This is a genomic window from Variovorax sp. GW821-FHT09A10, assembly GCF_059418385.1.
On the sequence record NZ_JBWKPT010000002.1, the window covers coordinates 449796 to 506577 of the forward strand.

General features: G+C 67.1%; 50 protein-coding genes (2 of these 50 only partly in view). 35 read left to right on the forward strand and 15 right to left on the reverse strand.

All coding sequences use genetic code 11. The features are described from left to right. From smc to def, 5 genes are all read left to right on the forward strand, one after another. Positions 1–1263 carry the 3' portion of a chromosome segregation protein SMC gene (gene smc / locus AC07Q9_RS08915; RefSeq protein ID WP_495308819.1) on the forward strand. It extends 2253 nt beyond the left edge of the window, so the window shows 1263 of its 3516 coding nt (coding positions 2254–3516); the start codon falls outside the window, past its left edge; its stop codon occupies positions 1261–1263. Between the two features lie 13 nt (positions 1264–1276). Further along, a complete protein-coding gene (locus tag AC07Q9_RS08920; protein WP_070060696.1) occupies positions 1277–2383 on the forward strand; it encodes a cell division protein ZipA C-terminal FtsZ-binding domain-containing protein in 1107 nt (368 codons plus the stop codon). 26 nt (positions 2384–2409) lie between these two features. Further along, positions 2410–4506, forward strand: a complete 2097-nt coding sequence (gene ligA / locus AC07Q9_RS08925; RefSeq protein ID WP_495308822.1) for an NAD-dependent DNA ligase LigA — start codon at positions 2410–2412, stop codon at positions 4504–4506. Positions 4507–4625: 119 nt separating this feature from the next. Beyond that, a complete protein-coding gene (locus tag AC07Q9_RS08930) occupies positions 4626–5072 on the forward strand; it encodes a hypothetical protein (protein WP_489056737.1) in 447 nt (148 codons plus the stop codon). Positions 5073–5121: 49 nt separating this feature from the next. Continuing rightward, positions 5122–5661, forward strand: a complete 540-nt coding sequence (gene def / locus AC07Q9_RS08935) for a peptide deformylase (RefSeq protein WP_070060694.1) — start codon at positions 5122–5124, stop codon at positions 5659–5661. A gap of 24 nt (positions 5662–5685) precedes the next feature. On the opposite strand, the gene AC07Q9_RS08940 is transcribed toward def, so the two are convergent. Further along, positions 5686–6075: a DoxX family protein gene (locus AC07Q9_RS08940; RefSeq protein WP_489056738.1), complete on the reverse strand. Its 390-nt coding sequence runs from the start codon at positions 6073–6075 to the stop codon at positions 5686–5688. Between the two features lie 173 nt (positions 6076–6248). Here AC07Q9_RS08940 and AC07Q9_RS08945 point away from each other — a divergent pair, with 173 nt between their 5' ends. Genes AC07Q9_RS08945 through AC07Q9_RS08955 form a run of 3 tightly spaced genes read left to right on the forward strand, consistent with a single transcriptional unit; the run spans position 6249 to position 9357 of the window. Continuing rightward, a complete protein-coding gene (locus AC07Q9_RS08945) occupies positions 6249–7307 on the forward strand; it encodes an amino acid ABC transporter substrate-binding protein (RefSeq protein ID WP_495308825.1) in 1059 nt (352 codons plus the stop codon). Further along, positions 7304–8302, forward strand: coding sequence for an amino acid ABC transporter permease (locus AC07Q9_RS08950; RefSeq protein WP_390343862.1), 999 nt, complete (start codon positions 7304–7306; stop codon positions 8300–8302). Before AC07Q9_RS08945 ends, AC07Q9_RS08950 begins: the two co-directional genes overlap by 4 nt. After that, positions 8299–9357: an amino acid ABC transporter permease gene (locus tag AC07Q9_RS08955; RefSeq protein WP_495308829.1), complete on the forward strand. Its 1059-nt coding sequence runs from the start codon at positions 8299–8301 to the stop codon at positions 9355–9357. The genes AC07Q9_RS08950 and AC07Q9_RS08955 overlap by 4 nt, the downstream gene beginning before the upstream one ends. Here AC07Q9_RS08955 and AC07Q9_RS08960 read toward each other — a convergent pair. The 3 genes from AC07Q9_RS08960 to AC07Q9_RS08970 form a co-directional block, all read right to left on the reverse strand. Then, entirely contained in the window at positions 9312–9725 is a 414-nt protein-coding gene (locus AC07Q9_RS08960; RefSeq protein WP_495308832.1) for a PPC domain-containing DNA-binding protein, read from the reverse strand. The genes AC07Q9_RS08955 and AC07Q9_RS08960 overlap by 46 nt on opposite strands. 16 nt (positions 9726–9741) lie before the next feature. Beyond that, complete coding sequence (gene pgm / locus AC07Q9_RS08965; RefSeq protein ID WP_495308834.1) at positions 9742–11397, reverse strand: phosphoglucomutase (alpha-D-glucose-1,6-bisphosphate-dependent); 1656 nt, start codon at positions 11395–11397, stop codon at positions 9742–9744. Positions 11398–11521: 124 nt separating this feature from the next. Then, entirely contained in the window at positions 11522–11764 is a 243-nt protein-coding gene (locus AC07Q9_RS08970) for a helix-turn-helix domain-containing protein (RefSeq protein WP_489056744.1), read from the reverse strand. Positions 11765–11963: 199 nt separating this feature from the next. On the opposite strand from AC07Q9_RS08970, the gene AC07Q9_RS08975 reads away from it, so the two are divergent. Continuing rightward, positions 11964–12596 carry a response regulator gene (locus AC07Q9_RS08975; protein ID WP_495308837.1) on the forward strand — a complete coding sequence of 211 codons (633 nt, stop codon included), beginning with the start codon at positions 11964–11966 and terminating at the stop codon, positions 12594–12596. 53 nt (positions 12597–12649) lie between these two features. Beyond that, positions 12650–12994, forward strand: coding sequence for a hypothetical protein (locus AC07Q9_RS08980; RefSeq protein ID WP_489056746.1), 345 nt, complete (start codon positions 12650–12652; stop codon positions 12992–12994). 24 nt (positions 12995–13018) lie between these two features. Here the strand turns inward: AC07Q9_RS08980 and AC07Q9_RS08985 are convergent, their stop codons facing one another. Together AC07Q9_RS08985 and map are read right to left on the reverse strand one after the other, a co-directional pair. Beyond that, positions 13019–15628, reverse strand: coding sequence for a [protein-PII] uridylyltransferase (locus AC07Q9_RS08985; protein ID WP_495308839.1), 2610 nt, complete (start codon positions 15626–15628; stop codon positions 13019–13021). 22 nt (positions 15629–15650) lie between these two features. Beyond that, positions 15651–16475: a type I methionyl aminopeptidase gene (map, locus tag AC07Q9_RS08990; RefSeq protein WP_489056748.1), complete on the reverse strand. Its 825-nt coding sequence runs from the start codon at positions 16473–16475 to the stop codon at positions 15651–15653. A 238-nt stretch (positions 16476–16713) separates the two neighbouring features. On the opposite strand from map, the gene purL reads away from it, so the two are divergent. Further along, positions 16714–20682: a phosphoribosylformylglycinamidine synthase gene (gene purL, locus AC07Q9_RS08995; RefSeq protein ID WP_495309949.1), complete on the forward strand. Its 3969-nt coding sequence runs from the start codon at positions 16714–16716 to the stop codon at positions 20680–20682. A 192-nt stretch (positions 20683–20874) separates the two neighbouring features. On the opposite strand, the gene AC07Q9_RS09000 is transcribed toward purL, so the two are convergent. From AC07Q9_RS09000 to AC07Q9_RS09025, 6 genes are all read right to left on the reverse strand, one after another. After that, positions 20875–21660 (reverse strand): peptidylprolyl isomerase, encoded by a 786-nt coding sequence (locus AC07Q9_RS09000; RefSeq protein ID WP_492677060.1) that lies wholly within the window; start codon positions 21658–21660, stop codon positions 20875–20877. Positions 21661–21789: 129 nt separating this feature from the next. Further along, positions 21790–22071, reverse strand: a complete 282-nt coding sequence (locus AC07Q9_RS09005; protein WP_099789140.1) for a BolA family protein — start codon at positions 22069–22071, stop codon at positions 21790–21792. After that, on the reverse strand, positions 22068–22607 hold the full coding sequence (locus AC07Q9_RS09010) for a septation protein A (RefSeq protein ID WP_062471286.1): 540 nt from the start codon (positions 22605–22607) through the stop codon (positions 22068–22070). Before AC07Q9_RS09010 ends, AC07Q9_RS09005 begins: the two co-directional genes overlap by 4 nt. Next, positions 22604–23014 (reverse strand): peptide-methionine (R)-S-oxide reductase MsrB, encoded by a 411-nt coding sequence (gene msrB / locus AC07Q9_RS09015; protein WP_062471289.1) that lies wholly within the window; start codon positions 23012–23014, stop codon positions 22604–22606. The genes AC07Q9_RS09010 and msrB overlap by 4 nt, the downstream gene beginning before the upstream one ends. After that, complete coding sequence (locus AC07Q9_RS09020) at positions 23011–24492, reverse strand: protein adenylyltransferase SelO (RefSeq protein ID WP_495308842.1); 1482 nt, start codon at positions 24490–24492, stop codon at positions 23011–23013. The genes msrB and AC07Q9_RS09020 overlap by 4 nt, the downstream gene beginning before the upstream one ends. 73 nt (positions 24493–24565) lie before the next feature. Further along, positions 24566–25657, reverse strand: coding sequence for an AraC family transcriptional regulator (locus AC07Q9_RS09025; RefSeq protein WP_495309952.1), 1092 nt, complete (start codon positions 25655–25657; stop codon positions 24566–24568). Positions 25658–25806: 149 nt separating this feature from the next. Here AC07Q9_RS09025 and AC07Q9_RS09030 point away from each other — a divergent pair, with 149 nt between their 5' ends. The 22 genes from AC07Q9_RS09030 (at position 25807) to AC07Q9_RS09135 (ending at position 52022) form a co-directional block, all read left to right on the forward strand. Next, positions 25807–27639 carry a carboxylesterase/lipase family protein gene (locus AC07Q9_RS09030; RefSeq protein ID WP_495308844.1) on the forward strand — a complete coding sequence of 611 codons (1833 nt, stop codon included), beginning with the start codon at positions 25807–25809 and terminating at the stop codon, positions 27637–27639. Between the two features lie 80 nt (positions 27640–27719). Next, positions 27720–29606 carry a CocE/NonD family hydrolase gene (locus AC07Q9_RS09035; protein ID WP_495308847.1) on the forward strand — a complete coding sequence of 629 codons (1887 nt, stop codon included), beginning with the start codon at positions 27720–27722 and terminating at the stop codon, positions 29604–29606. Positions 29607–29720: 114 nt separating this feature from the next. Beyond that, complete coding sequence (locus AC07Q9_RS09040; protein ID WP_495308849.1) at positions 29721–31364, forward strand: 3-(methylthio)propionyl-CoA ligase; 1644 nt, start codon at positions 29721–29723, stop codon at positions 31362–31364. Positions 31365–31505: 141 nt separating this feature from the next. Then, the gene (locus AC07Q9_RS09045) at positions 31506–32735 is read left to right on the forward strand and encodes a branched-chain amino acid ABC transporter substrate-binding protein (RefSeq protein ID WP_489056757.1); all 1230 of its coding nucleotides are present in this window, start codon (positions 31506–31508) and stop codon (positions 32733–32735) included. A 201-nt stretch (positions 32736–32936) separates the two neighbouring features. Beyond that, on the forward strand, positions 32937–34178 hold the full coding sequence (locus tag AC07Q9_RS09050) for a branched-chain amino acid ABC transporter substrate-binding protein (RefSeq protein WP_492677067.1): 1242 nt from the start codon (positions 32937–32939) through the stop codon (positions 34176–34178). 83 nt (positions 34179–34261) lie between these two features. Next, on the forward strand, positions 34262–35215 hold the full coding sequence (locus tag AC07Q9_RS09055; protein WP_489056758.1) for a branched-chain amino acid ABC transporter permease: 954 nt from the start codon (positions 34262–34264) through the stop codon (positions 35213–35215). Between the two features lie 4 nt (positions 35216–35219). Beyond that, positions 35220–36545: a branched-chain amino acid ABC transporter permease gene (locus AC07Q9_RS09060; protein ID WP_489056759.1), complete on the forward strand. Its 1326-nt coding sequence runs from the start codon at positions 35220–35222 to the stop codon at positions 36543–36545. Next, complete coding sequence (locus AC07Q9_RS09065; protein WP_070060676.1) at positions 36546–37322, forward strand: ABC transporter ATP-binding protein; 777 nt, start codon at positions 36546–36548, stop codon at positions 37320–37322. Between the two features lies 1 nt (position 37323). Next, positions 37324–38019 carry an ABC transporter ATP-binding protein gene (locus AC07Q9_RS09070; RefSeq protein WP_495300096.1) on the forward strand — a complete coding sequence of 232 codons (696 nt, stop codon included), beginning with the start codon at positions 37324–37326 and terminating at the stop codon, positions 38017–38019. A 236-nt stretch (positions 38020–38255) separates the two neighbouring features. Then, on the forward strand, positions 38256–40358 hold the full coding sequence (locus tag AC07Q9_RS09075) for a 3-hydroxyacyl-CoA dehydrogenase NAD-binding domain-containing protein (protein WP_495308853.1): 2103 nt from the start codon (positions 38256–38258) through the stop codon (positions 40356–40358). Positions 40359–40387: 29 nt separating this feature from the next. After that, a complete protein-coding gene (locus tag AC07Q9_RS09080; RefSeq protein ID WP_495308855.1) occupies positions 40388–41863 on the forward strand; it encodes a M20 family peptidase in 1476 nt (491 codons plus the stop codon). A 49-nt stretch (positions 41864–41912) separates the two neighbouring features. Beyond that, positions 41913–43088 (forward strand): acetyl-CoA C-acyltransferase, encoded by a 1176-nt coding sequence (locus AC07Q9_RS09085; RefSeq protein WP_070060672.1) that lies wholly within the window; start codon positions 41913–41915, stop codon positions 43086–43088. 2 nt (positions 43089–43090) lie between these two features. Next, on the forward strand, positions 43091–43582 hold the full coding sequence (locus AC07Q9_RS09090; RefSeq protein ID WP_495308858.1) for a PaaI family thioesterase: 492 nt from the start codon (positions 43091–43093) through the stop codon (positions 43580–43582). 18 nt (positions 43583–43600) lie between these two features. Continuing rightward, positions 43601–45454, forward strand: coding sequence for an acyl-CoA dehydrogenase (locus AC07Q9_RS09095; protein ID WP_495308860.1), 1854 nt, complete (start codon positions 43601–43603; stop codon positions 45452–45454). Positions 45455–45456: 2 nt separating this feature from the next. Beyond that, positions 45457–45696 carry a hypothetical protein gene (locus AC07Q9_RS09100; protein WP_495308862.1) on the forward strand — a complete coding sequence of 80 codons (240 nt, stop codon included), beginning with the start codon at positions 45457–45459 and terminating at the stop codon, positions 45694–45696. Between the two features lie 22 nt (positions 45697–45718). Then, positions 45719–46021, forward strand: a complete 303-nt coding sequence (locus AC07Q9_RS09105; protein ID WP_101491589.1) for a Dabb family protein — start codon at positions 45719–45721, stop codon at positions 46019–46021. Between the two features lie 32 nt (positions 46022–46053). Continuing rightward, complete coding sequence (locus AC07Q9_RS09110) at positions 46054–46851, forward strand: SDR family oxidoreductase (RefSeq protein ID WP_495308864.1); 798 nt, start codon at positions 46054–46056, stop codon at positions 46849–46851. Between the two features lies 1 nt (position 46852). Beyond that, on the forward strand, positions 46853–47323 hold the full coding sequence (locus AC07Q9_RS09115) for a PaaI family thioesterase (protein WP_082817985.1): 471 nt from the start codon (positions 46853–46855) through the stop codon (positions 47321–47323). Positions 47324–47347: 24 nt separating this feature from the next. Then, complete coding sequence (locus tag AC07Q9_RS09120; protein WP_095745324.1) at positions 47348–48364, forward strand: NADP-dependent oxidoreductase; 1017 nt, start codon at positions 47348–47350, stop codon at positions 48362–48364. A 31-nt stretch (positions 48365–48395) separates the two neighbouring features. Then, positions 48396–50036, forward strand: a complete 1641-nt coding sequence (locus AC07Q9_RS09125; RefSeq protein ID WP_495308867.1) for an isovaleryl-CoA dehydrogenase — start codon at positions 48396–48398, stop codon at positions 50034–50036. A 32-nt stretch (positions 50037–50068) separates the two neighbouring features. Further along, positions 50069–51007, forward strand: a complete 939-nt coding sequence (locus tag AC07Q9_RS09130; protein WP_495308869.1) for a glutathione S-transferase family protein — start codon at positions 50069–50071, stop codon at positions 51005–51007. A 109-nt stretch (positions 51008–51116) separates the two neighbouring features. After that, on the forward strand, positions 51117–52022 hold the full coding sequence (locus AC07Q9_RS09135) for an SDR family oxidoreductase (protein ID WP_062471360.1): 906 nt from the start codon (positions 51117–51119) through the stop codon (positions 52020–52022). A gap of 21 nt (positions 52023–52043) precedes the next feature. Here AC07Q9_RS09135 and AC07Q9_RS09140 read toward each other — a convergent pair whose 3' ends face one another. Then, on the reverse strand, positions 52044–52712 hold the full coding sequence (locus AC07Q9_RS09140; RefSeq protein ID WP_495308871.1) for an FMN-dependent NADH-azoreductase: 669 nt from the start codon (positions 52710–52712) through the stop codon (positions 52044–52046). A gap of 131 nt (positions 52713–52843) precedes the next feature. Here AC07Q9_RS09140 and AC07Q9_RS09145 point away from each other — a divergent pair, with 131 nt between their 5' ends. Further along, positions 52844–53746 (forward strand): LysR substrate-binding domain-containing protein, encoded by a 903-nt coding sequence (locus AC07Q9_RS09145; protein WP_495308873.1) that lies wholly within the window; start codon positions 52844–52846, stop codon positions 53744–53746. After that, complete coding sequence (locus tag AC07Q9_RS09150) at positions 53743–54309, forward strand: hypothetical protein (protein ID WP_495308875.1); 567 nt, start codon at positions 53743–53745, stop codon at positions 54307–54309. Before AC07Q9_RS09145 ends, AC07Q9_RS09150 begins: the two co-directional genes overlap by 4 nt. A gap of 96 nt (positions 54310–54405) precedes the next feature. Here the strand turns inward: AC07Q9_RS09150 and AC07Q9_RS09155 are convergent, their stop codons facing one another. Further along, positions 54406–55428, reverse strand: coding sequence for a CFI-box-CTERM domain-containing protein (locus tag AC07Q9_RS09155; RefSeq protein WP_495308877.1), 1023 nt, complete (start codon positions 55426–55428; stop codon positions 54406–54408). Positions 55429–55511: 83 nt separating this feature from the next. Then, positions 55512–56782: the final stretch of a Mur ligase family protein gene (locus AC07Q9_RS09160; protein ID WP_495308879.1), read on the reverse strand. Its footprint extends 3229 nt past the window's final position; only the last 1271 of its 4500 coding nucleotides appear in the window; the start codon falls outside the window, past its right edge; it ends in the stop codon at positions 55512–55514.

Below are 56782 nucleotides of genomic sequence, written 5' to 3' on the forward strand. Positions count from 1 at the left end.
TTGCAAGAAAAACGCATCGCCGCCGAGGGCCGCTTCGAAGAGCTCGACATGCAACTGGCCGACAGCCAGGAGCGCCATGCACAGCTCGACGAGCGCGTCATCGAAGCCGGCCGCACGCTGAATGCCAGCCGCGAACAGCACCGCAGCCTCGAACGTCAGGCGCAGGAAGCGACCTTCTCGCAGCGCACGCTCGAAGCGCGCCGCGGCGAACTGAACCGCAGCATCGAAACCGCCTCGCAGCAGACCGTCGCGCTGACCGACGAAGACGAGCGCGCCCGCGCCGAGCTGAGCCGCCTGTCGGACGCCGCCGCGCAAGCCGGCCTGCAGGACGCGCTGTCGCTCAAGCTGGAGCGCGAGACCGCCTTGGGCGCGGCCCGCAGCCAGTACGACGACCTCACGCTCAAGCTGCGCGCCAGCGACGAACGCCGGCTGCAGCTCGAACGCGAGCTCGATCCGCTGCGCCAGCGCATCACCGAGTTCCAACTCAAGGAGCAGGCCGCGCGCCTGGGTGTCGAGCAGTACCAGCAACTGCTGGACGACGCCGGTGCCGACCTCGAAGCGGTCGCGCAATCGATCGAGACAGAGAAGGTGCGACTGACCGGTCTGCAAAGCGAAATCGACCGTCTGAACCGCGAGGTGGTCGCGCTGGGCGCCGTCAACCTCGCCGCGCTCGACGAACTCGCCATTGCGAGCGAACGCAAGATCTTCCTGGACGCCCAGTCGGCCGACCTGAACGAAGCCATCGGCACGCTCGAAGACGCCATCCGCAAGATCGACGCCGAAACGCGCGACCTGCTCGGCGGCACCTTCAAGATCGTCAACGAGCACTTCAGCCGCATGTTCCCCGAGCTGTTCGGCGGCGGCAATGCACGCCTCGTGATGACCGGCGACGAAATCCTCGATGCCGGCGTGCAGGTGCTCGCGCAGCCGCCCGGCAAGAAGAACCAGACCATCCACCTGCTCTCGGGCGGCGAGAAGGCGCTCACAGCCATTGCGCTCGTGTTCGCCATCTTCCAGTTGAACCCGGCGCCTTTCTGTCTGCTGGACGAAGTGGACGCGCCGCTGGACGACGCCAACACCGAACGCTATGCCAAACTTGTGACCGCCATGAGCCGCGAAACCCAGTTCCTCTTCATCAGTCACAACAAGATCGCCATGGAAATGGCCGAGCAACTGATCGGCGTGACCATGCAGGAGCAGGGCGTGTCGCGCATCGTTGCGGTCGACATGGAGTCGGCGGCCTCGATGGTCGAAGCGGCATAAGGCAGGCGCGCGCATGAGCAATCTCACCCTCGCCCTGGCGATCCTCGGCGGCCTCGTTCTCGCGGCCGTCGTGGCCTACAACACCCTGATGTCGCGTCGCAACGCGCCGCGCCAGCCTGACGCGGTCGATGTCGCCTTGGCTGAAGCCGAACGCGCGCTGGCCGGCGGCAGCGACGGCGGCGTGGAGCCGATGCTCCATGCCGATCCGAGCCAGGTGGCCGGCAGCGACCGCCACGAGCCGCTGTTCGACCCCGACCTGCCCGCGCCCAGCGGCGTGCCCGTGCCCACCGGCGAGCGCCGTGGCGGGCTCGATCCGCTGATCGACGTGATCGCGCCCATTTCGCTCGAAGGCCTGGCCTCGGGCGATGCCGCGCTCGCGTCCATGCCGTCGACGCGCCGCGCTGGCAGCAAGCCGGTGGCCATCGAAGGCCTGAACGACCTCACCAGCCAATGGGAGCCGCCAGCGCCCGGGCAGCGCTACCGCGCCTTCCAGGTCGGTGTGCAGTTGGCCAACCGCACCGGGGCACTCAACGAGATCGAGTACTCCGAGTTCGTGGTCAAGGCGCAGGCCTTTGCCGACGCGGTGAACGGCGCGCCCGAGTTTCCCGAGATGCTCGACGAAGTGGCGCGCGCCCGCGAGCTCGACCAGTTCGCCAGCGCGCACGACGCGCAACTGGGCTTCGTGCTGCGTGCGCTGCACGCGGCCTGGAGCCCGGGCTACGTGCAGCAGAACGCTGCGCGGCTGGGCTTTGTCGCCGGGATCATCCCAGGCCGCATGGTGCTGCCGACCAGCGAGGCCGGCCTGCCGCCGATCCTCGGGCTCTCGTTCGACACCCAGGCCGCGCTGGCCGACGATCCGGCGCAATCGGCGATTCGTGAACTCAGCCTGAGCCTGGACGTGCCGCAGGTCGATCGCGGCGAAGAGCCGTTCCGTCGCATGCGCGAAGCTGCTGCCACGCTCGCCCGTGAGATGGACGGCGTGGTGACCGACAGCGACGGCCAGTTGCTGCGCGACGAAACCATGGACGTGATCGGCACCGACCTCGAGCAGCTGTACGACACGCTCGATGGACGCGACCTCGCCGCGGGCTCGCCGCTGGCGCGACGCCTCTTCAGCTGATCCGTCTTTTTCCCGAGGGACACCCCATGACAACGCGCGACGAAGCGGCACGCGAAGCCGCCGCACTGAGCGAGCAGCTGCATCGCCACGCCCATCTGTACTACGTGCTTGACGCCCCCGAGCTGCCCGACGCGGAGTACGACAAGATGTTCCAGCGCCTGCAGGTGCTGGAGACTGAGTTTCCCGAACTGCGCACGCCCGATTCGCCGACGCAGCGCGTGGGCGGCGCGGTGCTCGACGGGCTGGCCAAGGTGCGCCATCGCGTGCCGATGCTGTCGATCCGCACCGAGACCGACATCACGCCGACCGGCGCCAGCGCCTTCGATGCGCGCGTGCGCCGAGAACTGGGCCTGGCCGAAGATGCGCCGCAGATCGCCTACGTCTGCGAACTCAAGTTCGACGGCCTGGCCATGAGCCTGCGCTACGAGCACGGCGTGCTGGTGCAGGCTGCCACACGCGGCGACGGCGAGGTGGGAGAGGACGTCACGCAGAACATCCGCACCGTGCGCGAGATTCCGCTGAAGCTCAAAGGCGCGGCCCCGCCCGTGGTCGAGGTGCGCGGCGAGGTCTACATGAAGCGCGCCGATTTCGACGCCCTCAATGAACGCCAGCGCGAGAAGATCGCTGCCGGACAGAAGAACGAGAAGGTGTTCGTCAATCCGCGCAATGCGGCGGCCGGCGCGGTGCGCCAGCACGATCCGGCGATCGCGGCGGCGCGTCCGCTGAGCTTCTTTGCCTACGGCCTGGGTGAGGTCTCGCCTGCGAGCGATGGCGGGCCCGAAATTGCCACCCAGTTCGACTGGCTGCAGCAGTTCCATGCCTGGGGCTTCCCGGTCGCCACGCAGACAGCGCGGGCGACGGGCGCTATTGAACTGATAGCATTCCACGAAACCATCGGCCGCCAGCGCGATGCGCTGCCGTACGACATCGACGGCGTGGTCTACAAGGTCGATAGCCTGGAGCTGCAGCGGCAACTGGGTTTTGTCTCGCGCGAACCGCGCTGGGCCGTGGCCCACAAGTACCCGGCGCAGGAGCAACTGACCGAGGTGGTCGGCATCGAGATCCAGGTGGGGCGCACCGGCAAGCTCACGCCGGTGGCCAAGCTGGCGCCGGTGTTTGTCGGCGGCGTGACCGTGACCAACGCCACGCTGCACAACGAGGACGAAGCGCGCCGCAAGGACGTGCGAGTGGGCGACACGGTGATCGTGCGGCGTGCCGGCGACGTGATTCCCGAAGTGGTCGGCGTCGCGCCCGACAGCCTGGCCAAGCCCGACGACCAGCGCGGCGCCATCTTCACCATGCCGCACAAGTGCCCCGTGTGCGATTCCGAGGCGGTGCGGGAGGAGGGCGAGGTCGACTACCGCTGCACCGGCGGCCTGTTCTGCGCGGCGCAGCGCAAGGAGGCCATCCTGCATTTCGCGGCACGTCGCGCGGTCGATGTCGACGGGTTGGGCGACAAGCTGGTCGAACAGCTGGTCGATGCCAACCTGATCCGCACCTTGCCCGATCTCTACAAGCTGGGCTTCGTCACGCTGGCGGGGCTGGACCGCATGGCCGAGAAGTCGGCCAAGAACCTCGTCGATGCGCTCGAAGCCTCGAAGAAAACGACGCTGCCGCGCTTCCTGTTCGGCCTGGGCATCCGCCACGTGGGCGAGAGCACGGCCAAGGACCTGGCCAAGCATTTCGGCAAGCTCGACGCGATCATGGACGCGACCGAAGAGCAACTGCTCGAAGTGAACGACGTCGGCCCGGTGGTGGCGCAAAGCCTGCGCACCTTCTTCGACCAGCCGCACAACCGCGAGGTGGTCGAGCAGCTGCGCGCCTGCGGCCTGACCTGGGAAGAGTTCGAGCCCGAAGCCCGTGCGCCCAAGCCTTTGGCGGGACTGACCTTCGTGATCACCGGCACCCTTCCTACGCTGGGCCGCGACGAAGCGAAGGATAAATTGGAGGCAGCCGGTGCCAAGGTGGCCGGCTCCGTCAGCAAGAAGACCCACTACCTCGTGGCCGGGGAAGAGGCTGGCAGCAAGCTCGACAAGGCGCGCGACATCGGCGTCACGGTGATCGACGAGGCGCGTATGCTGGAGATCCTCGCGAACGGGGTTCTACCGGCACCTGAGGCCTGAAGCCGTCGGCATCGGTGGCAGGGGCCCTTACCGGCCGTTACGCGACTTCACATCCGCGCAGTCAACAGGGTCTACAAGCGGGCGTTGAACGATGACAGAAGGCCGACAAGGAGTCCCTCATGCAAAAAATTCGTGTTCTCGCTACCAGCCTCGCACTCGGCGGCATCGCGCTGCTGACCGGCTGCGTGGCCGTTCCTGGCGATCCGTACTACTCCGGCGGCTATTCCGATCCGTACTACGCCGATCCGGGTCCCGTGGTGGTGCCTGCGCCGGTCTACATCCAGGGGGGCGGCTACTACGACAACCGTCGTCCGTACTACGACCGCCGTCCCTATTACGACGGCTATCGGCCCGGCTATCCGTACCCTGGCGTGCGGCCCACGCCTTCGTACCCGACGGCGCGTCCGCCCTGGGGTGGTGGCCGTCCGCCGGTCGCTGTGGTGCCGCCTGTGCGGCCCGGCGCGGGTGGTGTGCCCGGTATCACGCCTTCGCGGCCGCAGCAGATGCCGACCGGCCGGGCGCGGCTGTGGACTTCGCCCGACTCGCAAGGCACCACGCCTCCGTGATCGCGGCCCAGGCATAACGTTCGTGTGAGGCTGTCGCGATAATCCCGCCATGGCCTTCCGCGAAATTCTCAAGATGGGCGACCCCCGGCTGCTGCGCACCGCGCAGCCGGTCGCCGCTTTCGACACCGACGAACTGCACCTGCTGGTGCGCGACATGTTCGAGACCATGCAGGCGGTCAATGGCGCCGGCCTTGCAGCGCCGCAGATCGGCGTCGACCTGCAACTGGTGATCTTCGGCACCGACACCGTCAATCCACGCTACCCCGACGCGCCGCCGGTGCCGCGCACCGTGCTGCTCAATCCTGTCATCACCCCGCTGGGCGATGAAGAGGAAGAGGGCTGGGAAGGCTGCCTGTCGGTGCCGGGCCTGCGCGGCGTGGTGCCGCGCTTCGCCCACATCCGCTACACGGGCTTCGACCTGTATGGCGACCCGATCGACCGCACCGCCGACGGCTTTCATGCGCGCGTGGTGCAGCACGAGGTCGATCACCTGTTCGGCAAGCTGTACCCGATGCGGGTGCGCGACTTCTCGCGCTTCGGCTACACCGAGGTCCTGTTTCCAGGCCTCGATGCGGCCGACGACGACTGACGGGGCGTCCGTCCGTTGACCGGCTTACTTGTTGTTGAGCCCGAAGCGCCCGCCACCCGTGAACGCGAGCGAGATCGCCGCGAACAGGAACATGCCCTGCAGCTCCAGCGCCCAGCCGCCTTGCCCGTTCAACGCGCCCAGGTCCTTGCGGTGCGCCAGCCAGATCGCCACCACCATGTTGATGGCCACGACCAGCGCGGCGGGCCGCGTGAACAGGCCGACGATCAGCAGCACCGGTGCCAGGATCTCGCCCACGTAGACCAGGTAGGCCAGCACCGCAGGCACGCCGTGCGATGCGAGCATGCCGCCGATGCCATCGACGCCCTTGCCGACTTTGGCAATGCCATGCAGCAGGATGAGGATGCCCAGCGCAACGCGCAGGATGAGCTTGCCGGTGTCGTCGGACTTGACCATGGTGTGATTCCTGTTCGGGAGTGATGAAAGGGCCGTATGGTAGTGAAACTGCGAGGCAAACCGGCCTGTCGCCAAGAGGCAGTTCGACATATGTATCCAACGCAGGGTTCTTTGTCTCCGACCTGCATCGCCCCGTACACTGCCTTTTGCCTACTGTTGAGGAGTACACACCCATGACGAAGAAGACAACGACCACCCCAACCACCCGACTGCGCCCGGCACTGCTCGCCGCCGTTTCCGTTTTCGCGCTGGCCACCGCGGCCCCGGCCTTTGCCGGCAAGACGCTCGATGCGGTCAAGCAGCGCGGCACCGTCAAGTGCGGCGTGACCAACGGCGTGGCCGGTTTCTCGGCCCCCGACACGCAGGGCAACTGGTCGGGCCTGGACGTCGACACCTGCCGCGCCATCGCCGCGGCCGTGCTGGGCGATCCGAAGAAGGTCGACTTCGTGCCGCTCAACTCGCAGCAGCGCTTCTCGGCCCTGCAGGCCGGCGAGATCGACATCCTCGCGCGCAACACCACTTGGACGCTCACGCGCGACGCGTCGCTGGGCTTCAACTTCACCACCATCACCTACTACGACGGCCAGGGCTTCCTGGTGCCCAAGAAGCTCAAGGTGACCAGCGCCAAGCAGCTCAAGAACGCCACCATCTGCACGCAGTCGGGCACCACCAACGAGAAGAACGTGTCGGACTACTTCCGCGCGCAGAACATCCCGGTGAAGACCGTCGTGTTCGAGAGCTTCGAGGCCTCGTTCAAGGCCTTCTTCTCGGGCCGCTGCCAGGCCTTCACGACCGACGCCTCGGCGCTGGCCGGCCTGCGCAACAAGGAAGCGACCAACCCCGACGACTACCTCATCCTGCCCGAACTGATCTCCAAGGAACCGCTCGCGCCGCTGGTGCGCCGCGGCGACGACGAGTGGTTCGCCATTGCCAAGTGGGTGCCCAACGCGCTCATCGAGGCCGAGGAGTTCGGCGTCACGCAAGCCAATGTCGACCAGCTCAAGGCCGGCAGCAAGGACCCGGCGCAGCAGCGTCTGCTCGGCGCCGGTGAAGACCTCGGCAAGCTGCTCGGTCTCGACAAGGACTGGTCGTACCGCGCCATCAAGGCCGTGGGCAACTACGGCGAGATGTTCGAGCGCAACGTCGGACCGAAGTCGGTGCTCAAGCTGCCGCGCGGCTCCAACAACCTGTGGAGCAAAGGCGGCCTGATCTACGCACCACCCGTTCGATGAGCCGCCAGGCCTCGCGCCGCGGCGCCTGGCTGGCCTGGCTCGTGCAGGCCCTGCTGGTGTTGGCCGTCGTGGCCGGCGCCTTCTGGGTGGTGAACCATGCGCTCGAGGTGCTGCGTGCACGCGGCGTGCGTTCGGGTTTCGACTTCCTCACCGAGCCCGCGGGCTTTTCGATCAGCGAAGGCTGGCTCGACTTCGATGCCAGCCAGCCGTCATGGCGCGCCTTCCTCGCGGGCCTGATCAACACCGTGCGCGCAGCCGTGCCGGCCGCCATCTTCGCGGTGGTGCTCGGCACGTTGATCGGCATCGGCCGGCTCGCGCCGCACGTGCTGCTGCGCGGCATCTGCACGGCCTACGTGGAACTGCTGCGCAACGTGCCGCTGCTGGTGCAGCTGCTGATGCTGGCCTTCGCGATGGCCAACCTGCTGCCCGACCCGACCGAGCCTGTGCACTTGCTGCCGGGCGTGTGGCTCAGCAAGGGCGGGCTCAGCGTGCCCTGGCCCGTGGCGGGCGAGGGCGGTGGGTGGCCCACGCATTTCGAATGGCCCGAGCGCGGTGACTTCGGCGTGAGCGGCGGCGCCGCGCTGAGCCCGGAGTACGTGACCATCGTCGCCGGACTGTCGCTGTACTCGGCGGCCTTCGTCGCCGAGATCGTGCGCGCCGGCATCCTCTCGGTGTCGCAGGGGCAGGTGCTGGCGGGGCAGGCGCTGGGCCTGTCGTCGGTGCAGCAGCTGCGCATCGTGATCCTGCCGCAGGCACTGCGCGTGATCGTGCCCTCGCTCACCAACCAGCTGTTGAGCCTTACCAAGAATTCGTCGCTCGCCGTGGCCGTGGGTTACCCGGAACTGGTGTCGGTGGCCAACACCACCATCGGCTCCAATGGACGGGCCTTCGAGTGCATCGCGATCATCATGGCGGTGTACCTGCTGCTGTCGCTCGTGATCTCTTTCGGCATGAACCGCTACAACGCGCGCGTCGCGCTGCGAGGCTGGCGATGAGAAACGTCGCGCAAGGTCCCATCGCATGGCGCAGCGAGCTGTGGGGTTCGCCGCCGCGCGCGCTGGCCACGGTGCTGCTGCTGGGCCTGCTGGCCTGGGCCGGCTTCCACGCGTTCGAATGGGGCGTGGTGCATGCCGTGTTCCGCCCCGACGCCGACGCCTGCCGCGCGGTGCAGCACGGCGCCTGCTGGGGTGTGGTGGCGGAGAAATGGCGGCCCATGCTGTTCGGTCGCTTTCCGTACGAAGAGCAATGGCGTCCGGCCATCGCGGTGGTGGTGCTGTCCGCGGTGACCGTGCTCAGCGCCTGGCCGCGCAGTTGGCGCTGGTGGCTGGCGCCCTTGTGGGGCGTGGCGTTGCTGCTGTTCGTCGGGCTGATGCACGGCGGCGTGGCAGGGCTGAGCACGGTGCCGACCAGCCGCTGGGGCGGCCTGCCGCTCACCATCGGGCTCGCGGTGGTCGGGCTGGCGCTGGCCTTTCCGCTGGCGCTGCTGCTCGCGATGGGACGGCGCTCCGAATGGCCCGTGGTGCGCACGTTGAGCGCGAGCTACATCGAGCTGGTGCGCGGCGTGCCGCTGATCTCGGTGCTGTTCATGGCCTCGTTCCTGCTGCCGCTGCTGTGGCCCGCGGGCTGGCAGCCCGACGTGCTGGTGCGCGTGCTCATGGGCCTCACGCTGTTCGTCGCGGCCTACCTGGCGGAGATCATTCGCGGCGGCCTGCAGGCCGTGCCGCGCGGGCAGACCGAGGTGGCGATGGCGCTGGGCTTCGGCCGCTGGCCGGTGCAGCGCGACATCGTGCTGCCGCAGGCGCTGCGCCTCGTGGTGCCGGCGCTGACCAACAGCGTGGTCGGCACGCTGAAGGACACCTCGCTGGTCACCGTGGTCGGCCTGTTCGAGCTGACCGGCGCACTCGGGCTGGCGCTGGGCGGCGACCCGGTCTGGCGACCGTTCTACCTCGAGGGCTACCTGTTCGTGGCCGCCGTCTACTGGCTGCTGTGCTTCGGGCTGTCGCGCTACAGCGTCTGGCTCGAACGGCGCCTGGGCACCAGCTCGGCGTAGCCGGTCTGCGCGTCGGGCTCGCGCGAGAAGCGCCATTCGGGCAGCACCGCGACGAGGACCTCGGCCGTGGTGCGCACCACGCAGCCCGGCGCGGCATGGCCGCCCGACACGCGGCCGGCGGCATCCGACACGCTGAGATGCAGGTGCGAGCCGTCGGGCGACAGCGTGCCGGCGAGCGTGAGGATTTCAAGATCGCCTTCGATCCGCGTCGCCGTCTCGGCGCCCGCGAAACGGATGCTCGCGCCGCTAAGGCTGCCGATGCCCGAGACCACGAAGGCCGCGTCGCCGATGCCGGCTTGCTTCAGCACAGCGTCGAGCGCCGCGCGCAGGTCGTCGCCGGGTTGCAGCCGCAGCACGAGCGTGTCCATGCGCGTGCGCCTCGCGTCAGCTCGCCGACAGCGCCTTGTCGACCACCTGCTGCGCCTCGCCGAGGATGCGTGCAAGGTGGTCGTCGCCGAGGAAGCTCTCGCCGTAGATCTTGTAGATGTTCTCCGTGCCCGACGGCCGCGCGGCGAACCAGCCGTTCTCGGTGACGACCTTCACGCCGCCGATGGCCGCGCCGTTGCCCGGGGCGTGGCTCAGCACGTTCTCGATCTTCTCGCCCGCCAGCGTGGTCGAGGTGATCTGCTGCGGCGACAGGGCCGACAGGCGCTTCTTCTGCTCGGGCGTAGCGGGTGCGTCCACGCGGTCGGACACGGGGCGCCCCAGCGCCTGCGTCAGCTCGGTGAAACGCTCGCCGGGGTCGCGACCCGTGCGCGCGGCGATCTCGGCCGAGAGCAGGGCGGGCACGATGCCGTCCTTGTCGGTGGTCCATGCGCTGCCGTCGTGGCGCAGGAAGGTGGCGCCCGCGCTTTCCTCGCCACCGAAGCCCAGCGAGCCGTCGACCAGCCCGTCGACGAACCACTTGAAGCCCACGGGCACCTCGTACAGCGGGCGGCCCAGCCGCGCCGCCACCCGGTCGATCATGCGGCTGCTGACCACGGTCTTGCCGACGGCCGCCTGCGGCGGCCAGTGCGGGCGGTGCGTGAAGAGATAGTCGATCATCACCGCGAGGTAGTTGTTCGGCTGCATGAGGCCCGCGCTGCGCGTGACCACGCCGTGGCGGTCGTGGTCGGTGTCGCAGGCGAAGGCGATGCCGAAGCGGTCTTTCAGCGCGACCAGCCCGTGCATCGCGTCGGGCGACGACGGGTCCATGCGGATGCGGCCGTCCCAGTCGAGCGACATGAAGCGGAAGGTCGGGTCGACGGCCTGACTCAGCACGTTCAGGCGCTGGAGCTTGTAGCGCGCGGCAATGGCGGGCCAGTAGTGCACGCCGGCACCGCCCAGCGGATCGACGCCCAGGTCGATGGTGCCGCCGCGGATCGCGTCCATGTCGAGCACCTGGGCCAGGTCTTCGACGTAGGTGTTCAGGTAGTCGTGGCGGTGCGTGGTGGAGGCCTTCAGCGCCTGCGCCAGCGGCATGCGCTTCACGCCTTCGAGCTTGTTCGCCAGCATCTGGTTGGCGGCGGCTTCGACGGCGGAGGTGATGTCGGTGCCCGCGGGGCCGCCGTTCGGCGGGTTGTATTTGAAGCCGCCGCTTTCGGGCGGGTTGTGCGAAGGCGTGATCACGATGCCGTCGGCCAGGCCACTCGTGCGTCCGCGGTTGTAGACCAGGATGGCGTGGGACACGGCCGGCGTGGGCGTGTACTCGTCGTCCTTCGAGAGCATCAGCTCGACACCGTTGGCCGCCAGCACCTCGACCGCGCTGGCGAAGGCGGGCGTCGACAGCGCGTGCGTGTCGATGCCCAGGAACAGCGGGCCGTCGATGCCCTTTTGCTTGCGGTAATCGCAGATGGCCTGGCTGATCGCCAGCACATGCCACTCGTTGAACGCGTCGTCGAACGACGAGCCGCGATGGCCCGAGGTGCCGAAGGCCACGCGCTGGCTCGGTACGGCCGGGTCGGGGCGACCGGTGTAGTAGGCCGAAACGAGGCGCGGCACGTCCACCAGCAGGTCAGACGGGGCCGGCTGGCCCGCGAGGGGATGGGAAGAGGTGCTCATGTCGAAAGCGGGTGATGAAATGGGAGCGCGCCGGCGGTGCCGTGCGCGGCCGTTCAGCATACGCCATGGTCCGGGCCGGTTTGCCGCCTGCGCGCCCGTTCGCAGCGCTTCGCTTACAACGCTTTCAATGTGAGCGGCGCGTGCGGACCCGCTCCGGGCCGTCGCCCGTGGCCAGCCACCGGGCCGGCACCTCGAAGTACGCGGCGATCGCATGCAGGTGCAGGGTACCGGCGCCGCTGTGGCGGTCGGTGAGCCAGCGGATCACGGTGGGGGCGCTGACGCCGCACTGTCGGGCGAGCTCGGATTTCCATTGAGGCTGCGATCCGGCAACGAGCGAGATCAGGCGGTCTTGAAAGCTGGCATTCATGGTCGGCCCCCTTTGGCGACAACAGCGGTCGGCTCTGAATCTCCTCGAAACGTGCAAGGGACCCAACCCCTCCTTCGCAGGGGCTGGTAGTTTTTTGCATGGAGGGTGATCTAGTTCCGACGCGCGGTGGGTGCACCCGTCGGCGCCAGCGTCAGAATGAGGGTGCATATCGACCAAGAAAGGTCGAAGGGGGTGTGCCATGAAAGTGATGATGCTGGACGACCACGCGTTGTTCCGCGCGGGTCTGCGCATGCTACTGGAGAGCATGGAACGCAATGCCGAAATCTTCGAAGCCGCCACGGTCGATGAGGCCTGCGCCCTGGCGCTGCGCCACCCCGACCTGGCGATCTGTCTGCTGGACCTCGAACTCAAGGGCGAGTACGGCCTGGACGCGCTGGTGCGCCTGAAGGCGGCGGCGCCCGACATCGCGGCCGTGGTGGTGTCGGCGTCGACCGATGTCGACATCATCCGTGGCTGCCTGGAAGCCGGCGCCATGAGCTTCGTGCCCAAGAGCATGCCGGCCGACTTCCTGAAACGAGCCTTCGAAACCGTGCTGGCGGGGGAGGTCTACCTGCCGCAGGAAATCCTGCACCTGGGGCCGAAGAGCACCGCCAGGCCGACGCTCAGCCCGCGGCAGGCCGACACGTTGCACGGCCTGGCGCGCGGGCTGCCGACCAAGTCGATCGCGCGCGAGCTCGGCCTGTCCGAGCACACGGTGAAGGAATACATCGGCACCTTGTTCCAGGCGCTGGGTGTGCACAATCGCACCGAGGCCGTGATCACGGGCATCCGCCTGGGGCTGTTGTCCCCGTTGCAGCGCAAGGGGTCATGAACGGGCCGCCGCGGGCGGCTAAGCTTCAGGCTGGTTTCAAGGAGCAAGACAAGATGCGCATGACGATTGGCCGGCACGGGGTTCTTCTGATGGCTGTGGCCCTGGCCGCAGTGCTCGCGGGCTGCGAGGCCCCGCCCAAGGACCGGCCGCTCACCTCCGACGTGCCGGCACCGCCGAGCTTCGCGCCGCCGCCCGAGAGTTGCCAGGCCCCCGAGGTGCGCTTTGCGCTCGGCTTGCAGGCGACGCGCCCGTTGCTCGAAGAGATGCGTCAGCGCGCCGGCGCGAAAACTGCGCGTACCGTGCCGGCCACGGCGCCGGCCGATCCGGCGCAGGATGCGACACGGCTCAACGCGCAGGTCGATCCCACGGGACGCATCCTCGGCGCGTACTGCGGCTGAGCCGCACACGCCAATTCAGCGGCCTCATTGCGAGGCCAGCGCCTCCATCAGGTCGGTCTCGATGGCCAGCTGTGTTTTCTGGCCCTGCAGCTCTGGTCCGCTGATCAGGAAGGTGTCTTCCACGCGTTCGCCCAGGGTCGTCACCTTCGCCAGTTGAAGGTTCAGGTGATGCCGCGCGAGCACGCGCGCCACCGAATACAACAGGCCCGCGCGGTCGCTGGCCGAGATGCTGAGCAGCCAGCGCTGTGCCTTGTCGTCGGGCACGAGGCTGATGCGCGGCTTGATCGGAAAACTGCGCACCCGGCGTGACACGCGTCCCATGCTCGGCGCGGGCAGGGCGCCGGCTTCGGTGAGCGTTTGCGCCAGGCCCGTTTCGACCATGCTGATCAGGTCGCGGTAGTGGTCGGGCTGGAAGGTCGTCACCACCTGGAAGGTGTCGAGCGCGTAGCCGTTGCTCGTGGTGTGGACCTTGGCGTCCAGGATGCTGAATGACGCCTGGTCGAAGTAGCCGCAGATGCGCGCGAAGAGGTCGGACTGGTCGGGTGTGTAGACCACCACCTGCAGGCCTTCGCCCACCGGCGACAGGTGCGCGCGCACGATGGGCAACGCCTTCGGGTCGATGGGCACGTTCTTCGGCGGCACGAAGCGCGACAGCTGCTTGGCGTGCCAGGCGATCTCGGTGGCGTCGTGACGCATGAAGTAGCCGACGTCGAGCGTGTCCCACAGCGCCTTGTGCGCCTCGAAGCGCTGGGCGTGCAGGGCGAGCTGCACCAGCGCCTCGCGCTTGCGGGCCTCGACCTCGGCGTCCGGGTCGGGCATGCGACCGCCGAGGGCGCGCAGCGTGAAGCGGTACAGGTCTTCGAGCAGCTTGCCCTTCCAGGCATTCCACACGCGCGGCGAGGTGCCGCGGATGTCGGCCACCGTCAGCAAGTACAGCGCCGTGAGGTAGCGCTCGTTGCCCACGCGCTTGGCGAAGGCGCCGATGACCTCGGGGTCGCCCAGGTCCTGCTTCTGCGCGACCTGGCTCATCACCAGGTGCTCGGCCACGAGGAATTCGATGAGCTTGGCGTCTTCGCGCGCGATGCCGTGCTGCTTGCAGAAGCGCCGCACGTCGCGCGCGCCGAGCGTGGAGTGGTCGCCGCCGCGGCCCTTGGCGATGTCGTGGAAGAGGGCGGCGACGTAGAGAATCCAGGGCTTGTCCCAGCCGGCCGCGAGCTGCGAGCAGCCCGGGTACTCGTGTGCATGCTCGGCGATGAAGAAGCGGCGCACGTTGCGCAGCACCATCAGGATGTGCTGGTCGACCGTGTACACGTGGAACAGGTCGTGCTGCATCTGCCCCACGATGCTGCGGAACACGCGCAGGTAGCGCCCCAGCACCGAGGTCTGGTTCATGAGCCGGAAGGCATGCGTGATGCCGTAGGGCTGCTGCAGGATCCGCATGAAGGTCACGTGGTTGACCGGGTCGTTGCGGAACTTGCTGTCCATGACATGGCGCGCGTTGTACAGCGCACGCAGCGTGCGCGCCGACAGGCCCTTCACGCCGATGGTCTTCTGGTACAGCAGGAAGGTCTCGAGCACCGCGTGCGGCTCGCGCTCGTACAGGTCGTCGCTCGCGATCTCGATCAGGCCGGCGCGTTCGTAGAAACGCTCGTTGATCGTCGTGGGCTGCTCGTCGATGGGCTGCAGCCGCTCGGAAATGTTGAGCAGCAGGATCTGGTTGAGCTGCGACACCGCCTTGGCCGCCCAGTAGTAGCGGCGCATCAGCGCTTCGCTCGACTTGCGCTGCGACTCGCTCTCGTAGCCGAAGCTCGCGGCCACGGCGGTCTGCAGGTCGAACACCAGCCGGTCTTCGCGCCGGTTGGCGATCACGTGCAGGCGGGCCCGAATGAGCGAGAGCAGGGCCTCGTTGCGCTTGATCTGCTGCGCCTCGAAGGGCGTGGCCAGGCCGTTCTTGGCCAGGTCGTCCCAGCGGCTGCCGAAGCCGGCGGCCTTGCTCATCCACAGGATGGTCTGCAGGTCGCGCAGGCCGCCTGGCGATTCCTTGCAGTTGGGCTCGAGCGCGTAGGGCGTGTTGTCGAATTTCTGGTGGCGGTGCCGCATTTCCTGCGACTTGGCCACGAAGAAGGCCTGCGGATCGATGGCCTGGGTGAAGCGGCGGCGAAAGGCCGCGAAGAGTTTCTTGTCGCCCGTGATCAGGCGCGATTCGAGCAGTGAGGTCTGGACCGTGATGTCCTTGGCGGCCTCGTCCAGGCACTCCTCGAGCGTGCGCACGCTCGAGCCGATCTCGAGCCCGGCGTCCCAGCACTGGCCAATGAAGGCCTCGATGCGGGCCGGCTCGACGCCGCTGTCCTGGCCCTCGGGCGGCAGCAGCAGCAGCACGTCGACGTCGGAGTACGGAAACAGCTCGCCGCGCCCGTAGCCGCCCACCGCGACCAGCGCGAAGGCGTCGCCGAAGCCGGCTTCGTTCCACAGCGCAGTGAGCGTCTGGTCGGCCAGTGCCGAGAGCTGGCGCAGCACCGTGTGGACGCTGCGGGTGGGCGCGCGTGCGAAGCGCAGGGTGTCGAAAAGGGCGAGCTTTTTCGCGCGATAGGCTTCGCGCAGCGTCGCCACGTCGATCTTGGCTGCTTCGATCACGGCGGGGGCGCGCTTCGGCGCGTCAGGTTTTGGTAGAGGTGACGAAGGCCGGCAGCGGCGGGCTGCCTTCGGAGAGCGTCAGCACCTCGTAGCCGGTCTCGGTGACCAGCACCGTGTGCTCCCACTGGGCCGACAGCGAGTGGTCGCGCGTGACGATGGTCCAGCCGTCGTACTGGCCGCCCTTGAAGTCTTCCTTCACGTCGCGCTTGCCGGCGTTGATCATCGGCTCGATGGTGAAGATCATGCCGGGCTTGAGCTCTTCCATGGTGCCCGGGCGGCCGTAGTGCAGCACCTGGGGTTCTTCGTGGAAGCGCTGGCCCACGCCGTGGCCGCAGAACTCGCGCACGATCGAGAAGCCCTGGCCCTCGGCGAATTTCTGGATCGCATGGCCCACGTCGCCCAAGTGGGCGCCGGGGCGCACCTGCAGGATGCCGTGCCACATGGCTTCGAAGGTGATGCTGCACAGGCGCTTGGCCGCGATGGAGGCATCGCCGATCACGAACATGCGGCTGTTGTCGCCGAACCAGCCGTCCTTGATGACGGTGACGTCGACGTTCATGATGTCGCCCTTCTTCAGGGGCTTGTCATTGGGGATGCCGTGGCACACCACGTGGTTCACCGAGGTGCACAGCGACTTCGGGAACGGCACGCTGCTGGCGCCCATGTAGCCCACCGTGGCCGAGGTGGTGCCCTGCTTGACCATGTACTCGGCGGCCAGCCGGTCCACGTCGTTGGTCGTGATGCCGGGCTTGATGAAGGGCGTGAGGTAGTCCAGCACCTCGGAACCGAGGCGGCAGGCGACCCGCATGGCTTCGATGCCTGCGGCGTCTTTGTAGGTAATGCTCATGCCCCGAATTATCCCATTCGGCAAATGAACCTGCCCCCAACACGGAGCACTTCGTGTTCCGTTGCCCCCCGAGGGGGGCGGCCATCTTGGGGCGGCCCGGCGATGGCCTAAAATTCTGGGTTAACGCGGATGACCCCAGTCAGCGGCCATCCGCCTCGATTCCTTGATTTCCAACGCGCCCCCCGAGGCCCCATCGACCGTGACGCAGCCCGCACCCCAAGCCCTTCCTGTCGTAACCATGTTCGAGGGCGGCAGCGCACTCAGCGACTTCCGTGCACGGCAACTGCTGCCGAAGCTGCAGGCCATCGAACCGCGCATCGAGGGCATTTCGGCCCGTTTCGTCCACCTGGTGGTCACCGATGCGTCGCTGGGCGACGCCGACCGCGAGCGCTTTGCCGCGCTCCTGACCTACGGCGAGCCCTTCGAGGCCCCGGCGGCCAAGGCGAGCGCCTCGGTGGTCGTCACGCCCCGCCTGGGCACCGTGTCGCCCTGGGCCTCCAAGGCCACCGACATCGCCCACAACTGCGGCCTGGCGCTGCGCCGCGTCGAGCGCGTCACCCAGTACCACCTGAAACTCAAGTCGCCGCTGATCGGCAAGGCCCCCGTGCTTGAAGGCGACGCTCTGGCCGCCGTGGCCGGCCCGCTGCACGACCGCATGACCGAATCGGTGCTCGCCGCGGTCGAGCAGGCGGCCAGCCTGTTCAGCGAACTGCCGGCCCAGCCGATGGCGCAGGTCGACGTGCAAACGGGCGGGCGCGACGCCCTGGTGGCGGCCAACACCGGCTTCGGCCTGGCGCTGGCGGAAGACGAAATCGACTACCTCGTCGAAGCCTTCACCCGCCTGGGCCGCAACCCCAGCGACGTCGAGCTGATGATGTTCGCGCAGGCCAACAGCGAGCACTGCCGCCACAAGATCTTCAACGCCAACTTCACCATCGACGGCGTGGCCCAGCCGCAGAGCCTGTTCTCGATGATCCGCCACACCGAGAAGCAGAACCCGCAGCACACGGTGATCGCCTATGCGGACAACGCCTCGGTGATGGAAGGCGCGACCATCGAGCGCTTCATTCCCGTCGAAGGCTCGCAAAGCTATCAAAAAGATAGCGCCCTGAGCCATGTGCTGATGAAAGTCGAGACGCACAACCACCCGACCGCCATTTCCCCGTTCCCCGGCGCCTCGACCGGCGCGGGCGGCGAGATCCGCGACGAAGGCGCCACCGGTCGCGGCTCCAAGCCCAAGGCGGGCCTGACCGGCTTCACGGTTTCGAAGCTCTGGCCGGAAGACGGCCACTACGGCAAGCCCGAGCACATCGCCAGCCCGTTGCAGATCATGACCGAGGGTCCGCTGGGCGGCGCCGCGTTCAACAACGAATTCGGCCGTCCCAACCTGCTGGGCTACTTCCGCGAGTACGAGCAGGCGGTGACGAGCGATCTCGACACCGTGCAGCGCGGCTACCACAAGCCCATCATGATCGCGGGCGGCCTGGGCAGCATCGACGCCACCCAGACCAAGAAGATCCTGTTCCCGGCCGGCTCGCTGCTGATCCAGCTCGGCGGGCCCGGCATGCGCATCGGCATGGGCGGCAGCGCCGCCAGCTCGATGGCGACCGGCGCCAACGCGGCCGAACTCGACTTCGACTCGGTGCAGCGCGGCAACCCCGAAATCGAACGTCGCGCGCAAGAGGTCATCAACCACTGCTGGCAGCAGGGCGCGGCCAACCCGATCCTGGCGATCCACGACGTGGGCGCTGGCGGCCTGAGCAACGCCTTCCCCGAACTGACCAACGACGCCGGCCGCGGCGCGCGCTTCGACCTGCGCGCGGTACCGCTCGAAGAGTCGGGCATGGCCCCCAAGGAAATCTGGTGTAACGAGAGCCAGGAGCGCTACGTGCTGGCCATCGCGCCCGAATCGCTCGAGCAGTTCAAGGCCTTCTGCGAGCGTGAGCGCTGCCCGTTCTCGGTGGTCGGCGTGGCGACCGAAGACCGCCAGCTGCTGGTGGCGGACGAAGGCGCGGCGGTGCAGCCCGTCGACATGCCCATGGACGTGCTGCTGGGCAAGCCGCCCAAGATGCACCGCGACGTGAAGACCGTCGCCCGCAGCTTCAAGCCGCTCGACCTCACGGGCGTCGACCTGCAGAAGGCCGCCATCGACGTGCTCGCGCACCCGACCGTGGCTTCGAAGCGCTTCCTCATCACCATCGGCGACCGCAGCGTGGGCGGCCTGACGCACCGCGACCAGATGGTCGGCCCGTGGCAGGTGCCGGTGGCCGACTGTGCCGTGACGCTGGCCGACTACAAGGGCTTCGCCGGCGAAGCGATGAGCATGGGCGAGCGCACGCCGCTGGCCGCACTCGACGCGCCGGCCTCGGGCCGCATGGCCGTGGCCGAGGCGATCACCAACCTGCTGGCCGCACCGATCGAACTCTCGCGCGTCAAGCTGTCGGCCAACTGGATGGCCGCCTGCGGCGAGCCCGGCGAAGACGCTGCGCTGTACGAGACCGTCAAGGCCGTGGGCCTGGAGCTGTGCCCAGCGCTGGGCGTGTCGATTCCGGTCGGCAAGGATTCGCTGTCGATGCGCACGCAGTGGAAGGACAACGGCGAAGCCAAGAAGGTCACCTCGCCCGTGAGCCTGATCGTCACCGCCTTCGCCTCACTGGCCGACGTGCGCGGGACGCTCACGCCGCAGCTCGACGCCACCGAAGACGACACCACGCTGGTGCTTATCGACCTCGGCCGTGGCCAGCACCGCATGGCCGGCAGCATCCTGTCGCAGACGCTGAATCAGAGCGGCGATACCGTGCCCGACCTCGACGACCCGGCGCAACTCGTCGCGCTGGTCAACGCCGTGAACGCGCTGCGCGCCGACGGCAAGATCCTCGCGATGCACGACCGCAGCGACGGCGGCCTGTTCGCCACCGCCTGCGAAATGGCCTTTGCCGGCCATGTCGGCGTGGCGCTGAACGTCGACATGCTGGTCACCGAAGGCGACGGCATTTCGGACAGCCGCATGGAAACCGGCGACGCCAAGAACTGGGCGCAGCAGGTCAGCGCGCGCCGCGAAGAGCTCACGCTCAAGGCGCTGTTCAACGAAGAACTGGGCATGGTGCTGCAGGTGCGCACCGCCGAGCGCAACGACGTCATGCAGGTGCTGCGCGCCCACGGCCTGAGCACGCACAGCCACTTCGTCGGCAAGACGCGTCCCGCCAGCTCCACCATGGATGCGGGCAAGGGCAAGCTCGAAGTCTGGCGCGATGCCAAGTCGGTGTTCAGCGCGAGCCTGCACGACCTGCACCAGGTCTGGGATTCGGTCAGCTGGAAGATCGCCCGCGAGCGCGACAACCCGGCCTGCGCCGATGCCGAGCACGCCGCCGCCGGCGTGCCGAACGACCCGGGTATGCATCTGTTCCTGCCGAACGCCCCGGTGGCACCGGCCATCCTGCAGTCGCGCCCCAAGGTCGCGATCCTGCGCGAGCAAGGCGTCAACTCGCACGTCGAGATGGCCTATGCCTTCACCGAAGCCGGCTTCGAGGCCTTCGACGTCCACATGACCGACCTGCAGACGGGCAGGGCGGACCTGGCCGCGTTCAAGGGCGTGGTCGCCTGCGGCGGCTTCAGCTATGGCGACACGCTGGGCGCGGGCATCGGCTGGGCGCGCAGCATCACCTTCAACCCGAAGCTGGCCGAGCAGTTCAAGACCTTCTTCGGCCGCGCCGACACCTTCGGCCTGGGCGTGTGCAACGGCTGCCAGATGTTCGCCGAGCTGGCCGACATCATCCCGGGCGCCGAGGCCTGGCCGCGCTTCACCACCAACCAGAGCGAACGTTTCGAGGCGCGTCTGTCGATGGTCGAGGTGCTCGAGTCGCCCAGCATCTTCTTCGCGGGCATGACCGGCAGCCGCCTGCCGATCGCGGTGGCGCACGGCGAGGGCTATGCCAACTTCAAGCACCGCGGCGACGCGGCCAAGGCCATCGGCGCGATGCGCTTCGTGGACAACCACGGCCAGCCGACCGAGCAGTACCCGTTCAACCCGAACGGCAGCGCCGGCGGCCTGACTTCGGTCACCACGCCGGACGGCCGCTTCACCGCCGTGATGCCGCACCCGGAGCGCGTGTTCCGCAACATCCAGATGAGCTGGACCTCGGGCGACAAGAGCGACCTGAGCCCTTGGATGCAGATCTGGCGCAACGCGCGCAAGTGGGTGGGGTGATCGGACGTCGCTAGGCCGTGCAAGCGGCCTGACTCAGGTCAATAAGAAATGCCCTCCAGGCTTTGGCCTGAAGGGCATTTTTCATTGGGGGCGCCTGTCGGCGGGACCCGGTTTCTCAAAGACTTCAGCATCACGCCCCAATGAAAAAAGCCCCGCAGTCGCGGGGCTTTTTCTAGGGCGATGGCCGCAGGCTTACTCGACCTTTGCCTTCGCGCGCAGATCTTCCTGGTACTTCTGCAGGCGCTGCTGCTGCAGCTGCTGCGTGATCTGCGGCTTCACTTCTTCCAGCTTCGGCAGTTGGGCCTGGCGGATGTCGTCGACGCGGATGATGTGGTAGCCGAACTGGGTCTTGACCGGGGCAGGGGTGGTCTCGCCCTTCTTGAGCTTGATCATCGCTTCCGAGAACTCGGGCACGAAGCTGGCGGGGTTGGCCCAGTCGAGGTCGCCGCCGTTGGCGCCCGAACCCGGGTCCTTGCTCTGCTTCTTGGCGATGTCTTCGAACTTGGCGCCCTTCTTCAGGTCGGCCATGATCTTCTTGGCCTGGTCTTCGGTCTCGACCAGGATGTGGCGGGCCTTGAATTCCTTGCCGCCGTTGGCTGCCACGAACTTGTCGTACTCGGCCTTCACGTCGGCGTCGGACACCGCGTTGGTCTTGCGGTAGTTCTCGAACAGCGCGCGGATCATGATGGCCTGGCGGGCGAGCTCGAGCTGGTTCTTGTAGTCCTCGGTGGCGTCGAGGCCTTGCTTCTGCGCTTCCTGCATGAACACTTCGCGCGCCACGATTTCCTCGCGCAGCTGGCTTTGCATTTCAGGCGTCACCGGGCGGCCGGCGGCAGCCAGCTGCTGGGCCAGAACGTCCATGCGGGCCTTGGGCACCGGCTTGCCGTTCACGATGGCTGCGTTCTGCGCCAGAGCCGTCAGGGGGAGTGCACCGATCAGCGCTGCGGCCGCAACGGCCTGCAAGATGTGTTTTTTCATGAAATGAATATCAGGCTGGAGAGGAAATGCGCGTGTAGGAAAAGGCGCGGGAAAGAAAGCAGGAATCAGGAGGAAGGAAGGAGAGGGTGGGCGGCCGCGGCAAACGCGGCAAGCAACCGATTGGACGACTCAGAGCACCTCGATGGCGATGGCGTGCAGACCCTGTGCGATAAAAACTTGGAGGGCATCATACACAAGGCGATGCCGCGCCACGCGGGGCTTCCCGTCGAACAGTGGGGACGCGATGCGCACCCGGAAATGGGTGCCGTAGCCCTCGGCATTGGCACCCGCATGGCCCGCGTGGGAGGCGCTTTCGTCGATCACTTCGAGCTGCGTGGGCGCCAGCGATGCGCGCAGCGCCGCCTCGAGCGCGGCCACGGTGGGCAGGGGAAAGGTGGTGGCGTCGGTCATGCGGTCGGCTTGTCTTCTTTGAGGTGCGGCGCGATGTACAGGCCCTGCGCCACCAGGAAGACGATCGGGAACACGTAGCCCCAGAGCTTGAAGTTGACCCAGGCCTCGGTCGTGAAGTACGCCGCCACGTAGCCGTTGATGAGCGCCATGAAGAGGCAGTAGCCGATCCACGCCACGTTGAGCCGGCCCCAGATGCGTTCGGGCAGCTCGAGCTGCGCGCCCAGCAGCATCTTCAGGAAGTTCTTCTTCAGCGCCCACAGCGCCACCGCCAGCGCGACGGCCATGGCGCCGTACAGCACCGTCGGCTTCCACTTGATGAAGCGGTCGTCGTGCAGCACCAGCGTGAGCGTGCCGAACAGCAGGATCAGCACCAGCGTGGCCTTCTGCATCGCCTGCAGCTTGCGTTCCATCGCGTAGATGACGGCCATCTGCACCACGGTGGCGGCCATCAGCACGCCGGTGGCGGTGTAGATGTCGGCGAACTTGTAGGCGCCGAAGAACAGCAGGATCGGGAAGAAGTCGAGGAGCAGTTTCATTTCTTTTGGAAGTCGAGCGACGCCGAGTTCATGCAGTAGCGCAGGCCGGTTTCGGTGGGGCCGTCGGGGAACACGTGGCCCAGGTGGGCGCCGCAATTGGCGCACACGTTCTCGGTGCGCACCATGCCGTGCGAGCGGTCGACGATGTTGCGGATGGCGCCGGGCACCGCTTCTTCGGAGAAGCTGGGCCAGCCGCAGCCGGCGTCGAACTTGGTGGCCGCTTCGAAGAGCTTGGCGCCGCAGCAGATGCAGTGGTAGGTGCCGTCGTCCCAGTGGGCTTCGTACTTGCCGGTGAAGGGGCGTTCGGTGGCGGCGTGGCGCGTCACCTCGAAGGCGGCGGGTTCGGCACCCTTTTCAGCGAGCAGGGCTTTCCATTCGGCGTCGGTTTTCTGTACGGGCGTGGTCATGATGAGCAGCTGATTTCGATCGTGGAGGCCCAGTCGGGCGGGAAGCCGGCGTAGTCGTCGGCACCGGGGTGTTCTTCACATGGGGTTTGGAGCAGCGTCAGCAAGGTTGCCACACCCGCGTGGTTCTTTTGCTGACTGGCTTCGATGGCCTGCTGGCCCAGGTGGTTCCGCAGCACGAACTTGGGGTTCGACTGCAGCATCAATTTTGCCGCTTCGGCCCGCTGCGATTGTGCATGGCGCTCCGAAAAAGAGAGCAGCCAGGCATCGACGCCAGCCCGGTCGAGGAACAGGTCGCGCACCGGCTCGACGTTGCCGTCGGCCATGTGGTTCGACAGGCGGCGCCAGAAGATGGTGTGGTCGACCTTCTCGGCGGCCATCAGCTTGAGCACGCCCTCGATCAGCGCGCGGTCGCCCTCGGCGGGTTCCGTGAGGCCCAGCTTGGCGCGCATGCGGTCTTCGAAGGCGTTGGGGAACACGGTCTTGTACGACTCCAGCGCGGCCACGGCGATGTCCTGGTCGCCAATGAGCGGCAGCAGCGCCTGCGCCAGGCAGAACAGGTTCCAGTAGGCGACGTTGGGCTGCTGGTTGAAGGCGTAGCGGCCCTGGGTGTCGCTGTGGTTGCAGATGTGGCGCGGGTCGAAGCCGTCGAGGAACTGGAACGGCCCGTAGTCGATGGTGAGCCCGAGGATGCTCATGTTGTCGGTGTTCATCACCCCGTGGCAGAAACCCACGGCCTGCCACTGGGCGAGCAGGGCGGCGGTGCGCTCGCTCACGGCCTCGAGGAAGGCGGCGTAGGCATTGCCGTTGAACTGCGCGGTGGTGCGGCACTCGGGGTAGTAGCGGTCGATGACGTAGTCGGCCAGCGCGCGCAGCTCGTCTTCGCGCTGGTTGGCGGCGAAGTGCTCGAAATGGCCGAAGCGGATGAAGCTGGGCGCCACGCGGGTCACGACGGCGGCGCTTTCCAGCTCTTCGCGGCGCACGCGGGCGTCGGAGCCGGTCACGCACAGCGCGCGCGTGGTCGGAATGCCCAGGCCGTGCATGGCCTCGCTGCACAGGAACTCGCGGATGCTCGAACGGAGCACGGCACGGCCGTCGCCGCCGCGCGAGTAGGGCGTGCGCCCTGCGCCCTTGAGCTGCACTTCGAGCCCACCCTCGGTCTCGCCGAGCAGGATCGCGCGCCCGTCGCCCAGTTGCCCGGCCCAGACGCCGAACTGGTGGCCGCTGTAGACCGTGGCGAAAGGCCGCGTGCCCGCGACCGGCAGGCTGCCGGTGAGGGCGGCCAGCGTGGTGTCCGCGTCGCGCCAGCCGGGCGGCAGGCCCAGTTCGCGGGCGACGGCGTCGCTGTGGCCGACCCAGTACGGGTCGGGCAGCGGCGTGGGGCGCAGTTCGGTGAAAAAAGCGGGGCCCAGCGTCGAGAAGCCGGGCTTCCAACGCAGGCCCAGGTCGGCGACCGGGGTGTCTTCGGCTAACAAGCTCATGCCCGGATTGTCCGGCAGGCCGCGAAACCCCAGGCCACAGAGGCCATCGGGGACGTGGGGTGGAGGCCTTCGATCAGTTCAGCAGCGCGCCGCGCAGCGTCCCGGCGCCGTCGAGCGCCAGGCTGGCTCGGTACTGGGCCGGCGGCAGGCCGAACCAGCGCTTGCAGGCGCGAAAGAAGTTGCTGACGTCCACGAAGCCCAGCCGGTCGGCCACGTCCGCGAGCGTGTGGCGCTGTTCGGCCAGGTACTGCTTGGCGAGTTCGCGGCGGGTGCGGTCGAGCAGCGCCTGGAACGACACCGACTCCTCCTGCAGGCGGCGCTGCAGCGTGCGGTCGGCCAGCCCCAGGCCCGAGGCCACGTCCTGGCGGCGCGGCTCGCCGTGCTGCAGCCGGCGCGCGATCTCGGCGCACACCAGGCTGGCGGTGGTGGTCTGGCCCAGCAGGTTGAGTTGGTCTTCGAGCAGGTGCTCCTGCATCTCGCCCAGCGCCGGGTGGTGGGTGGGCAGCGGCATGGTCATGTCGGCCGACGACAGCAGCACGCGGTTGGCGGGCGCGTTGAAGCGGATCTCGCAGCCGAAGGCCTCGCGGTGCAGCCGGTCGTGGGCCGGCGGCGGGTAGACGAATTCCATGGCCAGCGGCTGCAGCTCGCGCCGCGTGAGCCATTGGCACTGCATGAGCACAGTCAGCAGGGCGTACTCGACGCGCTGGCGCGGAATCGGCAGGCTGCCGCCGGTGTGCTCCATGACCATCCAGCAGCCGCGCGCGTCGGACTGCAGCGAGAAGGCGGTGGCGTCGGAGATCACGGCCATGTAGCGCGTGAGCCGCGTCAGCGCCGCGCCCAGGGTGGGGCTGCAGGCCATGGCGTGGCCCACCGTGCCCAGCTTGCTGTGCGTGGCGGCCAGGTCGCGGTCCAGGCCCAGCGTGGGCCGCCCGGCATGCGCCACGGCCACCTGCCACAGCACCGAGATCTCGTCGACCGGGATGCGCGCGTTCTGGCGGTGCAGCGAGTCGGGGTCGAAGCCGGCATCGCGCAGCAGCGCGGGCACGTTCAGCCCCTCGGCCTCGAACATCGACAGCACCCCCTCCAGCCATGCGGCCGAGCTGGTGCGCAGCTCGGGCTGCGGACAGCCGGGGCGGCGCGACGGCCGGCGCGAATGGCGCGGCAGGGATGCTTCTGAAGTCATTCGATTGGCTCGCTTGCGATAGCAGTGAAAACGGGGCCGGTTCCTAGAATTTTTCCAGTGCACGGCGGCCCGGAGTATGGGTGCCGCGCGCCGAGCCAGGCATTCCGATTAACCCGGTGTGGAGACAAAACATGAAGACAACGACAACAGCACAAAACCAGGGTGCGGCAGGACAGACGGCGATGGCGCGCGCCATTGCAACGGTGGCCACGCTGGCCGCCGCGGCGGCGCTCGCGGCCTGCGGCGGTGGTTCGTCGGGGGCGACCGCCTTTCCCGTGCTGCCGCCGGCACCGGCTCCAGCGCCCGCTCCGGCGCCCGCCGCCGACGGCCCGATGGTGCGCCAGACCACGGCCGGCAAGGTCGAGGGCACGGACGACAGCGCCAAGAATGGCACCTGGTCCTGGAAGGGCGTTCCGTTCGCCCAGCCGCCGGTCGGCGCGCTGCGCTGGCGCGCACCGGTCGAGCCCGAAGCCTGGACCGGCATCCGCTCGGCCAAGGCCTTCGGCAACGCCTGCCTGCAGATCGGCCGGATCTTCAGCCCCGGCACCAGCAACACCTACGACGCCACCATCGGCACCAACCTGGGCAAGCCGGTCGGCAGCGAAGACTGCCTGTTCGTCAACATCTGGCGCCCGGCCACCACCGAGAAGAACCTGCCGGTGCTGCTGTTCATCCATGGCGGCAGCAACATTTCGGGTTACACGGCCGATCCGCTGTACGACGGCGCGGCGCTGGCCAAGGCCACCAATGCGGTGGTCATCACCGCCAGCTATCGGCTGGGCATCCTGGGCTTCCTGAACATGCCGCAGCTGCGGCCGGGCGGCACGGCGGGCGACGACTCGGGCAACTTCGCGCTGCTGGACAACATGGCGGCGCTGCGCTTCATCCAGGGCAATGTCGCCAACTTCGGCGGCGACCCGGGCAACGTCACGCTGTCGGGCGAATCGGCCGGCGCGACCAACCTGCTGGCGGTGATGACCTCGCCGATGGCCAAGGGCCTGTTCCACAAGGCCTTCGAAATGAGTGGCGGCATTTCGCTCGCGACCAACCTGCCGGCGAGGACGCTGCCTTCGCTGCAGCCGGTGTCGGTGTCGCAGACGCAGGGCCAGACGATCCTCGAAAAGCTGCTTGTCGCCGACGGCACCGTGGCCGACGACGCAGCGGCCAAGGTGTACATCGGCACGCGCACGCCGACGCAGATCGCCGAGTACATGCGTGCGCAGGCGGGCGGGGCGCTGCTGACCAAGGTCACCGCAGCCGGCCTGGGCAGCGTGGCGCCCATTCCCGATGGCACGGTGCTGCCGGCCGACCCGATCGGCGCCATCGCGGCCGACAAGTACGTCAAGGTGCCCATGCTCGCGGGCAACACGCGCGACGAAGGCAAGCTCTTTGCGTCGCTGCTGGGATCGCTGGGCATCCCGGGCCTGAAGGCGGGCTGGATCGTCAAGGACGACGTGCGCTTCTCGATGATGTTCAACTTCAACCCGGACGCCGCCCCCACGCTCACGGTGAACGAAATCATCGACGCATCCTACCTTCCGGTAGGTACTCCTGGCACGGGCTACAACGCAGCGACCGACATCGTCACGCAGGGCCTGTTCGGCGCCAATCGCGACAACCTGCTCAACACGATGAAGACGCGCCAGTCGAACATCTGGCACTACCGCCTCGACTGGTCGCAGGAGGCCGCGCCGTGGAACGACGTGTACGGCGCCGCACACGCCTTCGACCTGCCGTTCGTGTTCGGCAACTTCGAGGGTTCGCTGCTCAGCAACGTGATGGGCGGCAAGGCCAACGAGAAGGGGCGCGTGGCGCTGTCGAAGGCCGTCATGGCCAGCGTCGGTGCCTTCATGCGCAACGGCGATCCGAACACGCCCGAACTCGGTGCCACCTGGGGAACGTGGCCCTCGCAGTTGCTGCTCGACGCCACGCCCACCGCCACGAAGATCACCGCGGCACCCTGATCAAAGGGATCGCCGTCGCGCCCCGAGACGCGCCTGGGCAACGCATGCCATCAACCAAAAACGATAACGGAGACAACACCTTGAGAATTTCCACGCACCCCCGCCGATGGCACCTTGCCGCGTCGCTGCTCGCCACCGTGGCGGGCCTTGCGGCCTGCGGCGGCGGCTCGTCGGGCAGCAGCGGGTTCAGCTTCTTTCCGCCTGCCGCCGAAACGCCACCCGCGCAGCCGCCGGTCACGCCCGAGACGGGCCCGGTCCGCAAGTGGGGCTACATCACGCTGCCCGATGGCAACAGGATGCGCTACTCGCTGCTGCTGCCCAGCGGAGGCAACGCCACCTATCCGCTGCTGGTCGAGTACGACGGCTACAGCTCGGGCTCGGCCCCGAACATCGGCCAGCGCTGGCTGGCCGAGGGCTATGCGGTGATGGGCCTCAATCTGCCGGGCACCGGCTGCTCGACGGGCGACGACCAGGTCTTCGACGCCAGCACCGGTGCGGCCGGTGCCTTCGCCCTCGAATGGGCCGGCAAGCAGCCATGGTCGAACGGCAAGATCGGCATGATCGGCTACTCGTACTCGGGCTACAACCAGCTGTGGGTGGCGGCGCACCGGCCCAAGGGCCTGCTGGCGATCACGCCCAGCAAGAACGTGACCGACCCGTACCGCGACGTGGGCTACCCGGGCGGCATCAAGAACGTCGGCTTTCCCGCGCAGTGGTGGGGCGGCTTCCCGGCCACCTGGAACCGCGCGGCCGCGCTGGCCGCCAAGCTCGACGGCGACACGGAGTGCGCCAAGACCGTGGCCGACAACATCGAGAAGCTCAAGCGCCCCGATCTCGACCTGACCAAGTGGCTCGAGAACCCGTATGCCGACGGCCTCTACGTGAAGCGCAGCGCGTTCTACGAGACCGGCAAGATCGACATTCCCGCGCTGGGCACCCAGTCGTGGCAGGACGAGCAGATCGGTCCGCGCTCGGGCTACTACGAAGACACCATGGCGCCCGAAAAGATGTGGCTCATCAGCTCCAACGGCGACCACCACACCAACGTCACCTCCGACTACATCGACGGCACGCTCAAGCGCTTTCTCGCCCATTTCGTGAAGGGCGAGGACAACGGTTTCGAGAAGGAGCCGCACGTGCGCCTGCTGCAGGAAATGCAGCAGACCGACCAGAAGGCGATCAACGGCGCCGCCAAGCTGAAGCAGACGGCCGTGGCCGAGTTCGACCGCCTGCCGGTCAAGGTCAAGCCGATGCGCCTGTGGCTGCAGCCGGGCGGCGGCCTCGCCGATGCCAAGCCGACCGCCGGCGCGGCCTCGTCCGACTACCGGTATCCGGCCAAGAGCCCGGTGGTGAACAACCCGGCCGCCGAAGGCTGGCAGGCCGTGGCCGATGCCGAGAAGGACGGCCAGCTCACCTTCACCACCGCCGCCTTGCCCGACGACCTGAGCTTCTACGGGGAAGGCTCGGCCGACCTGTACCTGAGCGCCACCGCCGACAGCACCGACCTGCAGGTCACGGTGTCGGAAGTGCGGCCCGACGGCAAGGAGATGTTTGTGCAGCGCGGCTGGCTGCGCGCCTCCAAGCGGGCGCTCGACGTCGGCCGCTCCACCGAGCTGCGCCCCTTCGGCGACTTCACCCAGCCCAAGGAAGCGCCGCTGCAGTCCGGCCAGCCCAACCTGGTGCGCATCGAGATCCAGAAGTTCGCCCATGTCTTTCGCGCCGGCTCCAGCATCCGCGTGACGGTGGACTCGCCGTCGCAGACCGGCTTCTGGCTGTTCGGCAACGACACAAGGCCTTCGACCAACACGCTGTGGCACCAGGGCGCGAACGCGTCGAGCATCGTGCTGGGCTATGTCGCCTACCCGCATGCGGCCGACCGGCCCGAGTGCGGCAAGACGCTGCGCCAGCCGTGCCGCGCCAACGTGGTGACGGTGCCCGCGGGCATCGGTCCGAAGGCGCCCACTTGAGCCGCTTCGTTCAATCATGCAGTGCGGGTTTGTGTCATTGTGCAAGTGGCCGAAGCTTGCGTGAATCTCTCGTTCGCAACGCTTTTTGAAGTCATTTCACATAGGAGTCCGTAGATGCTGGGTTTGATGCAAGACCAACCGCTTTTGATCTCGTCGCTGATCGAGTTCGTCGAGCGCCACAACGGCGACGGCGAGATCGTCTCGCGCCGTGTCGAGGGTGATATCCACCGCTGCACCTGGAGCGACATCGCATCGCGCGCCAGGCAGGTGGCCAACGCGCTGGACGGCGAGCAACTGCTGTTCAGCGACCGCATCGCCACCCTGGCCTGGAACGGCTACCGTCACCTGGAGCTGTACTACGGCGTGAGCGGCAGCGGCCGCGTGCTGCACACCATCAACCCGCGCCTGCACCCCGACCAGATCGCGTGGATCGCCAACCATGCCGAAGACCAGATCCTGTGCTTCGACCTGAGCTTCCTGCCGCTGGTGCAGGCGGTGCATGCGCGTTGTCCCACGATCCGGAAATGGGTTGCACTGTGTGACGCCGACAAGCTGCCGGCCGACAGCGGCGTGCCCAACCTCGTGAGCTACGAAAGCTGGATGGGCACGCAGCCCACCGCGTACGACTGGCCCACCTTCGACGAGAACTCGGCCTCGAGCATGTGCTACACGAGCGGCACCACGGGCAACCCGAAGGCCGCGCTGTACAGCCACCGTTCGACCATGCTGCATGCCTACGCCGCCGCGCTGCCCGACGTCATGCGCATCTCGGCGCAAGACTCGGTGCTGCCGGTGGTGCCGATGTTCCACGTCAACGCCTGGGGCATTCCGTACTCGGCCGCGCTGGTGGGCTGCAAGCTCGTGTTCCCGGGCCCGTCGCTCGACGGCAAGTCGGTGTACGAGCTGATCGAAGCCGAAGGCGTGACCTTCGCGGCCGGCGTGCCCACCGTGTGGCAGATGATGCTGGGCCACATGCAGACCAACGGCCTGAAGTTCAGCAAGCTGAACCGCACCGTCATCGGCGGCTCGGCCTGCCCGCCGGCCATGATCACGGCGTTCCAGGAGAACTACAACGTCGAGGTGCTGCATGCCTGGGGCATGACCGAGATGAGCCCGCTGGGCACGTTGTGCACGCTGAAGAACAAGCACCTGTCGCTGCCCGCCGACGCGCAGCTGCAGATCCGCATGAAGCAGGGCCGCGCCATCTTCGGCGTCGACATGAAGATCGTCGACGGCAACGGCGACGAGCTGCCCTGGGACGGCAAGGCCTACGGCGACCTGTTGGTCAAGGGCCCCTGGGTCGTCAAGGAGTACTACAAGGGCGAGGGCGGCAACCCGCTGGTTGCTGACGGCGCGGGCCGCGGCTGGTTCCCCACCGGCGACGTGGCCACCATCGACGCCGAGGGCTACCTGCAGATCACCGACCGCAGCAAGGACGTGATCAAGTCCGGCGGCGAGTGGATCAGCTCCATCGACATCGAGAACATCGCCGTCGCGCACCCGGCCATCGCCATGGCGGCCTGCATCGGCGTGTTCCACCCCAAGTGGGACGAGCGCCCGATCATCGCCGTCGTGAAGAAGCCCGGCGCCGAAGTCACCCGCGAGGAGCTGCTGAAGTTCTACGAGGGCAAGACCGCCAAGTGGCAGATCCCCGACGACGTGGTGTTCGTCGAGGCCATTCCGATCGGCGCCACCGGCAAGATCCTCAAGACCAAGCTTCGCGAACTGCTCAAGGACTACAAGCTGCCGGGCCTCTGAAGCACGGCAAAGCCCACCCGCACTGTCGCGCACGCGATAGGAAGGCCGCCCCGGCGGCTTTCCTTCCGGGCATTCCCTGTGCGGCGAAGAAAAGGGCGCTTGTACGCTGGCGTCCCGCCTCTTTCACTCAGGAGACTCTTCATGCACTTCGGTATCAAGTCAGTGGCAGCCTGTGCCATGCTGGTGAGCGTTTCAGCGTCCTTCGCCCAGAAGGGCGAGACCGTCAAGATCGCCTGGCTCGACCCGCTGTCGGGTCTGATGGCGGCCGTGGGCACCAACCAGCTCAAGACCACCCAGTACCTGGCTGACGAGTTCAACAAGAAGAATGCCTCGGGCGTGAAGTTCGAGATCATCGCGATCGACAACAAGCTGAGCCCGCAGGAGACCACCGCGGCGCTGCGCTCGGCGCAGGACCAGGGCGCGCGCTACATCACCCAGGGCAACGGCTCGGGCCCGGCGCTCGCGATCATCGACGCCGTCGAGAAGAACAACGCGCGCAACCCCGGCAAGGAACTGCTCTACCTGAACTACGCGGCGGTCGACCCCGACCTCACCAACAGCAAGTGCAGCTACTGGCACTTCCGCCTCGATGCCGACACCTCCATGAAGATGGAGGCGCTGACCACCTGGATGAAGGACCAGCCCGACATCAAGAAGGTCTACATCCTGGGCCAGAACTACTCCCACGGCCAGCAGGTGTCCAAGTTCGCCAAGGAAGACCTGAAGGTCAAGCGCCCGGACATCCAGATCGTGGGCGACGACCTGCACCCGCTCGCGCAGGTGCGCGATTTCTCGCCCTACATCGCCAAGATCAAGGCCTCGGGCGCCGACACGGTCATCACCGGCAACTGGGGCTCCGACCTCTCGCTGCTCATCAAGGCGGCGAACGACTCGGGACTGGACGTCAAGTTCCTCACGTACTACGCACCGGGCGCCGGCACGCCCACGGCCATGGGCGCCACCTCGGCAGGCAAGGTCTACACCGTGGCCTATGCCCACTACAACATGGGCGGCGAGATCCAGCGGCTGCTGGCCGGCTACAAGAAGAAGATGAACGACGACCTGACGCAGTCCTCGATCTATCACACCTTCGCATTGCTCGATGCCGCTTTCGTGCAGACCAAGTCGACCGACCCCGTCAAGGTGGCCGCGGCGCTCGAAGGCATGAAGATCAAGAGCTTCAACGGCGAGGTCGAGATGCGCAAGGCCGACCACCAACTGCAGCAGGGTCTGTACATCTCGCGCTGGGAGAAGGCCAGCGCCAAGTACCCCTACGACGCCGAGAACACCGGCTACACCAACGTCCCTGTGAAGTATTACGAGTCGTATGTGGCGAGCACGCCCACGACCTGCCAGATGAAGCGCCCCTAGGCGTCTTTGTGAACGCATTTCCTACCCATCGGTAGAAGATACCTACCGCCGGGTAGCAAAAGAAGGAAATGCACTGTCGCCTGCGCGATAGATACGTGCCTTTGCAGCCCCTTCCTTACGGGCATTCCCTGAGGGGTGGGGTGGCAAAGACTTGTACGCTTGTGCAGCGTTTTTGATATCGGTTTGACCAGGAGATATAGATTGAAGTTCGCTCTGAAGATCGCTACCGCCGCCGTGCTTGCGGCAACTGCCGCCGGTGCATTTGCCCAGAAGGGTGAGACCGTCAAGATCGCGTGGCTGGACCCGCTGTCGGGCCTGATGGCGGCCGTCGGTACCAACCAGCTCAAGACCTTCCAGTTCCTGGCCGAAGAATTCAACAAGAAGAACGTGGCCGGCGTGAAGTTCGAGGTCATCGGTATCGACAACAAGCTCAGCCCGCAGGAAACCACCGCCGCGCTGCGCTCGGCCATGGACCAGGGCGCGCGCTACGTGGTGCAGGGCAACGGCTCCGGCCCGGCGCTGGCCATCATGGACGCGCTCGAAAAGCACAACGCCCGCAACCCGGGCAAGGAAGTCGTGTACTTCAACTACGCGGCCGTCGATCCCGACCTGACCAACAGCAAGTGCAGCTACTGGCACTTCCGCCTCGACGCCGACACCTCCATGAAGATGGAAGCGCTGACCACCTTCATGAAGGACCAGCCCGACATCAAGAAGGTCTACCTGATCAACCAGAACTACTCGCACGGCCAGCAGGTTGCCAAGTACGCCAAGGACAACCTCAAGACCAAGCGCCCCGACGTGCAGATCGTCGGCGACGACCTGCACCCGCTGGCCCAGGTGCGCGACTTCGCGCCCTACATCGCCAAGATCAAGGCCTCGGGCGCCGACACCGTCATCACCGGCAACTGGGGTTCCGACCTCGCGCTGCTCATCAAGTCGGCCAACGACGCGGGCCTGAACGTCAAGTTCTACACCTACTACGCCGTGACCAACGGCACGCCGACCGCCATGGGCGCGGCCTCGGACGGCAAGGTCTACATGGTGGGTTACAGCCACTACAACGCGCCGGGCCCGATCGCGCCGATGATGAACGAGTTCAAGAAGCGCTTCAACGAAGACCTGTACACGACGTCGCCGTACACCGTGTACGCGATGCTCGCCGAAGCCTTTGTGCGCACCAAGTCGACCGACCCCGTGAAGGTGGCCGCCGCCATGGAAGGCATGAAGTTCAAGAGCTTCAACGGCGACGTCGAGATGCGCAAGTCCGACCACCAGCTGCAGCAGGGCCTGTGGATCACGCGCTGGCAGAAGGCCGACGCGAAGAGCCCGTACAGCCCGGAAAACACCGGCTACACGCTGGCACCGGTCAAGTACTACGAGCCCTACGTCTCGAGCACGCCCACCTCGTGCCAGATGAAGCGACCCGGCGGCGCCTCCTGATCGCCCGCTGATCGCCCCCTGACCGGTCGAGGCCCGACTTCAACACTCGGGCCTCTTTCTTTTTCAACCGACACGGAAGACCGATGAACGTCGAATTCTTCGTCATCTCACTGCTCAACGGCGTCAGCTACGGCCTGCTGTTGTTCATGCTGAGCTCTGGCCTTACGCTGATCTTCAGCATGATGGGTGTGCTCAACTTCGCACACGCCAGCTTCTACATGCTGGGCGCCTATTTCGCCTACACCCTGTCGGGCCTCGTCGGCTTCTGGCCGGCCCTCATCCTGTCGCCGCTGCTGGTGGGCGCACTGGGTGCGGCCTTCGAGCGCTACAGCCTGCGCCGGGTCCACAAGTTCGGCCACGTGCCCGAGCTGCTGGTGACCTTCGGTCTTTCGTACCTCATCCTCGAGCTGGTCCAGCTGGTCTGGGGCCGTTCCACGGTGCCCTACGGCCTGCCCGAGGCACTGCAGGGCCCGCTCTTCACGCTGTACGGCACGCAGTTCCCCAAGTCGCGCTCCTTCATCATGCTGGTGGCGCTGCTGATGCTGGTGTCCGTGTGGCTGCTGCTCACGCGCACCCGCATCGGCCTGGTGATCCAGGCGGCGCTCAAGCACCCCGACATGGTCGAGGCGCTGGGCCACAACGTGCCGCGCGTGTTCATGCTGGTGTTCGGCGGCGGCGCCGCGCTGGCCGGCCTGGCGGGCGTGATCGGCGGCAACACCTATGTCACGGAGCCGGCCATGGCCGGTTCGGTCGGCACCATCATCTTCGTGGTGGTGGTGGTCGGCGGCATGGGCTCGCTGGCGGGCGCCTTCCTGGCGTCGCTGCTGATCGGCATCATCCAGACCTTCGCGGTCGCGCTGGACCAGTCGCTGGCCACCGCGCTGCAGGCCCTGGGCGTGGCCGTGACCGACCAGACCTTCGGCTACGAGCTGCTCAAGCTCACGATCTCGCAGGTCGCGCCGATCCTGCCGTACCTGTTCCTCGTGCTGATCCTCATCTTCCGCCCGAAGGGTCTTCTGGGCACCCGGGAGGACTGACACCATGACCACCGCAACCACCACTTCCCCGACGACCCCGACGCGGTACTACCGCTTCAAGCCCTGGAACATCGGGCGCTACCTGATCTGGGCGCTGTTCGCGCTGGTGCTGATCATCTCGCCGTTGCTGTTCAAGAGCAGCCTGGCGCTGACGATGCTCTCGCAGATGGGCTACCTGATCATCATCTGCCTGAGCTACAACATCCTGCTGGGGCAGGGCGGCATGCTGAGCTTCGGCCATGCCGTCTACACCGGCCTGGGTTCGTTCATCGCCATCCACGCGATGAACCTGGCGACCAAGGGCGGCCCGACGATTCCGCTGGTGCTCATTCCGCTCGTCGGCGGTCTGGCGGGGATGTTCTTCGCCATCCTGCTGGGCTTCGTGACCACCAAGAAGTCGGGCACCACCTTCGCCATGATCACCATGGGCATCGGCGAGCTCGTGGCCTCGATGGCGCTGATGTTTCCGAGCTTCTTCGGCGGCGAGGGCGGCATCACCACCGACCGCGTGTACGGCCCGACCTTCTTCGGCTTCAACTTCGGCTCGCAGATCCAGGTGTACTACCTGATCGCCGCGTACTGCTTCGTGTGCACCGCCCTGATGTATGCCTTCACGGGCACACCGCTGGGCCGCATGCTGAACGCGGTGCGCGACAACCCGGAGCGCGTGGAGTTCATCGGCTACAACACGCAGCGCGTGCGCTACTTCGCGTTCATCATCGCGGGCTTCTTCGCCGGCATCGGCGGCGGCCTGGCCTCGATCAACTTCGAGATCGTGAACGCAGCCGACAGCCTGAACGCCATCCGCTCGGGCGGCTACCTGCTGTTCACCTTCCTGGGCGGCGCGGTGTTCTTCTTCGGCCCGATCATCGGTGCGGTGCTGCTGGTGTTCGCCTCGATCCTGCTGTCCGAACTGTCGAAGGCCTGGCAGCTGTACTTCGGCCTGGTGTTCGTGTTCATGGTGATGTTCGCCCCCGGCGGCATTGCCAGCCTGATCATGATGAACCTGCGCGTGGCCAAGTTCGGCAAGTTCAACCGCTTCTGGGGCCTGTATGCCGCGCTCGCCGTGGCACTGGTGCCGGTCGTCATCGGTGCGGCGGCATTGATCGAGATGATCTATCACATCCAGCTCAACGCCGCGATGGGCCCGGACCTGAAGTTCTTCGGCACCACGCTGAACACGGCGGGCATGAGCAGCTGGCTCGGCGCCATCGCGATCCTGGCCATCGGCCTGGGCGTGCTCGAAGTGGCCCGGCGCCGCTTCGTGCGGGTCTGGGGCCAGGCGCAGGAAGAGATCGAAGCAGAAATCAAACGTCGGGAGGCGGCGTAAATGAGCGCGCAATACGCATTGGAACTGAAGGCGCTGCGCAAGAATTTCGGCAAGACCGAAATCATCCGCGGCGTGGACCTGGCGGTGAAGGCCGGCGAACGCATCGCCGTGATCGGGCCGAACGGCGCGGGCAAGTCGACGCTGTTCAACCTGATCAGCGGGCGGCTCACGCCCACCAGCGGCGAGGTGCTGCTCAACGGCCAGCGCATCGACGGCAAGAAGCCCTTTGAAATCAACCGCCTGGGGCTGTCGCGCAGCTTCCAGATCACCAACATCTTCCCGAAGCTCAGCGTCTTCGAGAACCTGCGCTGCGGCGTGCTGTGGAGCCTGGGCTACAAGTACACGTTCCTGCGCTTTCTCTCGAACCTGGACGACGCCAACGCGCGCACCGAAGAGCTCATCAAGCAGATCGGCCTGGAGCGCAAGCGCGACGTGCATGCGGTGAACCTTACCTATGCCGAACAGCGCGCGCTCGAGATCGGCGTGACCATCGCCGGCGGCGCCGGCGTGATCCTGCTGGACGAGCCCACGGCCGGCATGAGCAAGACCGAGACCTCGCACTTCATCTCGCTCATCAAGCACGTCACCGTCGGCAAGACGCTGTTGACGGTGGAGCACGACATGGGCGTGGTCTTCGGGCTGGCCGACAAGATCGCCGTGGTGGTCTACGGCGAAGTCATCGCCTTCGACACGCCGGCTGCCGTGCGCGCCAATGCACGCGTGCAGGAGGCGTATCTGGGTTCGTCGGTTGCCGACGCGCAAGGGGCGGGACACTGACATGCTGAAGCTTCACGACATCCACGCCTACTACGGCAAGAGCCATGTGCTGCATGGTGTTTCCTTCGACGTCCGCCCGGGCGAGATCGTGGCCTTGCTGGGTCGCAACGGCTCGGGCCGTTCGACCACCGCCAAGGCCATCATGGGCCTGGTGCATGCCGAGGGCACGCTGCAGTGGAAGGGCAGCGACATCCTGCGTCGCAAGGCCTACGAGATCGCGCACATGGGCATCGGCTACGTGCCCGAGAACCGCGACATCTTTCCCAAGCTCACGGTGCACCAGAACCTGCTCTTGGGGCAGAAGGGCTCGGGCAAGGGCAGCCGCTGGTCGTTCGACGACATGTACGGCATGTTCCCGCGCCTGAAGGAGCGCCAGCACACCGAGGCCGGCGTGCTCTCGGGCGGCGAGCAGCAGATGCTCACGCTGTGCCGCACGCTCATGGGCGACCCCGACCTGATCATCATCGACGAGCCCACCGAAGGCCTCGCGCCCAAGATCGTCGAGCTGGTGGGGCAGTACCTGCGCACGCTGAAGGACAAGGGCATCTCGGTGCTCCTCATCGAGCAGAAGCTCACCATCGCGATGCAGATTTCCGACCGCGCGCTCGTCATGGGCCACGGCAGCATCGTGTTCGATGGGACGCCCGACAGCCTGCGCGCAGACGGCAACACCCGCAGGGAATGGTTGGAGGTCTAGGCAAACCCCCAGGCTTCGCGCACTTCGTGTCGCTGCGCCAACCCCCTTGCAGGAGGCAACACCCGCGGACCGGCAAAGCCGGTTCCGCGGTGTTCCCGGAAAGTCCGGCCCTCTCTTGAGGGCCTTGTCTCGACAGCGACTGCGTGCCATTGTTGCGTCGCGCAAAACGCCTAGAATCCTCGAAAAAGAACACTCGTGCTTTTTCTTCTTTTTCTTCACACACCAAGGAACGCAGCATGACGGCTGAATACAAAGTGCTCGGCGATGTCGCCGTGATCACCCTGACCAACCCGCCGGTCAACGGTCTCGGCTTCTCGACACGCATCGGCATCACCGACGGCCTGTCCAAGGCCAATGCCGACAGCGCCGTCAAGGCCATCGTCATCACCGGCGCCGGCAAGGCGTTCTCGGGCGGTGCGGACATCAAGGAATTCGGCACGCCCAAGGCGCTGCAGGAGCCCAACCTGCTGAGCGTGATCCTCTCGCTCGAAGCCTCGCCCAAGCCCGTCGTCGCAGCCATCCACTCCGTGTGCATGGGCGGCGGCCTCGAACTGGCCCTGGGCTGCCACTACCGCGTGGCCGCACCGGGCACCAGCGTGGCACTGCCTGAAGTCAAGCTCGGCCTGCTGCCGGGCGCCGGTGGCACGCAGCGCCTGCCGCGCGTGATCGGCGTGGAAACCGCCCTGAACATGATCGTCAGCGGCGAGCCGGTGAAGAGCGAACTGCTCGCCAGCCTGCCGGGCCAGAAGCTGTTCGACAAGCTGGCCGCCTCGGCCGAATCGGTGTTCGACGAAGCCGTCGAGTTCGCCAAGTCGGTCGCTGCCAAGGGCGGCGAGCTGCCGCTGGTGCGCAACCTGCCGTGCAAGCACCCGCAAGGCGATGCCTACTTCCAGTTCGCCAAGAACATGGTCGGCGGCATGTCGAAGAACTACCCCGCGCCGCTGAAGTGCGTCGACGCCGTGCAGGCCGCGACCAAGATGAAGTTCGACGACGGCATGGCCGAAGAGCGGCGTCTCTTCACCGCGCTGATGTTCACGCCCGAATCGCTGGCCCTGCGCCACCTGTTCATGGCCGAACGCGCCGCGAGCAAGATTCCCGACGTGCCCGAAGACACGCCCAAGCGCGACATCAAGGCCGTGGGCGTGATCGGCGCCGGCACCATGGGCGGCGGCATCTCGATGAACTTCCTGAACGCGGGCATCCCCGTCAAGATCCTCGAGATGAAGCAGGAGGCGCTCGATCGCGGCATTGCCACCATCAAGAAGAACTACGAAGCCCAGGTCAAGAAGGGCAAGCTCAAGCAGGACAAGTACGAGCAGCGCATGGCGCTTCTGAGCACCACGCTGAGCTACGACGACCTGAAGGACGCCGACCTCATCATTGAAGCCGTGTTCGAAGAAATCGGCGTCAAGGAAAAGGTCTTCAAGGAACTCGATCGCGTCGCCAAGAAGGGCGCCATCCTGGCCTCCAACACCTCGACGCTCGACGTCGACAAGATCGCCTCGTTCACCGACCGTCCGCAGGACGTGGTCGGCATGCACTTCTTCAGCCCGGCCAACGTGATGAAGCTGCTCGAAGTGGTGCGCGGCAAGGCCACGTCCAAGGACGTGCTGGCCACCGTGATGGCCATCGGCAAGAAGATCAAGAAGACCTCGGTCGTGTCGGGCGTGTGCGACGGCTTCATCGGCAACCGCATGATCGAGCAGTACAGCCGCCAGGCCGGCTTCCTGCTGGACGAAGGCGCCACGCCGCAGCAAGTCGACAAGGCCATCGAGAAGTTCGGCTTCGCCATGGGCCCGTTCCGCATGGGCGACCTGGCCGGCAACGACATCGGCTGGGCGATTCGCAAGCGCCGCGCCGTCGAGCGCGCCGACATGAAGTACAGCCGCACGGCCGACAAGCTGTGCGAACTGGGCCGATTCGGCCAGAAGACCGGGGCAGGGTGGTACGACTACCAGGCCGGCAAGCGCGACGCCATCCCGTCGGAACTCGTCAACAAGATGATCGAGGACCACCGCAAGGAACTGGGCATCACGCCGCGCAAGATCTCCGACACGGAAATCGTGCAGCGCCTGGTGTTCGCCCTCGTCAACGAAGGCGCGCACATCCTGGAAGACGGCATTGCCTCCAAGTCGGGCGACATCGACATGGTGTACCTCACCGGCTACGGCTTCCCGATCTACCGCGGTGGCCCGATGCACTACGCCTCGCAGGTCGGCCTGTACAACGTGGCCGAGACGATGAAGCGCTTTGCGCTGAACCCGCGCGACGACGCCGAGTTCTGGCAGCCCGCACCGCTGATCCAGAAGCTGGTGGCCGAAGGCAAGTCCTTCAGCTGAGACGACTGAACCCAGGATCAAGACCGCCCATGTTGAAACGCATCTTCCTCGGGCTGCTGCTGGTGCTCCTGGCACTCGTGGCGGCTGTGGCGGTCAAGACCTGGACCACGCCATCGCAGCAACTCGCGGTGGCGCCCGCACCCAAGCTGGACATCGATCTGCAGGCGGCCGCCAAGCGGCTGTCTACGGCGATCACGTTCCGCACGGTGTCGAGCATGGACGACTCGGCGGCCAACGCGGCCGAGTTCGACAAGCTCCACGCTTACCTCGAACAGCAGTACCCCAAGGTCCACGCCACCCTGAAGAAGGAAGTCGTGGGCAACAAGGCACTGCTCTACACATGGGCCGGCACCGACCCGTCCGCCAAGCCCATCGCACTGATGGCGCATCAGGACATGGTGCCCATCGCCCCCGGCACTGAAAAAGCCTGGACGGTCGACCCCTTCGCCGGCGAGATCAAGGACGGTTTCGTCTGGGGCCGCGGCACGCTCGACAACAAGAGCAATCTTTTCGCGCAGATGGAAGCCATCGAGCTGCTCATCGGCGCCGGCTTCAAGCCGAAGCAGACCGTCTACCTGGTGATGGGCGACGACGAAGAGGTGAGCGGCCTGCGCGGCGCGCTGCCCATCGCCGAACTGCTCAAGTCGCGCAATGTGCGCCTGGACTGGGTGCTCGACGAAGGTCTGCTGGTGCTCGACGGCGTGCTGCCCGGTCTCTCGAAGCCCGCGGCGCTCATCGGCCTGGCCGAGAAGGGCTACGGCACCTTCTTCCTGTCGCTCGACACCGCCCCCGGCCATTCGTCGATGCCGCCGCAACACAGCGCCATCGGCAGCATGAGCGCCGCCTTGGCCCGGCTCGAAGCCAACCCGATGCCCGGCGGCATCCGGGGCGTGGCGGGCCAGATGTTCGGCGCGCTCGCGCCCGAAATGAGCGGCGTCAACCGCGTGATGCTGTCCAACCTGTGGCTCACCGAGTCGCTGGTGCGCGGCCAGCTCGAGAAGAGCCCGAGCAGCAACGCCATGCTGCGCACGACCACGGCGCTGACCATCGTGCGCGCCGGCAACAAGGACAACGTGCTGCCCGGCCGCGCCGAGGCGGCCGTCAACTTCCGCATCCTGCCGGGCGACAGCATCGCGAGCGTCGAGGCGCACCTGCGCAAGACGCTGGCCAACGACGACATCAAGATCAAGCAGTACCCCGGCAACTCGGAGCCGTCGCCCGTGTCGCCGACCGACAGCACCGGCTACCGCGCGATCCAGCAGGCGGTGCGCCAGAGCTTCCCCGATGCCGTGGTGGCGCCCGGCCTCATGACCGCCGCCACCGATTCGCGCCACTTCAGCCTCGTGAGCGACGCCGTCTTCCGCTTCTCGCCGTTCCGCGTGAAGAGCGAAGACCTGGCGCGCTTCCATGGCAACAACGAACGCCTGGCCATCTCGAACTACGGCGAGATGATCGGCTTCTATCACCAGCTCCTGAGCAACACCAACGCTGCTCCGGCGCAATGACGACCCCGTCTTCTCCCTCTTTTCCCTTCCATCTTCAAAGGACCTCACCATGACCAGCGCCGTCATCGTTTCCACCGCCCGCACGCCGCTCGCGAAGAGCTGGAAGGGTGCCTTCAACATGACCCACGGCGCGACGCTGGGCGGCCATGCCGTGCAGCATGCGGTGCAGCGCGCCGGCATCGACCCGGCCTCGGTCGACGACGTCATCATGGGTTGCGCCACGCCTGAAGGCGCCACCGGCTCCAACATCGCGCGCCAGATCGCCCTGCGCGCCGGCCTGCCGGTCACCACCTCGGGCATGACCATCAACCGCTTCTGCTCGTCGGGCCTGCAGACCATCGCCACCGCCGCCCAGCGCATCATCGCGGGCGAGGGCGACGTGTACGTGGCCGGCGGCGTCGAGAGCATCTCGTGCGTGCAGAACGAAGCCAACACGCACATGCTGGCCGATCCGTGGCTCGTGAAGCACAAGCCCGAGATCTACTGGAACATGCTGCAGACCGCCGAGCAGGTCGCCAAGCGCTACAACATCGGCCGCGACGCCATGGACGAGTACGGCGCACAGAGCCAGCAGCGTGCCACCGCCGCGCTCGAGGCCGGCCTCTTCAAGGCTGAAATCGCCCCCATCACCGTGCTGGCCGGCGTGGCCGACCCCGTGATGGGCCTGCGCACCAAGGAAGTCACGATCGAGAACGACGAAGGCATCCGCCCCGGCACCACCAAGGAAGGCATCAGCGGCATCCGCTCGGCCATGCCCGGCGGCCTGATCTCGGCCGGCAACGCCAGCCAGTTCTCCGACGGCGGCGGCGCCTGCGTGGTGGTCGACGAGAAGTACGCACAACAGAAGGGCCTGAAGCCCCTGGGCCGCTTCCTCGGCTTCGCCGTGGCCGGCTGCGAGCCCGACGAAATGGGCATCGGCCCGGTCTTCGCCATTCCCAAGGTGCTCAAGCGCCTGGGCCTCACGGTCAACGACATCGACCTGTGGGAGCTGAACGAAGCCTTCGCCGTGCAGGTCATCTACTGCCGCGACAAGCTGGGCATTCCGGGCGACCGCCTGAACGTGAACGGCGGCGCCATCGCCGTGGGCCACCCCTACGGCGTGAGCGGCCAGCGCCTCACGGGCCACGCGCTCATCGAAGGCAAGCGCCGCGGCGCCAAGAAGGTCGTGGTCACGATGTGCATCGGCGGCGGCATGGGCGCCGCGGGCGTGTTCGAGGTCCTGTAACCATGTCCGGCTTGGGCAATGACCAGGAGGAGGTCTCGCCCGAAGCCGTCCTGGCTGTCCTTGAGTATGGCCGCAGCGTGCTCGCTGCGCAGCCCTTCAGCGTGCTGATCGGCGCCGAGCTGCACGCACTCGCGCCGGGCCATGCCGAGCTTCAGTTGCCGCTCACCGCGCAGCTGAAGCAGCAGCACGGTTTCGCTCATGGCGGCATCGTGAGCTACATGGCCGACAACGCGCTGACCTTTGCGGGCGGCAGCGCCTTGCGCGTGCCGGTCGTGACCTCCGAATTCAAGATCAACTACGTGCGGCCCGCCATCGGCCAGCGGCTGATTGCGCGCGCCCGGGCCGTGCATACCGGCAGCTCGCAGGCCGTGTGTACCTGCGAGGTGGTGGCGGTGGCCGACGACGGCACCGAGAAGCTCTGCGCGCTGGCGCAGGGCACCATCGCCACGCTGCCCGATTCCCCGAAGAAGACTTCGTCGCCCGCGAAGTCGTAGCCTGAAGAAGACATCACCATGAGCCTGCGTCCCACCCTCGACTTTCTGCTCTACGACTGGCTCGACGCCGAGAAGCTCAACCAGAGCGAGCGTTTTGCCGACCACTCGCGCGAGACCTTCGACGCCGTGCTCGACACCTGCGAGCGCATCGCGCGCGAAAAGTACGCGCCGTTCAACCGCACCGTCGACACGCAGGAGCCGCATTTCGACGGCGAGAAAGTCATCCTGCCGCAGGCCACGCACGACGCGCACAAGGCCTTCGTCGAGTCCGGGATGATGAGCGCCGCGCAAGACTACGAGATCGGCGGCATGCAGCTGCCGTACACGGTGCAGGCCGCGGCCAACAGCTTCTTCGCGATGGCCTCGGTGAGCATCGGCTCGAACATGCTCACCAGCGGCAACGCCAACCTGCTCATGGTGCACGGCACCGAGATGCAGAAAGAGGTGTTTGCCAAGAATGAATTCTCGGGCCGCTGGGCGGGCACCATGTGCCTGTCGGAGCCCCAGGCCGGCTCGTCGCTGAGCGACGTGGCCACGCGCGCCGTGCCCGATGGCGCCGACTATCAAAACGACCCGCTGGGTCCGCGCTACCGGCTCACGGGCAACAAGATGTGGATCTCGGCCGGCGACCACGAGCTGACCGAGAACATCGTGCACATCGTGCTGGCCAAGATCCCCGACGAGAACGGCAAGCTCATTCCGGGCACGCGCGGCATTTCGCTGTTCATCGTGCCCAAGCGCATGGTGGATACGCAGGGCGAACTCACCGGCGAGCGCAACGACGTGGCGCTGGCCGGCCTGAACCACAAGCTCGGCTGGCGCGGCACCACCAACACGCTGCTGAACTTCGGCGAGGGCAAGTACCCGGTCGGCGGCAAGGCCGGTGCCGTGGGCTACCTGGTCGGCGCGCCCGGCAAGGGCCTGCACTGCATGTTCCACATGATGAACGAGGCCCGCATCGGCGTCGGCACCGCCGCCACCATGCTCGGCATGGCCGGCTACTACGCCTCGCTCGACTACGCCAAGAGCCGTCCGCAGGGCCGGCTGGTGAAGAAGCCCGAAGCCGCCGGTGCCGCCGTGGCCAAGGACTCGGCCGCGCCGCAGGTGCGCATCATCGAGCACGCCGACGTGCGCCGCATGCTGCTCGCCCAGAAGGCGTACTGCGAGGGCGCGCTGGCGCTGGAGCTGTACTGCGCCCGCCTGGTCGACACGCAGAAGGCCGGCGACGCCGCGCAGGCCGACGACGCCCGGCTACTGCTCGAAGTGCTCACGCCCATCGCCAAGAGCTGGCCCAGCGAGTGGTGCCTGGAGGCCAATTCGCTGGCGATCCAGGTGCACGGCGGCTACGGCTACACGCGCGATTTCCCGGTGGAGCAGTACTGGCGCGACAACCGCCTGAACATGATCCACGAGGGCACGCACGGCATCCAGGCGGCCGACCTGCTGGGCCGCAAGGTGCTGATGGAAAAGGGCCGCGGCCTGCAGCTGCTGGCCGGGCGCGTCACCGAGACCATCGGCCGCGCGGGCAAGGTGCCCGCGTTGGCTCCCCACGCCAAGGCGCTGGGCGCCGCGCTGCAGCGCATCGGCAGCGCCACCGAGGCCGCCTGGTCCACCGGCGACCCGGCCGACGCGCTGGCCAACGCCGTGCCCTACATGCAGGCCTTCGGCCACACCGTGCTGGCCTGGCTCTGGCTCGACGTGGCGCTGCGGGCCCTGGAAATCGACGCACAGAAGGCGAGGGCGGTAACAGCTGGCAAGATCGGCGCCACGGACTATTTCTTCCATTACGAGCTGCCGAAAATCGGTGCCTGGCTCAACGTGGTGGAGAGCCGTGACCCGACCTGTACCGCTTTGCCCGAGGACGCTTTCTGACAATGGCCAACGCCGCCCCGAACTCACCCCCACCCGCCGCCCAACCGCCGAAAGCACCCAAGCCGCATGCACGGCTCGAGAAGTGGATCTGGATCCTGATCTACGGCGGCCTGTTCCTCGTGATCCTGGGCATCGCCACGGGCCGCACAGAGCCCGCGCTGGGCTGGTCGATGGCCGTGCCCGGCGCCGTGGTCGCCGCGGTGGGCGTCGTGCTCATCTACGTGCGTTCGCGGCTCAAGTAAGACACAAGGCAAGGACCCGACCATGCTCAAGCACATCGTGATGTGGAAGTTCAAGGAACACGCCGAGGGCGCCGACAAGGCGACCAACCTGCTCAAGGCCAAGGCGCTGCTCGATGCCTGCGCGACGCTCTCGCCCGGCACGCACCGTTTCGAGGTGGTCATCGCCCAGCCCGGGCTCGAGGCCACCTACGACCTGATCCTCAATTCGGAATTCACCGACGCCGCCGCGCTGGCGGCCTATGCGGACCATCCGCAACACGTGGCATTGAAGCCCTTCATCGGCGCTGTCCGCGAAGCCCGCCAGTGCATGGACTATGAAATCTGACCGATCCCTCACAGAACACCGGAGATAGACCCATGACCGTCCGCACCACCCAACAACTGTTCGACCTCACGGGCCAGACCGCCCTCATCACCGGCGGCTCGCGCGGCCTGGGCCTGCAGATGGCCCATGCGCTCGGCGAAGCCGGCGCGAAGATCATGCTGAGCTCGCGCAAGGCCGACGACCTGGAGCAGGCCGCCGCCGCGCTGCAGGCCGCCGGCATCGACGCGCGCTGGATCGCCGCCGACTGCTCCAAGGAAGAAGACACCCGCCGCCTGGCCGACGAAACGCTGCAGCGCATGGGCGGCATCGACATCCTCATCAACAACGCCGGCGCCAGCTGGGGTTCGCCCGCCGAGAGCCATCCGGTCGAGGCCTGGGACAAGGTGATGAACCTCAACGTGCGCGGCTACTTCATCCTCGCGCAGCAGGTTGCCAACGGCTACATGATCCCGAAGAAGCGCGGGCGCATCATCAACATCGCCTCGATCGCCGGCCTGAACGGCAACCCGCCCGGCATGCAGACGCTGGCCTACAACACCTCGAAGACCGCGGTGATCGGCTTCACGAAGACGCTGGCCGCCGAATGGGGCAAGTACAACATCAACGTGAACGCGATCTGCCCGGGCTTCTTCATGACGAAGATGGCGGCCGGCCTGATCAAGACCCTGGGCGAAGAGCACATGGCCGCCTCGGCGCCGCTGGGCCGCCTGGGCGACGACGAAGACCTGAAGGGCCTGACGCTGCTGTACGCGAGCGATGCCGGCAAGCACATCACCGGCCAGTGGGTGGCGGTGGACGGCGGCGTGAGCGTGGTGCTGGGTGCGGCCTGACATGTCCGATTCGCCCGAAAAATCCAGCGACATCAACATCCGCTCGTACACGAGCCAGATTCCGTTCGCGCGCCACCTCGGCTTCGAGCTCACGAAGTTCGAGGACGGCCAGTCCGAGATCATCTACACCGCCAAGCCCGAGCACCTGAACACCTTCGACGTGACGCACGGCGGCGCCTGCATGACGCTGCTCGACATCGCCATGGCGGCCGCCGCGCGCAGCGTGGCGCCCGAGACCGGCGTGGTCACCATCGAGATGAAGACCAGCTTCATGCAGCCCTCGGTCGGCCCGCTGCACGCGCGCGGCACGCTGCTGCACCGCACCGCGACGCTGGCTTTCACCGAAGCCAAGATCTACGACGAGCAGGAGCGCGTGTGCGCCCATGCCACCGGCACCTTCAAGTACGTGAAGCGCCGGCTGCCGACCGGCCCCGCGAGCGCGAACGCCATGCGTCCGCCATCGACCGACTGACACCCCATTCCCCCGGAGACTTTCATGCCCACCAACAAGCAGATCCACCTCGACAACCGCCCCGAGGGCGAAGCCACGGCCAGCAACTTCAAGCTGGTGACTGTCGAGACGCCGGCGCTCGCCGACAACCAGGTGCTGGTGCGCCACCACTACATGAGCCTCGATCCGTACATGCGCGGGCGCATGAACGACGCGAAGAGCTACGCGCAGCCGCAACCCGTGGGCCAGGTGTTCCAGGGCGGCACGGTCGGCGAAGTGGTCGAGAGCAAGCACCCCAAGTTCGCCGTGGGCGACAAGGTCGTCGGCTTCGGCGGCTGGCAGGAATACAGCGTGGTCGATGCCTCGCAGCCCGGCGCGCTCAAGAAGGTCGACACCACGCACGTGCCGCTGTCGCACTACCTCGGCGCCGTGGGCATGCCCGGCGTGACGGCCTGGTACGGCCTCGTGAAGATCATCGCGCCCAAGGCCGGTGAAACCGTCGTCATCACCGCCGCCAGCGGCGCAGTGGGCAGTGCCTTCGGCGCGCTGGCCAAGGCGCGCGGCTGCCGCGTGGTCGGCATCGCGGGCGGCCCCGACAAGTGCAAGTACGTGACCGACGAGCTTGGCTTCGACGCCTGCATCGACTACCGCCAGCACCCCGACGTGAAGACCATGAGCGCCGCGCTCAAGGAAGCCTGCCCGAACGGCATCGACGGCTACTTCGAGAACGTCGGCGGCTACATCTTCGACGCCGTGCTGCTGCGCACCAACGCCTTTGCGCGCGTGGCACTGTGCGGAATGATCGCGGGCTACGACGGCCAGCCGCTGCCGCTGGCGAACCCGGCGCTGATCCTCATCAACCGCCTGAAGATCGAGGGCTTCATCGTCAGCGAGCACATGGAAGTGTGGCCCGAGGCGCTGACCGAACTCGGCACGCTGGTGGGCACGGGCAAGCTCAAGCCGCGCGAGTCGATCGCGCAGGGCATCGAATCCGCCCCTGAGGCCTTCCTGGGTTTGCTCAAGGGCAAGAATTTCGGCAAGCAACTCGTCAAGCTGATCTGATGCACTGAAACGCACGGCAAGGAGGCCGGTCATGGACACGACGCACGAGGTCTTCAACCAGCCCACGCCGCTGGTCGACTACAACCTCTTCGACACCCACCGCCCCTTGCGCGATGCGCTGAAGTTCAACGCGCCCGCGCTGCAGACCACGCAGCTGCACGAGCTGGGCGCCACCCTCGGCTCGGCCGCCATGCAGACGCATGCGCGGCTGGCCAACATCCACACACCCGAACTCCACACGCACGACCGCTTCGGCCGTCGCATCGACGAGGTGGAGTTCCATCCGAGCTACCACGCGCTGATGACTGCCGCCGTGGGCGCGGGCCTGCACGGCACGCCGTGGACGGGCACGTCCGCCTCGCCGCACGTGCTGCGCGCGGCGGGCTTCATGCTCTTCACGGAGCTGGAGCCGTCCATCCTGTGCCCGATCTCGATGACCTACGCCGTCACGCCCGCGTTGCGCGGCAACGCGGGCGTGCATGCCGAGTGGGGCCCGAAGCTCGCCAGCCTCTGGTACGACCCCGCGCTCAAGCCCTTGAACGACAAGCCCGGCGTGACCATGGGCATGGGCATGACCGAGAAGCAGGGCGGCTCCGACGTGCGGGCCAACACCACGCAGGCGGTGCGCGACGGCAGCGACGCCTGGGGCGAGCGCTACGCGATCACGGGCCACAAGTGGTTCTTCTCGGCGCCGATGTGCGATGCCTTCCTCATCCTCGCGCAGGCGCCGGCCGGGCTGTCGTGCTTCTTCCTGCCGCGCGTGCGGCCCGATGGCACGCGCAACGCCATCCACATCCAGCGGCTGAAGGACAAGCTCGGCAACAAGGCCAACGCCAGCTCCGAGGTCGAGTTCCACGGCGCCAGCGCTTGGCTCGTGGGCGAGGAGGGGCGCGGCATTCCGCAGATCCTCGAGATGGGCACGATGACGCGGCTCGACTGCTCGCTCGGCACCAGCGGCCTCATGCGCCAGGCGCTGGGCATCGCGCTGAACCACACGGCGCAGCGCCAGGCCTTCGGCAAGCCGCTGGTCGAACAGCCGCTCATGAAGAACGTGCTGGCCGACCTCGCGCTCGAAAGCGAAGCCGCCACCGCCTTGGCGATCCGCCTCGCGCGGGCCTTCGACCGCCAGGCTGACGCGCACGAGAACCTGATGGCGCGCCTGCTCACGCCGGTCGCCAAGTTCTGGATCTGCAAGCGTGGCAGCCACTTCGCGCAGGAGGCCATGGAGTGCCTGGGCGGCAACGGCTACGTGGAAGAGGGCGGCGAGGGCATCGTCGCGCGCATCTACCGCGAGATGCCGCTCAACTCCATCTGGGAGGGCGCCGGCAACATCATGGCGCTCGACCTGCTGCGCGGCCTGCGCAAGGGCGACGCCGTGGCCGCGCTGGCGCACGAGCTGGCCCCCGCGCGCGGCCAGCAAGCCGCCCTCGACCGCCTGGCCGACGCCTTGCCCGCACGCATCGAGGCCATGGCCTCCGAGACCGAGGCACGCCGCCTGGCACAAGACGTGGCGCTGGCCGTGCAGGCCGCCTTGCTGGTGCAGACCGCGCCCGCCGCCGTGGCCGATGCCTTCTGCGCCTCGCGCCTGGGCGGCGACTGGGGCCAGGCCTTCGGCACGCTGGGCGCGGGCACCGATTTCGATTCGATCATCCAGCGGGCGCAGCCGCGCTGAGCCCCGACAAGAACACCTCCACGAAAGACACCATGGCCGACCTCATCCTTCACCACTACACCACCTCGCCGTTCTCGGAGAAGGTGCGCCTGATCCTCGGCGCCAAGAAGCTGCCGTGGAAGTCGGTCTTCATTCCGCCGATCATGCCCAAGCCCGACGTGGAAGTGCTCACGGGCGGCTACCGCAAGACGCCGTTCCTGCAGATCGGCGCCGACATGTACTGCGACAGCGCGCTCATCGCCGACGTGCTGGAGCACCTGCAGCCCGAGCCCACGCTCTACCCCGAGCCCGAGAAGGGCATGTCGCGCATCCTCGCGCAATGGGCCGACACCTCGCTGTTCTGGGCCGCGATGGCCTGGAACCTGCAGCCCAGGGGCGCGGCCGAGGTGTTCGCCAAGGCCCCGCCCGAAGCCATCAAGGCCTTCGGCGAAGACCGCGGCAAGATGAGCGCCGGCAACATGACCCGCCTGCGCCCGGCCGACGCCACCAGCGCCTACAAGTCGTACCTGCGCCGCCTGTCGGACATGCTCGACGACAAGCCCTTCCTGCTGGGCGAAGTGCCCAGCATTGCCGACTTCTCGGCCTACCACCCGCTCTGGTACACGCGCCGCATCGAGGCGGTGAAGGGCATCCTCGATCTGACGCCCGCGGTGCTCGACTGGATGGACCGCATGGCGGCCATCGGCCACGGCAGCTCGTCGAAGTTCTCCAGCGACGAGGCCATCGCCGTCGCCAAAGCCGCCACGCCGCACACGCTGCTGACCGACAGCACCTTCCAGGACGACCACGGCATTGCGCTGGGCAGCGCCGTCACCATTCGCGCCGAGAGCTTCGGCCTCGAGGAGACGCCGGGCATCCTGGTGGCCGCCACGCGCACGCACTACACGCTGGAGCGCAACAGCGAGCGCACGGGCAGGGTGCATGTGCACTTTCCGCGCATCGGCTACGTGTTGAAGAAAGCAGAGGCCTGAAAACGTCCGATGTGAACGTGGGTCGGGGCACCTTCGTGACTGCGCCGGCGCGCGTTCCGTATTTCAATAGGGGCTTCCGCTTCAACGTCAGAGACAAGGACACCGGCAAATGATCCAGGACTTCAAGGGCAAGACCGCCGTACTCACCGGCGCAGGCTCGGGCTTCGGCCTCGAATGCGCGCGCATCGGCGCCGCCCGCGGCATGAATCTCGTGCTGGTCGACGTGCAGCAGGACGCACTCGACAAGGCCAAGGCAGAAATGGAAGCCCTGGGCGTCCAGGTGCTGGCGCGCAAGGTCGACGTGTCCGACGCGGCCCAGATGGAGGCGCTGGCCGCCGCCGTCAAGGAACGCTTCGGCGCGCCGCATTTCGTGTTCAACAACGCCGGCGTCGGCGCCGGTGGCTTGGTGTGGGAAAACACCGTGGCCGACTGGGAATGGGTGCTGGGCGTCGACCTGTGGGGCGTGATCCACGGCGTGCGCCTGTTCACGCCCATGATGCTCGAGGCCGCCGCCAAGGACCCGAGCTACCGCGGCCACATCACCAACACCGCCAGCATGGCCGGCCTGCTCACGCCGCCCAACATGGGCATCTACAACGCGGCCAAGGCGGCCGTCGTGAGCCTGACCGAAACCATGTACCAGGACTTGAACCTGGTCACCGACCAGATCGGCGCCAGCCTGCTGTGCCCGTACTTCGTGCCCACCGGCATCACGAGCAGCGAGCGCAACCGCCCGAACGCACCGAAGGACACCGAGCTCACCAAGAGCCAGCTCATCGGCCAGGCCATGAGCAACAAGGCGGTGAGCAGCGGCAAGATCACGGCCGCCGAGGTGGCGCACAAGGTGTTCGAAGCCATCAGCGACAACCAGTTCTACGTGTTCAGCCACCCCAAGGCGCTGGGCAACGTGAAGAGCCGCATGGAGAACATCGTGTCGATCACCAACCCGGCCGACCCGTTCCTGGAGCGCCCCGAGATCGGGCAGAAGCTGCGCGAGCAGCTGCGTTCCGCCTGATCAAGGCAATCCGCAGGCCCGTCAGGCGGCCTGCAGCTGACCCACCAGCGCGTCGACGCGCGCGAGTGCGGCGGCAATCGATTGGTCAAGCAGGTCGCCATGGTCTTCCGCATGCTCGACCGCCACGCTGTGGATCTCGTTCAACCCGAGCAGCGCGAACGGGTTGGCGATGCCGGGCGTCAGCAGGTCCAGGTGCGCCTGGACGCCGCCCGGCCCGTAGCCGCTGCTGCCGCACGACGTGAGCAGTACGGTGCGGCGGTTGCGCTCCGCCAGCAGCGGCACATACGGGTTCTCGCGGCTGCGGTCGTAGTCGAAGGTCGCGCCGATGCGCACCACGTTGTCGATCCATGACTTCAGCGGCGCGGGCATGCTGAAGTTGTACATCGGCACGCCGATCACCAGCACGTCGGCCTGGCGGATCTCGGCGATCAGCGTATCGCTTTCCGCGAGCACCTCGTGCATCCACGGCGCGCGCAGGTCCTGCGGCGTGTAGCCCGCCTCGATCCATTCGCCCGTGACCACACTCGGTGACGCGGCACCGATGTCGCGATAGATCACCTCGTCCTGCGGGCGGGTGGCTTTCCAGGCCGAAACGAAATGGTGGCTCAGGCGGCGTGAGTGCGAGCCGTGCACGGTGGTGCCCGAACGGCCGGGGCGGGCGCTGCTGTCGAGATGGAGCAAGGTGGTCATGGCGTGGTCCTCGGTGGGTGGAGTGAGTGAATGAAATTCAGCTGTTTGCTTGACATGGGTTTGAATTTATCCAAGCATCAGCAGAGCGACAAACGACCATTTCTTTGTCTTACTGAAAATTCCATTCATCCATGTCCGCCCTGCATTCACTGCCTCCGCTGGCCTCGCTGCGCGCCTTCGAGGCCGCGGCGCGCCATTGCAGCGCCAAGCTCGCGGCGAACGAGCTGTCGGTCACGCCCACGGCCATCAGCCACCAGGTGCGGCAACTCGAAGACGCGTTGGGCGTGGCACTTTTCATCCGGCAGCCGCGGCAACTGGTGCTGACGCCGCAAGGACGCGAGCTGCAGGCGGTGCTGAGCGATTCGTTCGGCGCCATGGCGAACGCGGTCGCACGATTGCGCGCACCGCCGGCGCGACAGGCCATCACGCTGTCGGTCACGCCGGCCGTCGCGGCGCGCTGGCTGCTGCCGCGCGTGAGCACGCTGCGTGCGCTGCACCCCAAGCTCGACCTGCGCATCCATGCGTCGCACGACGCGGTGGCGCTCGACGGCGTCACGGCCGACATCGCCATCCGCTACGGCCGTGGCCAGTGGCCCGGCATGGTGGCCGAGAAGCTGTTCGACAACGTCTTTGCGCCGGCTTGCAGCCCCGCACTCAAGCTGCGCCGCCGGGCCGACCTGACGCGACACACGCTGCTGCATTTCGCGGCGCCCAGCAGCAAGAGCCCGCCGGGCACCTGGCTCGAATGGCAACAGCAGGCGCAGGTGCCGGGCCTCGACGTGTCGGCCGGTCCGGTGTTCTCGGACGAGACGCACACCGTGTCCGCCGCGCTGCAGGGTCAGGGCGTGGCGTTGATGAGCCTGGCGCTGATCGCAGACGAGCTGCGCGCGGGCAACCTCGTGCAGCCCTTTGGGCCCGAGTTGCCTGGGCTGCCGTTCTATTTGGTGTGCCAGGAAGGGCGCCGTTCGGAGCCGGCGGTGGCGGCGGTGTTCGAGTGGGTGAAGGGGTTGCAGCCGTTGGGTGCGGTGACATGAAGTTTCCCCTCCGTTTGCCGCTGGCCGCCATGGCATTGCTGCTGTCCATGGCCGGATGCGCCACGACGCCGAAAGATGCCGCCTCGGTGGTTGAGCGCTATCGGCGTTTTCTGGTGGACACCGAATCCCCGTTTCCAGAACGGACCCGTCGGCTGGGGTTGGAACTCGAGGGTGACATGGCATCTTTGACGCACCGCTTCGCACGCCTGAAGCCTTTACCGGGGAACGCCATCCGCTTCGCGTCAGTGTCGGTCTTAGGCGGCTCACCGCCTCACTATCGAACGAAGATGTTGGCGGAGTTCGACACGTCGGTGGTCTGCATCACGCGCGACGATCTGGCGGCGCTGGGCAAGGTCGGCGAGAACCCCGGGGACATCATGGTCATGCACGAAATCCGCGATGGACAGATGACCTTGATGCCAACGCGGGCGGGGCCGGGCTATCTGTTCCTGACCACGGCGCCCGAGGCGACCGTGGTTCGCCTGGCGTTCGCTCAGGCCTGTCTGCATCGGATGGAACACGAGGTTCGCTTGACGTTGGGCGACCCACCGTCTGCGAACTAGCCACCCTGGCGGCTAAGACCGAGCGCGCAAATCAATGCGAGAGGCCGCAGGCAGGTGCAAAGGCGCATTCGTGGCTCTGGCATTCGATGGCCCCGCTCATCGTGTCTTGCAACGATTGAATGCCTTGACACATGCAACCGCAGGCGCAACCACGAGGACGTAGGCAGCGCTTCTCCGGGCCTTCGACTTGGCGACCTGTCGCGCGAGTGCCGGGCCGCGCCTCCAGTACCAGGCGATGAAAGCGCGCCCGACCGAAAAGCGAACCAGATGTTCGTCCCTGAAGACTCTGAGGAGCACGACCGCCGGGTGCGTCGGGTCGCCCATCGTGGCGGTCACGATGAAGCATTGCTTGCCGGCGCGTTGCACCATCGGATACTCATAGCCTGGCTTGAACACCGTCAGCTTTGCGTTGTAGCCCTCCATGATTTCGCGCAACTGCTTCTCCGTCGCGTCGTCCACCGCACAGTAGCCTTCGCTGGTGCTGGCGCCATAGAGGCCCTCGATGTTGTCCCTGCACACCTCGATCACGAACTCGATGATCTCCACATCGTCGGGCACGCGGCGGTGCACGATATTCGCGGCGGCGAGGTAGTGCGCGCACTGCTGCACATAGCTGTCCCACGCGGAAGATGACGGGGCAGCACGCAGCAGCTCTTTCGAGGCAGCATGGAGCGGAAACATCAGGGCCTTGGTCTTCGAGACCTCGTCTTTCAGCAAGGCGGCCTGACGCTCAGGCGCGGCTGCTGCGCGCGCACCGTGAAACGCCTCCAGCATTTCCCGCAGTCGAAGATGAAGGGGCCGGCTGTCCAGGCCCAGCGTATACGCCTTGCTGAGCCAAATTTCGACATCGCCAGGATCGATCTCCAGCGCGCGATCGAGATACTCGCAGGCCTCCGAATAGTTGCCTGCAGCCACCGCAATCGCGCCCAGCCGTTTGAGATTCGCCGCATTGGCGGGCGGCTGCGCTGCGGGCTGAACCCACTGAACGTGGTGCGCTGGCCGTGCGGGCTCGCGCACCATGATGTCGATCCCGCAGTACTGGCACGTCACGAAATCCCGCTCTGCTGGAATTTCAAGGGCGCCAGAACACTGGGGGCACACAGCAGCAACAAGATTCATTGAAATTCGAGCGAATTGAAGAGGGGACGTCGGCCGTGAAATGTAGCAAGCGCCGGCGGCCGATCTCTCCTTGCCGCAGCGGCCTACTGCAGCCCCGGCGCCGCCGGCGTCTCGAACCCACGCTGCAACAGCAACGCCGACAACCGCGCACAGGTCTGGCGATCCGGTGCACCGAGCACGACCGACACCAGCCGGCGCTGGTCGCGCTGCGCGGTGGCGATCAGGTGTGAGCCCAGGCCCGGCAGCGAGCCGGTCTTCAGACCGTCCACGCCGGGCACGCGGCCCAGCAGCAGGTTGGTGCTCGGGGCTTCGGCGGGCACGCCGTCGAGCCGGTCCTTGCCGGCCATCTCGAGCACCGACGGAAAGTCGCGCAGCACATGGCGCGCCATCGTGAGCATGTCGACCGCGGTGGTGCGCGCCGTGCGCACCAGGCCGGCGGGGCAGGCGAAGTGCGTGTCATGCATGCCCCAGGCCTGCGCCTGGCGGTTCATCGCCGCGACGAAGCTGTCGAAGTCGCCGCTGTGCCACGACGCGAGCGTGAGCGCCGCCTTGTTGGACGACACGACCAGCGCCGCTTCGAGCAGGCGATGCACGGGCAGCGGCGGCGCATCGGCCGCATACAGCGTGGCCGACGGATCGTCGTGCGCGGGCACGGGGTCGACGGGCACCTGCACGGCTTCGGCATGACGGTCGAGCCGGTCGTCGCGCAGCTTCTGCTCGACCAGCGCGGCGGTGACCAGCTTCGACAGCGAGGCGGGCACAAAGCTGTGTTCTGAAGGCTGATGGGTCAGCAGCCGGTCGTGCGTGAAGTCGTACAGCACCCAGCTCGGCGTGGGCTGCGCGCTCTCCGCCGGCGAACCGGCGCGCCGGATCACGACGGCGGGCGGCTGGGGCATGGGGGGAAGCACGGGCGGTTTCGGCATTGCCGCGGCAGCAGCAGCCGCTGCTGCCGCGCGTTCGCGCGCGCGGCGTGCTTGTCGTTGCTGCTCTTTTTCCTTTTCTTCTTCCTGCAGCTCGGTCATGTTGCGAACGATCTGCCACAGCCCCGTGCCGTTGGAGCTCTTGAAGAGCACGGTGTCGTCGGTGGCGACCTGTTCGAGCAGCGCGCGCTCCAGCGCCTCCAGCGTGTCGAAGGCCTGCACGGTGGCGCCCTGCGGCAGGGCGGTCGCGAGGTGCTCGTGCAGCCGCGCCATGCACTCGCCCAGCAGGAACACGCGCGCCGGATGGCACTGGACGATGGGCTCGACGAGCGCATCGTGGTGGCGCTGCGTGTCGTCGCCCAGCTCCTTCATGTCGCCGAGCACGAGCAGCTTGCGGCCTTGTTCGTCGGGCTGCTCGGCCAGCGAGGCCAGCG

What these genes read in the sequence shown, in the direction of transcription:
- AC07Q9_RS09145 (WP_495308873.1), top strand. Translation starts at nt 52,844, where the DNA reads ATGTCCGCCCTGCATTCACTGCCTCCGCTGGCCTCGCTGCGCGCCTTC.
- AC07Q9_RS09130 (WP_495308869.1), top strand. Translation starts at nt 50,069, where the DNA reads ATGGCCGACCTCATCCTTCACCACTACACCACCTCGCCGTTCTCGGAG.
- AC07Q9_RS09055 (WP_489056758.1), top strand. Translation starts at nt 34,262, where the DNA reads ATGAACGTCGAATTCTTCGTCATCTCACTGCTCAACGGCGTCAGCTAC.
- purL (WP_495309949.1), top strand. Translation starts at nt 16,714, where the DNA reads ATGTTCGAGGGCGGCAGCGCACTCAGCGACTTCCGTGCACGGCAACTG.
- AC07Q9_RS09150 (WP_495308875.1), top strand. Translation starts at nt 53,743, where the DNA reads ATGAAGTTTCCCCTCCGTTTGCCGCTGGCCGCCATGGCATTGCTGCTG.
- AC07Q9_RS08940 (WP_489056738.1), bottom strand. Translation starts at nt 6,075, where the DNA reads ATGGTCAAGTCCGACGACACCGGCAAGCTCATCCTGCGCGTTGCGCTG.
- pgm (WP_495308834.1), bottom strand. Translation starts at nt 11,397, where the DNA reads ATGAGCACCTCTTCCCATCCCCTCGCGGGCCAGCCGGCCCCGTCTGAC.
- AC07Q9_RS09020 (WP_495308842.1), bottom strand. Translation starts at nt 24,492, where the DNA reads ATGAGCTTGTTAGCCGAAGACACCCCGGTCGCCGACCTGGGCCTGCGT.
- AC07Q9_RS09080 (WP_495308855.1), top strand. Translation starts at nt 40,388, where the DNA reads ATGTTGAAACGCATCTTCCTCGGGCTGCTGCTGGTGCTCCTGGCACTC.
- AC07Q9_RS09075 (WP_495308853.1), top strand. Translation starts at nt 38,256, where the DNA reads ATGACGGCTGAATACAAAGTGCTCGGCGATGTCGCCGTGATCACCCTG.
- map (WP_489056748.1), bottom strand. Translation starts at nt 16,475, where the DNA reads ATGAGCATTACCTACAAAGACGCCGCAGGCATCGAAGCCATGCGGGTC.
- AC07Q9_RS09000 (WP_492677060.1), bottom strand. Translation starts at nt 21,660, where the DNA reads ATGAAAAAACACATCTTGCAGGCCGTTGCGGCCGCAGCGCTGATCGGT.
- AC07Q9_RS08960 (WP_495308832.1), bottom strand. Translation starts at nt 9,725, where the DNA reads ATGGACACGCTCGTGCTGCGGCTGCAACCCGGCGACGACCTGCGCGCG.
- msrB (WP_062471289.1), bottom strand. Translation starts at nt 23,014, where the DNA reads ATGACCACGCCCGTACAGAAAACCGACGCCGAATGGAAAGCCCTGCTC.
- AC07Q9_RS09070 (WP_495300096.1), top strand. Translation starts at nt 37,324, where the DNA reads ATGCTGAAGCTTCACGACATCCACGCCTACTACGGCAAGAGCCATGTG.
- AC07Q9_RS09155 (WP_495308877.1), bottom strand. Translation starts at nt 55,428, where the DNA reads ATGAATCTTGTTGCTGCTGTGTGCCCCCAGTGTTCTGGCGCCCTTGAA.
- AC07Q9_RS09060 (WP_489056759.1), top strand. Translation starts at nt 35,220, where the DNA reads ATGACCACCGCAACCACCACTTCCCCGACGACCCCGACGCGGTACTAC.
- AC07Q9_RS09090 (WP_495308858.1), top strand. Translation starts at nt 43,091, where the DNA reads ATGTCCGGCTTGGGCAATGACCAGGAGGAGGTCTCGCCCGAAGCCGTC.
- AC07Q9_RS09135 (WP_062471360.1), top strand. Translation starts at nt 51,117, where the DNA reads ATGATCCAGGACTTCAAGGGCAAGACCGCCGTACTCACCGGCGCAGGC.
- AC07Q9_RS09115 (WP_082817985.1), top strand. Translation starts at nt 46,853, where the DNA reads ATGTCCGATTCGCCCGAAAAATCCAGCGACATCAACATCCGCTCGTAC.
- AC07Q9_RS09040 (WP_495308849.1), top strand. Translation starts at nt 29,721, where the DNA reads ATGCTGGGTTTGATGCAAGACCAACCGCTTTTGATCTCGTCGCTGATC.
- ligA (WP_495308822.1), top strand. Translation starts at nt 2,410, where the DNA reads ATGACAACGCGCGACGAAGCGGCACGCGAAGCCGCCGCACTGAGCGAG.
- AC07Q9_RS09100 (WP_495308862.1), top strand. Translation starts at nt 45,457, where the DNA reads ATGGCCAACGCCGCCCCGAACTCACCCCCACCCGCCGCCCAACCGCCG.
- AC07Q9_RS09140 (WP_495308871.1), bottom strand. Translation starts at nt 52,712, where the DNA reads ATGACCACCTTGCTCCATCTCGACAGCAGCGCCCGCCCCGGCCGTTCG.
- AC07Q9_RS09065 (WP_070060676.1), top strand. Translation starts at nt 36,546, where the DNA reads ATGAGCGCGCAATACGCATTGGAACTGAAGGCGCTGCGCAAGAATTTC.
- AC07Q9_RS08970 (WP_489056744.1), bottom strand. Translation starts at nt 11,764, where the DNA reads ATGAATGCCAGCTTTCAAGACCGCCTGATCTCGCTCGTTGCCGGATCG.
- AC07Q9_RS09095 (WP_495308860.1), top strand. Translation starts at nt 43,601, where the DNA reads ATGAGCCTGCGTCCCACCCTCGACTTTCTGCTCTACGACTGGCTCGAC.
- AC07Q9_RS08920 (WP_070060696.1), top strand. Translation starts at nt 1,277, where the DNA reads ATGAGCAATCTCACCCTCGCCCTGGCGATCCTCGGCGGCCTCGTTCTC.
- AC07Q9_RS08980 (WP_489056746.1), top strand. Translation starts at nt 12,650, where the DNA reads ATGCGCATGACGATTGGCCGGCACGGGGTTCTTCTGATGGCTGTGGCC.
- AC07Q9_RS09010 (WP_062471286.1), bottom strand. Translation starts at nt 22,607, where the DNA reads ATGAAACTGCTCCTCGACTTCTTCCCGATCCTGCTGTTCTTCGGCGCC.
- AC07Q9_RS09125 (WP_495308867.1), top strand. Translation starts at nt 48,396, where the DNA reads ATGGACACGACGCACGAGGTCTTCAACCAGCCCACGCCGCTGGTCGAC.
- AC07Q9_RS09030 (WP_495308844.1), top strand. Translation starts at nt 25,807, where the DNA reads ATGAAGACAACGACAACAGCACAAAACCAGGGTGCGGCAGGACAGACG.
- AC07Q9_RS08975 (WP_495308837.1), top strand. Translation starts at nt 11,964, where the DNA reads ATGAAAGTGATGATGCTGGACGACCACGCGTTGTTCCGCGCGGGTCTG.
- AC07Q9_RS09005 (WP_099789140.1), bottom strand. Translation starts at nt 22,071, where the DNA reads ATGACCGACGCCACCACCTTTCCCCTGCCCACCGTGGCCGCGCTCGAG.
- AC07Q9_RS08955 (WP_495308829.1), top strand. Translation starts at nt 8,299, where the DNA reads ATGAGAAACGTCGCGCAAGGTCCCATCGCATGGCGCAGCGAGCTGTGG.
- AC07Q9_RS09085 (WP_070060672.1), top strand. Translation starts at nt 41,913, where the DNA reads ATGACCAGCGCCGTCATCGTTTCCACCGCCCGCACGCCGCTCGCGAAG.
- AC07Q9_RS08930 (WP_489056737.1), top strand. Translation starts at nt 4,626, where the DNA reads ATGCAAAAAATTCGTGTTCTCGCTACCAGCCTCGCACTCGGCGGCATC.
- AC07Q9_RS08950 (WP_390343862.1), top strand. Translation starts at nt 7,304, where the DNA reads ATGAGCCGCCAGGCCTCGCGCCGCGGCGCCTGGCTGGCCTGGCTCGTG.
- AC07Q9_RS09120 (WP_095745324.1), top strand. Translation starts at nt 47,348, where the DNA reads ATGCCCACCAACAAGCAGATCCACCTCGACAACCGCCCCGAGGGCGAA.
- AC07Q9_RS09105 (WP_101491589.1), top strand. Translation starts at nt 45,719, where the DNA reads ATGCTCAAGCACATCGTGATGTGGAAGTTCAAGGAACACGCCGAGGGC.
- def (WP_070060694.1), top strand. Translation starts at nt 5,122, where the DNA reads ATGGCCTTCCGCGAAATTCTCAAGATGGGCGACCCCCGGCTGCTGCGC.
- AC07Q9_RS09110 (WP_495308864.1), top strand. Translation starts at nt 46,054, where the DNA reads ATGACCGTCCGCACCACCCAACAACTGTTCGACCTCACGGGCCAGACC.
- AC07Q9_RS09045 (WP_489056757.1), top strand. Translation starts at nt 31,506, where the DNA reads ATGCACTTCGGTATCAAGTCAGTGGCAGCCTGTGCCATGCTGGTGAGC.
- AC07Q9_RS08945 (WP_495308825.1), top strand. Translation starts at nt 6,249, where the DNA reads ATGACGAAGAAGACAACGACCACCCCAACCACCCGACTGCGCCCGGCA.